At 63.2% G+C, this 56,335-nt stretch carries 52 protein-coding genes and 1 tRNA gene (2 of these 53 only partly in view); 20 read left to right on the top strand and 33 right to left on the bottom strand.

The window, feature by feature from the left end; genetic code table 11:
• Positions 1-248, top strand: the final stretch of a protein-coding gene (locus NLY33_RS11710) for an N-formylglutamate amidohydrolase (RefSeq protein WP_023704024.1). The gene continues 694 nt to the left of window position 1, outside the view; 248 of the gene's 942 nt are visible here — the last part of the coding sequence; the start codon falls outside the window, past its left edge; the stop codon is at positions 246-248.
• Positions 249-585: 337 nt separating this feature from the next.
• Positions 586-1,359, top strand: coding sequence for a histidinol-phosphatase (hisN, locus tag NLY33_RS11715; RefSeq protein ID WP_023707638.1), 774 nt, complete (start codon positions 586-588; stop codon positions 1,357-1,359).
• Between the two features lie 12 nt (positions 1,360-1,371).
• Here hisN and NLY33_RS11720 read toward each other — a convergent pair whose 3' ends face one another.
• From NLY33_RS11720 to NLY33_RS11735, 4 genes are all read right to left on the bottom strand, one after another.
• Positions 1,372-2,202 carry a helix-turn-helix domain-containing protein gene (locus tag NLY33_RS11720; RefSeq protein WP_023704022.1) on the bottom strand — a complete coding sequence of 277 codons (831 nt, stop codon included), beginning with the start codon at positions 2,200-2,202 and terminating at the stop codon, positions 1,372-1,374.
• Positions 2,203-2,327: 125 nt separating this feature from the next.
• Positions 2,328-2,561: a DUF1127 domain-containing protein gene (locus tag NLY33_RS11725; protein ID WP_023671199.1), complete on the bottom strand. Its 234-nt coding sequence runs from the start codon at positions 2,559-2,561 to the stop codon at positions 2,328-2,330.
• 3 nt (positions 2,562-2,564) lie between these two features.
• The gene (locus tag NLY33_RS11730) at positions 2,565-2,720 is read right to left on the bottom strand and encodes a hypothetical protein (RefSeq protein ID WP_023704021.1); all 156 of its coding nucleotides are present in this window, start codon (positions 2,718-2,720) and stop codon (positions 2,565-2,567) included.
• Between the two features lie 164 nt (positions 2,721-2,884).
• The gene (locus NLY33_RS11735; RefSeq protein WP_023704020.1) at positions 2,885-3,844 is read right to left on the bottom strand and encodes an alpha/beta fold hydrolase; all 960 of its coding nucleotides are present in this window, start codon (positions 3,842-3,844) and stop codon (positions 2,885-2,887) included.
• Positions 3,845-4,302: 458 nt separating this feature from the next.
• Between NLY33_RS11735 and NLY33_RS11740 the strand changes: the two genes are divergently transcribed.
• Together NLY33_RS11740 and NLY33_RS11745 are read left to right on the top strand one after the other, a co-directional pair.
• Complete coding sequence (locus NLY33_RS11740; protein WP_023671202.1) at positions 4,303-4,770, top strand: Hsp20 family protein; 468 nt, start codon at positions 4,303-4,305, stop codon at positions 4,768-4,770.
• 157 nt (positions 4,771-4,927) lie between these two features.
• Entirely contained in the window at positions 4,928-5,692 is a 765-nt protein-coding gene (locus NLY33_RS11745) for a sulfite exporter TauE/SafE family protein (protein ID WP_023686418.1), read from the top strand.
• Here NLY33_RS11745 and NLY33_RS11750 read toward each other — a convergent pair.
• Both NLY33_RS11750 and NLY33_RS11755 read right to left on the bottom strand, forming a co-directional pair.
• Entirely contained in the window at positions 5,689-6,585 is an 897-nt protein-coding gene (locus NLY33_RS11750) for an MBL fold metallo-hydrolase (RefSeq protein ID WP_023707639.1), read from the bottom strand. The two genes, NLY33_RS11745 and NLY33_RS11750, sit on opposite strands and share 4 nt — an antisense overlap.
• An 18-nt stretch (positions 6,586-6,603) precedes the next feature.
• Positions 6,604-7,653, bottom strand: a complete 1,050-nt coding sequence (locus NLY33_RS11755) for a threonine aldolase family protein (protein WP_023686416.1) — start codon at positions 7,651-7,653, stop codon at positions 6,604-6,606.
• A 509-nt stretch (positions 7,654-8,162) separates the two neighbouring features.
• Here NLY33_RS11755 and gltB point away from each other — a divergent pair.
• Complete coding sequence (gltB, locus tag NLY33_RS11760; protein WP_023704018.1) at positions 8,163-12,914, top strand: glutamate synthase large subunit; 4,752 nt, start codon at positions 8,163-8,165, stop codon at positions 12,912-12,914.
• Between the two features lie 140 nt (positions 12,915-13,054).
• Entirely contained in the window at positions 13,055-14,509 is a 1,455-nt protein-coding gene (locus tag NLY33_RS11765) for a glutamate synthase subunit beta (RefSeq protein WP_023671207.1), read from the top strand.
• Here the strand turns inward: NLY33_RS11765 and NLY33_RS11770 are convergent.
• Entirely contained in the window at positions 14,506-15,711 is a 1,206-nt protein-coding gene (locus NLY33_RS11770) for an SGNH/GDSL hydrolase family protein (RefSeq protein WP_023704017.1), read from the bottom strand. The two genes, NLY33_RS11765 and NLY33_RS11770, sit on opposite strands and share 4 nt — an antisense overlap.
• 104 nt (positions 15,712-15,815) lie before the next feature.
• Positions 15,816-17,039, bottom strand: coding sequence for a lytic murein transglycosylase (locus tag NLY33_RS11775; RefSeq protein ID WP_023704016.1), 1,224 nt, complete (start codon positions 17,037-17,039; stop codon positions 15,816-15,818).
• Between the two features lie 207 nt (positions 17,040-17,246).
• On the opposite strand from NLY33_RS11775, the gene galU reads away from it, so the two are divergent.
• Positions 17,247-18,152, top strand: a complete 906-nt coding sequence (gene galU, locus NLY33_RS11780; protein WP_023704015.1) for a UTP--glucose-1-phosphate uridylyltransferase GalU — start codon at positions 17,247-17,249, stop codon at positions 18,150-18,152.
• Here galU and NLY33_RS11785 read toward each other — a convergent pair whose 3' ends face one another.
• Complete coding sequence (locus tag NLY33_RS11785) at positions 18,153-19,937, bottom strand: outer membrane beta-barrel protein (RefSeq protein WP_031195922.1); 1,785 nt, start codon at positions 19,935-19,937, stop codon at positions 18,153-18,155.
• A 150-nt stretch (positions 19,938-20,087) separates the two neighbouring features.
• On the opposite strand from NLY33_RS11785, the gene NLY33_RS11790 reads away from it, so the two are divergent.
• Positions 20,088-21,083, top strand: coding sequence for a KpsF/GutQ family sugar-phosphate isomerase (locus tag NLY33_RS11790; RefSeq protein WP_023704013.1), 996 nt, complete (start codon positions 20,088-20,090; stop codon positions 21,081-21,083).
• Positions 21,084-21,169: 86 nt separating this feature from the next.
• Here NLY33_RS11790 and NLY33_RS11795 read toward each other — a convergent pair whose 3' ends face one another.
• The 13 genes from NLY33_RS11795 to NLY33_RS11855 all read right to left on the bottom strand — a co-directional run bounded on the left by NLY33_RS11795 (position 21,170) and on the right by NLY33_RS11855 (position 35,531).
• The gene (locus NLY33_RS11795; RefSeq protein WP_023686409.1) at positions 21,170-21,634 is read right to left on the bottom strand and encodes an NfeD family protein; all 465 of its coding nucleotides are present in this window, start codon (positions 21,632-21,634) and stop codon (positions 21,170-21,172) included.
• Positions 21,635-21,735: 101 nt separating this feature from the next.
• Positions 21,736-22,686 (bottom strand): SPFH domain-containing protein, encoded by a 951-nt coding sequence (locus NLY33_RS11800; RefSeq protein WP_023671952.1) that lies wholly within the window; start codon positions 22,684-22,686, stop codon positions 21,736-21,738.
• A gap of 158 nt (positions 22,687-22,844) precedes the next feature.
• A complete protein-coding gene (gene hemH, locus NLY33_RS11805; protein WP_023686407.1) occupies positions 22,845-23,909 on the bottom strand; it encodes a ferrochelatase in 1,065 nt (354 codons plus the stop codon).
• A gap of 155 nt (positions 23,910-24,064) precedes the next feature.
• Entirely contained in the window at positions 24,065-26,092 is a 2,028-nt protein-coding gene (locus NLY33_RS11810; RefSeq protein ID WP_023686406.1) for a bifunctional metallophosphatase/5'-nucleotidase, read from the bottom strand.
• A 197-nt stretch (positions 26,093-26,289) separates the two neighbouring features.
• Positions 26,290-26,667: an Omp10 family outer membrane lipoprotein gene (locus tag NLY33_RS11815; RefSeq protein ID WP_023686405.1), complete on the bottom strand. Its 378-nt coding sequence runs from the start codon at positions 26,665-26,667 to the stop codon at positions 26,290-26,292.
• Positions 26,668-26,855: 188 nt separating this feature from the next.
• Positions 26,856-28,301 (bottom strand): homospermidine synthase, encoded by a 1,446-nt coding sequence (locus NLY33_RS11820; protein ID WP_023686404.1) that lies wholly within the window; start codon positions 28,299-28,301, stop codon positions 26,856-26,858.
• 127 nt (positions 28,302-28,428) lie between these two features.
• The gene (locus tag NLY33_RS11825; protein WP_156932548.1) at positions 28,429-29,430 is read right to left on the bottom strand and encodes a hypothetical protein; all 1,002 of its coding nucleotides are present in this window, start codon (positions 29,428-29,430) and stop codon (positions 28,429-28,431) included.
• Positions 29,352-29,663 carry a hypothetical protein gene (locus NLY33_RS11830; RefSeq protein WP_023707641.1) on the bottom strand — a complete coding sequence of 104 codons (312 nt, stop codon included), beginning with the start codon at positions 29,661-29,663 and terminating at the stop codon, positions 29,352-29,354. The genes NLY33_RS11825 and NLY33_RS11830 overlap by 79 nt, the downstream gene beginning before the upstream one ends.
• 2 nt (positions 29,664-29,665) lie before the next feature.
• Positions 29,666-30,589 carry a heme-dependent oxidative N-demethylase family protein gene (locus NLY33_RS11835; RefSeq protein ID WP_023704010.1) on the bottom strand — a complete coding sequence of 308 codons (924 nt, stop codon included), beginning with the start codon at positions 30,587-30,589 and terminating at the stop codon, positions 29,666-29,668.
• 52 nt (positions 30,590-30,641) lie between these two features.
• Positions 30,642-31,304: an aminotransferase class IV family protein gene (locus tag NLY33_RS11840; RefSeq protein WP_031200112.1), complete on the bottom strand. Its 663-nt coding sequence runs from the start codon at positions 31,302-31,304 to the stop codon at positions 30,642-30,644.
• A complete protein-coding gene (locus NLY33_RS11845) occupies positions 31,253-32,398 on the bottom strand; it encodes an aminodeoxychorismate synthase component I (protein ID WP_023704008.1) in 1,146 nt (381 codons plus the stop codon). The genes NLY33_RS11840 and NLY33_RS11845 overlap by 52 nt, the downstream gene beginning before the upstream one ends.
• A gap of 163 nt (positions 32,399-32,561) precedes the next feature.
• Positions 32,562-33,278 carry a helix-hairpin-helix domain-containing protein gene (locus tag NLY33_RS11850; RefSeq protein WP_023704007.1) on the bottom strand — a complete coding sequence of 239 codons (717 nt, stop codon included), beginning with the start codon at positions 33,276-33,278 and terminating at the stop codon, positions 32,562-32,564.
• A 414-nt stretch (positions 33,279-33,692) separates the two neighbouring features.
• Positions 33,693-35,531, bottom strand: coding sequence for a M3 family oligoendopeptidase (locus tag NLY33_RS11855; protein WP_023704006.1), 1,839 nt, complete (start codon positions 35,529-35,531; stop codon positions 33,693-33,695).
• A gap of 145 nt (positions 35,532-35,676) precedes the next feature.
• Here NLY33_RS11855 and NLY33_RS11860 point away from each other — a divergent pair, with 145 nt between their 5' ends.
• The 3 genes from NLY33_RS11860 (at position 35,677) to NLY33_RS11870 (ending at position 39,625) form a co-directional block, all read left to right on the top strand.
• On the top strand, positions 35,677-37,215 hold the full coding sequence (locus NLY33_RS11860) for a sigma-54-dependent transcriptional regulator (RefSeq protein WP_023671940.1): 1,539 nt from the start codon (positions 35,677-35,679) through the stop codon (positions 37,213-37,215).
• A gap of 389 nt (positions 37,216-37,604) precedes the next feature.
• Positions 37,605-39,431, top strand: coding sequence for a peptidoglycan L,D-endopeptidase MepK (mepK, locus tag NLY33_RS11865; RefSeq protein ID WP_023671939.1), 1,827 nt, complete (start codon positions 37,605-37,607; stop codon positions 39,429-39,431).
• Between the two features lie 120 nt (positions 39,432-39,551).
• Positions 39,552-39,625, top strand: a tRNA-Gln gene (locus NLY33_RS11870).
• A 137-nt stretch (positions 39,626-39,762) separates the two neighbouring features.
• On the opposite strand, the gene NLY33_RS11875 is transcribed toward NLY33_RS11870, so the two are convergent.
• Positions 39,763-40,401: a 2-dehydro-3-deoxy-phosphogluconate aldolase gene (locus NLY33_RS11875; protein WP_023704005.1), complete on the bottom strand. Its 639-nt coding sequence runs from the start codon at positions 40,399-40,401 to the stop codon at positions 39,763-39,765.
• 174 nt (positions 40,402-40,575) lie between these two features.
• On the opposite strand from NLY33_RS11875, the gene trhO reads away from it, so the two are divergent.
• On the top strand, positions 40,576-41,502 hold the full coding sequence (gene trhO / locus NLY33_RS11880) for an oxygen-dependent tRNA uridine(34) hydroxylase TrhO (protein WP_023704004.1): 927 nt from the start codon (positions 40,576-40,578) through the stop codon (positions 41,500-41,502).
• A 23-nt stretch (positions 41,503-41,525) separates the two neighbouring features.
• On the opposite strand, the gene NLY33_RS11885 is transcribed toward trhO, so the two are convergent.
• On the bottom strand, positions 41,526-41,954 hold the full coding sequence (locus tag NLY33_RS11885; RefSeq protein ID WP_280804124.1) for a YybH family protein: 429 nt from the start codon (positions 41,952-41,954) through the stop codon (positions 41,526-41,528).
• A gap of 137 nt (positions 41,955-42,091) precedes the next feature.
• Here NLY33_RS11885 and NLY33_RS11890 point away from each other — a divergent pair, with 137 nt between their 5' ends.
• Positions 42,092-42,829 carry a tellurite resistance TerB family protein gene (locus tag NLY33_RS11890; RefSeq protein WP_023671935.1) on the top strand — a complete coding sequence of 246 codons (738 nt, stop codon included), beginning with the start codon at positions 42,092-42,094 and terminating at the stop codon, positions 42,827-42,829.
• 357 nt (positions 42,830-43,186) lie between these two features.
• Positions 43,187-43,948, top strand: a complete 762-nt coding sequence (locus NLY33_RS11895) for an SDR family oxidoreductase (RefSeq protein WP_023683264.1) — start codon at positions 43,187-43,189, stop codon at positions 43,946-43,948.
• 12 nt (positions 43,949-43,960) lie between these two features.
• Here NLY33_RS11895 and NLY33_RS11900 read toward each other — a convergent pair whose 3' ends face one another.
• Positions 43,961-45,145 carry a pyridoxal phosphate-dependent aminotransferase gene (locus tag NLY33_RS11900; RefSeq protein ID WP_023707642.1) on the bottom strand — a complete coding sequence of 395 codons (1,185 nt, stop codon included), beginning with the start codon at positions 45,143-45,145 and terminating at the stop codon, positions 43,961-43,963.
• Positions 45,146-45,228: 83 nt separating this feature from the next.
• Between NLY33_RS11900 and NLY33_RS11905 the strand changes: the two genes are divergently transcribed.
• The 4 genes from NLY33_RS11905 to denD are packed head-to-tail and all read left to right on the top strand — an operon-like array spanning position 45,229 to position 48,162.
• Positions 45,229-45,915, top strand: coding sequence for a GNAT family N-acetyltransferase (locus tag NLY33_RS11905; protein ID WP_023701049.1), 687 nt, complete (start codon positions 45,229-45,231; stop codon positions 45,913-45,915).
• A gap of 15 nt (positions 45,916-45,930) precedes the next feature.
• Positions 45,931-46,902, top strand: a complete 972-nt coding sequence (locus tag NLY33_RS11910) for a cation diffusion facilitator family transporter (protein ID WP_023707643.1) — start codon at positions 45,931-45,933, stop codon at positions 46,900-46,902.
• Positions 46,903-46,960: 58 nt separating this feature from the next.
• On the top strand, positions 46,961-47,167 hold the full coding sequence (locus NLY33_RS11915; protein WP_023671929.1) for a hypothetical protein: 207 nt from the start codon (positions 46,961-46,963) through the stop codon (positions 47,165-47,167).
• 11 nt (positions 47,168-47,178) lie between these two features.
• Entirely contained in the window at positions 47,179-48,162 is a 984-nt protein-coding gene (denD, locus tag NLY33_RS11920; protein WP_023671928.1) for a D-erythronate dehydrogenase, read from the top strand.
• 10 nt (positions 48,163-48,172) lie between these two features.
• Here denD and NLY33_RS11925 read toward each other — a convergent pair whose 3' ends face one another.
• From NLY33_RS11925 to NLY33_RS11940, 4 genes are all read right to left on the bottom strand, one after another.
• A complete protein-coding gene (locus tag NLY33_RS11925; protein WP_488473758.1) occupies positions 48,173-49,345 on the bottom strand; it encodes a nickel/cobalt transporter in 1,173 nt (390 codons plus the stop codon).
• Positions 49,346-49,353: 8 nt separating this feature from the next.
• Positions 49,354-50,022 (bottom strand): DUF1007 family protein, encoded by a 669-nt coding sequence (locus tag NLY33_RS11930; RefSeq protein WP_023671926.1) that lies wholly within the window; start codon positions 50,020-50,022, stop codon positions 49,354-49,356.
• Positions 50,023-50,111: 89 nt separating this feature from the next.
• The gene (locus NLY33_RS11935; protein ID WP_023703999.1) at positions 50,112-51,011 is read right to left on the bottom strand and encodes a LysR family transcriptional regulator; all 900 of its coding nucleotides are present in this window, start codon (positions 51,009-51,011) and stop codon (positions 50,112-50,114) included.
• A gap of 2 nt (positions 51,012-51,013) precedes the next feature.
• Positions 51,014-52,213 (bottom strand): amidase, encoded by a 1,200-nt coding sequence (locus tag NLY33_RS11940; protein ID WP_023703998.1) that lies wholly within the window; start codon positions 52,211-52,213, stop codon positions 51,014-51,016.
• Between the two features lie 539 nt (positions 52,214-52,752).
• Between NLY33_RS11940 and odc2 the strand changes: the two genes are divergently transcribed.
• A complete protein-coding gene (gene odc2 / locus NLY33_RS11945) occupies positions 52,753-53,886 on the top strand; it encodes an ornithine/lysine decarboxylase (RefSeq protein WP_023703997.1) in 1,134 nt (377 codons plus the stop codon).
• 144 nt (positions 53,887-54,030) lie between these two features.
• Entirely contained in the window at positions 54,031-54,702 is a 672-nt protein-coding gene (locus NLY33_RS11950) for a GNAT family N-acetyltransferase (RefSeq protein WP_023703996.1), read from the top strand.
• Positions 54,703-54,774: 72 nt separating this feature from the next.
• Here the strand turns inward: NLY33_RS11950 and NLY33_RS11955 are convergent, their stop codons facing one another.
• The 4 genes from NLY33_RS11955 to NLY33_RS11970 form a co-directional block, all read right to left on the bottom strand.
• Positions 54,775-55,059 carry an SCP2 sterol-binding domain-containing protein gene (locus tag NLY33_RS11955; protein WP_023683274.1) on the bottom strand — a complete coding sequence of 95 codons (285 nt, stop codon included), beginning with the start codon at positions 55,057-55,059 and terminating at the stop codon, positions 54,775-54,777.
• Positions 55,060-55,254: 195 nt separating this feature from the next.
• Complete coding sequence (locus NLY33_RS11960; protein WP_023703995.1) at positions 55,255-55,803, bottom strand: hypothetical protein; 549 nt, start codon at positions 55,801-55,803, stop codon at positions 55,255-55,257.
• A gap of 28 nt (positions 55,804-55,831) precedes the next feature.
• Positions 55,832-56,248 (bottom strand): hypothetical protein, encoded by a 417-nt coding sequence (locus NLY33_RS11965; RefSeq protein WP_023671919.1) that lies wholly within the window; start codon positions 56,246-56,248, stop codon positions 55,832-55,834.
• Between the two features lie 13 nt (positions 56,249-56,261).
• Positions 56,262-56,335 carry the 3' end of a rod-binding protein gene (locus tag NLY33_RS11970; protein WP_023703994.1) on the bottom strand. The gene runs 499 nt beyond the window's last position, so 74 of the gene's 573 nt are visible here — the last part of the coding sequence; the start codon falls outside the window, past its right edge; its stop codon occupies positions 56,262-56,264.

Below are 56,335 nucleotides of genomic sequence, written 5' to 3' on the forward strand. Positions count from 1 at the left end.
GCATGGGCTACACCGTCGCCCACAACAAACCCTATGCAGGCGGTTTCATCACCGAGCATTACGGCCGGCCGGCGCGCCATCTGCATGCGCTGCAGATCGAGGTCAATCGCGGCCTCTACATGAATGAGCGGACGTTCCAGAAATCGGCCGGCTTCGATGCGCTGGCCGACGATATGGCGCGCTTTTCGGCCGACCTGATGGCGATGCCCGACCACCACTTCATCGACCTGCCGCTGGCCGCCGAATGACGCCGGAGCGGCGGCTGTTCATGCAATCCCGCGCTGGCCATCCCGCAGCGTAAAAAAAGACCGCATCGTTTGCACGACACGGTCGAAGTCTAGGGAGGAAACGCCCAAGGAGGGCATGGACAGGAAAACCTGTCCGAGAACAAATTTATTGTGCGATGCACAAATGTCAATCGATCCCACGCTTTTTTAATTCACTCTGATGTGGAAATGCGTTTCGATGGTCCCGATGTGTGACATTTCGGCAACGCTGATGTCTCTGATAAATCGATAAACCGGCTTGTTTTGGCGGGAAAGTGCCGGCAGACCGGGTTGGCACTCTGTAATGCGGGAGAATCACGTGGACATCAGCATCGATTTCATGCGCCGGATCGCGCAAGCGGCGGCGGCTGAAACCTTGCCGCGTTTCCGCGTACAGGGCGCGGTGGCCAACAAGGAAAAAGGCAGTTTCGACCCGGTCACCGAGGCCGACCGCGAGGCCGAGCGCGCCATCCGGGCGCTGATCTCGGCTGAGTATCCCGATCACGGTATCCTCGGCGAAGAACATGGCAGCGAAAACATCTCCTCAAGGCATGTCTGGGTGATCGATCCGATCGATGGCACCCGCGCCTTCATCTCAGGCTTGCCGGTGTGGGGAACGCTGGTCGGATTGACGGTCGACGATGACGCCGTCGCCGGCATGATGGCGCAGCCCTTCACCGGCGAGCTGTTCTACGCCAACGCTTCCGGCTCCCACTACGAAGGCCCCGGCGGGCCGCGGAAGCTGTCGACCCGCAAGAGGACGAAGCTTGACGAGGCGACCTTGTTCACCACCACGCCGGCGCTTTTCAAGGGCGAGGCGCGCACCCGCTACGACGCGTTCGAGAAACAGATCCAGCTCGCCCGCTACGGCGCCGATTGCTACGCCTTTGCCATGATTGCCTCGGGCAGCGTCGACATCGTCGCCGATCCCGGATTGAAACCCTACGACATCGTGGCGCTGATCCCGATCATCGAAAAGGCCGGCGGCGTCGTCACCACATTCGAGGGCGGTCCGGCGGAAAAGGGCGGCGACATCCTGGCCGCCGCAACGCCGGAGCTTCACGCGGCTGCAATGGCAGCCCTGCGGGGCTGATAGTCGACCCGATCAGCGCGGCTTGATCGAGCGCTGGAATTCCGCCGGCGTTCGCCCGTAGACCTGCCTGAACGCTGAGCTGAAATGGCTGTGGCTGGAGAAGCCGAGGTCCAGGCCGAGCGTGGTCAGATTGTCGTAGCAGCCAAGCAGGTCGAGCGCGCGCGCCAGCCGCAGGCGCAGATGGTAGCGATAGAGCGGCATCGCCTCGACCTGCTGGAAAACCTGCGTGAGATAAACCGGTGATACCCCGACTTCAGCGGCGATCTCGGCCAGCGTCCAGCGCCGCGAAAGATCCGAGGACAGGACGAGCTTGGCGCGATCGACCAGCTTCTGCCGGCCAGCGCTGGCGCCGGCGGCATGCGAGGTGCGCTCGCCGAGGGAGCGCCGCACCAGCGTCAGCGCCAGGGTTTCGGCCTCCAGCGTTTCGGCAATGTTGCGGCTCAGGCTGTGGCGCAGCACCGCCACCAGCGCCTGAGCCCGCGGGTCGATGCGGCGGCGCTGACGACGAAACGCCACGGCGCTGCCCGAGCGCAACTGCTCCTTCGGCGTCAACTCCTGCAGTTGCGCCTCCTCGACAACGAGATCGAGGCAGGAATCGCCACCCTCGACGGGATGGCTGATCCGGTAGCCTTCGGCGTTGTTGAAGAACAACAACTGGTTGGCTTCGGCGACCGCATCGTTGCGGCCGACATGGCGCACGAAGACGCCGCGGTAGGGAAACACAAGATGCGTGGCAGCGGTGCACTCTTCTTCGCTCTTGTGCCGGCATTCGCCGCTGCAGAGGACATCCCTCACCCTGACGGTGCCGGTGTCCAGAAGCGTCTGTACCGTGAACTGCGACATGGTGAGCTGAGACATGGCCGTTGCATTCTACCCTTGCGCCGAAAGCTGCTCCGGCACATTAGGCGATTGGCTTGTCCAAACCTGTCAGGAGACTTCACCTGTCAGGCCCTTCGTGCGGCCATGGCTCAGTCCCACAAACGGCGCATGTATTCGCAGTGAGCGTCGCTGCGCGACAGGCCGATGTCCTTGAGCTGTTCGTCGGTCATTTCGAGCAAGGCAAGGCGGCTTCGGCGCCTTTCCAGTTGACGGCCGATCCAGTTGGCCGCCGCGATGCCTTGTGTCCGCAAGGACCGCCGGAACGTCGCGGTTTGAGTTGTCGGCTGATGTGCGAGGCATTGCGCTGCATGATCGGGGCGCATCGCTCAGGCTTCCCCGTTGCCGGCCACTGATGCGCCGGCTTCGTTCAGCGCAATCGCGCATTCCTCACAGCAGACCTCGACGGTCTTGCCGCCGACCTTGACGCGGATCGGATTGGCGTCCAGCTGGCAATCGCAGGCAGCGCAGGTTTTCTCGGTCATGACGTCATCTCCTTGGCGTTCGGTTCGACACGGAGAGATGAGCATTCCGGGGCGGCACCGGCTGTCAGAATCTTTAGCTCTTTGGGTGCTGCCGGCGCTGCTCCTGACAGAAGGCTGTCAGCAGGCGCAAGCTCAAGGCGCCGTAACATGCAGCGCCGGCGGCATCAGGCTGTGGGGTCGTCGTTGCCGGGTATGAAGGCGTCGAAGGCGGCGAGCAACTGCTCGCGATAGACATCGGCCTCCTGCAGGATCTCGTGTTTCGAGCCATCGATCATCAGCAGCGAGCCGAGGCGCAGACGCCTGGCGTAGGCTTCCACGGCCTTGGTCGAGACGACCTGATCGGCGCCGGCGGCGATCATCAGCAGCGGCACCTGGATCCTGGCCATGAAGTCGGGCTCGCTGATGGCTTCGCCTGCCTTGATTGCCGCCTGCAGCCAGCGGATCGTCGGCCCGCCGAGCGCCAGTTGCGGATAGTGCTCGTAGATTTTCGTGTTGCGCTGATAGCGCCCGGGGTCCGATGTCACCTTGTTGAGGGCGAAGGGCAGGGTTTCCCTGGGACGCGGACCCCAGGCGGCGTAGAGCCGACCGAGGCCGAGAAAGCACAATACCGAGCAGACGCGGCGCGCCGTTTTTGCCGACACGGGCGAGTCGGGCACCGTCAGGAAAGGCGCAATCAGCACCATTCGACGCACCCGGTTGACCATCGACGGCGCCGCGAGCAGCGCGATCACGGCGCCCATCGAATGGGCGAGGATGTAATACGGGCCGCGGCAGTCGGGCAGCACGATGTCCTCGAAGAACTGTTCGAGGTCGCCGGTGTAATCGTAGAAGGAGCGGACATAGCCGCGTTGCGGGTCGGCGATCAGCCGGTCGGAATCGCCCTGGCCGCGCCAGTCGAGCGTGGCGACGCCGAGGCCGCGGTCGGTCAGGTTGCGGATGGTTTCGAAATACTTCTCGATGCACTCGTTGCGGCCGGGCAGCAGCACGACGGTGCCTTTCAGCGGCCGAGTGACCGCGGCAAACAGGCCGTAGCGGATCTTCTTGCCGTCGCGCGTGGTGAAAAAGCCGCCGGCGACATTTTGCGGCGGCGGATTGCCTGGCGTGGGATGGAAGAGATCCGTCATTAGGCGCTTGCGTCTTCGTGGTGTCTCACCCGGCAGGGCGTCGGCATGGTGATAGACGCCAATGGATGAAAAGCAAAGGGAGGACGCCAAGGGGGCGGACGAACGACAAGCAAGGCCGGAAGCAGCCTGCGGCGGCGTGCTTCCGGCCTCTGTCGATCCGGGAGGAAGGGACGTTACACCCGGTCGGCCTCGTCGCGGCGCTTTCATCCGGCGCCGCCTGGTTCTTTATCCTGGGGGCACTCTAGCGCCGGCCGGCTGAACGGGCGCCGAAGCAGCGGTTCATCTGCCGTTCATCGACGCCTCGATTGGCGCTCTTCAAAGATCCTTGAAATGAGCTTTTGCGCTCCCCAAATGTCGGATGCAGCCGCCGATGTCGGGGCTGCTGGTCCACCCGAAACGCCTTTCCAGGGTTTCGCACCGGCCACACGCAAACATGTTGCTCAACAGGAGAACACCTCATGCGTCACGTTGATTTTTCCCCGCTCTATCGCTCGACCGTCGGCTTCGACCGCCTGTTCACCATGCTCGACTCGCTGGCCCAGCCCGATGGCGCGCAGACCTATCCGCCCTACAACATCGAGCGCACCGGCGAGGACGCCTATCGCATCTCGATGGCGGTTGCCGGCTTCTCGGACGAAGAGATTTCGATCGAAGCCCACCGCAACGTGCTGACCGTCAAGGGTGAGCGCAAGGAAGAGGGCAATGGCGAAGGCTCCGAGCTGCTCTACCGCGGCATTGCCTCGCGTTCGTTCGAGCGCCGCTTCCAGCTTGCCGACCATGTCGAGGTCGTCGGCGCCACCCTGAAGAACGGCCTGCTTTTCGTCGACCTTAAGCGCAACATCCCCGAGGAGCTGAAGCCGCGCAAGATCGCGATTACCGCCTCTTCGGCCAACGCCAAGCAGATCGAGGCCAAGAACGCCGCGTGATCAAGACGGCGGCGTCACAACGCCCAAGGTTGAAAGCGTCTCCTCCCGAGACGAAAGCGGCGCCGCGAGGCGCCGCTTTTTTTCGCCGCAGCCTCTGTCACCCCAACCGAAGAGTTCTGGCTCTTTTGCGGCGGGCGCCGTCTTCCCATGAAGGGCGATGTCTGATCTTTCGGCTGATTTTTCCCTGGCCCTAACGGCAACCATTGCGGTGACCTTCCTGCTGGCCGGCATCGTCAAGGGCGTTACCGGTATGGGACTGCCGACGTTGGCGATGGGGCTGCTGGGCACAATCATGCCGCCGGTCGCCGCGGCTTCGCTGCTGATCGTGCCGTCCTTCGTCACCAATATCTGGCAGCTGTTTGCCGGCCCGAGCTTCGGATGGATCCTCAGGCGGCTGTGGCTGATGATGGTCGGCATCGTCGCCGGCACGCTGGCCGGCTCATGGCTGCTGGCCAGCGACAATGTCAAATGGACGACGGCCGGCCTCGGGGCGGCGCTGATCGTCTATGCCGTCTATACGCTGCTGGCGCGGCAGTTGACGGTTCCCGCGTCAGCCGAGCGCTGGTCGTCGCCCATCGTCGGTTTCCTTACCGGCATCGTCACCGGCGGCACCGGCGTGTTCGTCGTGCCCGCTGTACCTTACATTCAGGCGCTGGGCTTGAGCCGTGACGATCTGATCCAGGCGCTCGGCCTGTCCTTCACCGTGTCGACGATCGCGCTCGCTGCCGGCCTTGCCTCGCACGGCGCGTTCCAGGTCGGGCATGTCGCCATGTCGTCGCTGGCGGTTGCGCCGGCCTTGCTCGGCATGTGGCTCGGACAGTTGCTCCGGCAGCGGATCAGCCCGGCGACCTTCCGGCGCTGGTTTCTTGTTTTCCTGATCTTGCTTGGCCTCGAGCTTTTGGCGCGGCCTTTCCTTGCTTAGCGACCGGTGCCGGTTGCGAGAACGGCCTCGATGTTTTGCCGGTGGACGGGCTCGTACAGCGCGAAGTACTCGACCGCGCCCGTGGCGAATATGTCGGCGCCGAAGGTTTTCAGATCCTGCTTCGCAAGATCAGGCTCACGCCGGCAGCGAAGCAGTTTTTGAACGTAGGCTTGCGTGGCGGCGATGAGGCCTTTGTCGTAGCCGCCTCGCTCAATCGCTTCGAGCGAGCCGTGATTGGGCAAGATGCGGTCTATCGGCCACCCGCTCATGCGTTCGAGATCGACCAGATGTTGCGCCAGCCGATCCGCCTCGCTGACATAGGTGATCGGATCCTCGAGCGTGTCGCCCGCCAGGAGCAGGCCGGTTTCGGGCATGAACAGCACCGTGCCGTCATGGCTGTGGATTTCGACCTGACGCAGTTCGACGGCGATCGATCCAACGGCGAGGTCAAGACTGCCTGCGAAGGTCCTGTTCGGCAGCACGAGAGGCTTGATCGGTGGAACACTGCTTTCGATCTCAGCCCGGTTGTTCGCGAGCGCCGAGGCGGTGAGCGTGTTGGCGATAATCTCGCAATCCTGAAACACCTCATTGCCGGCAATATGATCGTCATGCCAGTGGCTGAGCACGACCCGGATCGATGTTGCGCCCATGTCTTCGAGCGTCTGCCTGATGAAGCGCGCGTGAGGCAGCGAAATATGCGTGTCGTAGACAAGCGCCTGCGAACCATCGACGATCGCATAGGTGCAGATGCCGAGGGCATAGGCGCCGTCGTCCAGCCAGTTCGGCTCGTCCGACCAGGCGCGAACGCCGTCAACGCGGCCATCGTAGAAGCCGAGCACGTTTGGCGCCGGGCGAACCAGCCGCATGGTTGAGCCGAGAGGTGGCTTTGTCATTGGCGCGGTCTCGCGGGTTCAGGCGATCATCTGGCCGAAGCGATCGACCTCATCTGAAGTCGTGGCAAAGCTGGTGACGAAGCGATAGAGCAACTCGTCCTCGCCGACATGGCCGTCGAAGCCGTGCGGCCTGTGCCAGTCGTAAAAGGCTGCGCCGACGGATTGCAGCCTTTCGGCTTCCGCCTTTTTCATCACCGCGAACACCTCGTTGGCCTGCGGCAACCAGGCGAGCTTCGCCGTTGCCGAATCCTCGATCGCAGCCGCCAGGCGCGCGGCCATGGCATTGGCATGACGGGCCGTGTCCAGCCACAGGCCGTCCGTGAAGTAGGCGTCGAACTGCGCTGCGATGAAGCGCGACTTGGAGAACAGCTGTGCGGCGCGCTTGCGCAGGAAGGACAACTCCTTGGCGCGGTCTAGATCGAACAGCACCACCGCTTCGGCGCACCAGCAGCCGTTCTTGGTGCCGCCGAACGAGACGATGTCGACGCCGCGCTTCCAGGTCATTTCGGCCGGCGTCGTCTCAAGCGCGACCAATGCGTTGGCAAAACGGGCGCCGTCCATATGCAGCGGCAGGGAAAAGCGTTTGGCGATCTCCGAAATGGTGGAAATGTCGTCGAGCCCGTACACTGTGCCGACTTCGGTCGATTGGGTGATCGAGACGGCCGTCGGGCGTCCCCAATGGACGATTTCGGGTGCGAAACGGGCGACGGCGCGTTCAAGGTTGTGCGGATCGATCTTGCCCAGGGCGCCGTCGACAGCATGGAGACGCGAGCCGCCGCTGAAATATTCCGGCGCGCCGCATTCGTCCTCGATGATGTGCGATTCGCGGTGCGCAAAGGAAATGCCGCCGGGCTTGTTGTAAGCGGCCAGGGACAGCGAGTTGGCCGCCGTGCCGGTAGCGACGAAGAACACCGCGACCTCGCGTTCGAAGATCTCGCTGAAACGCTGGTAGACGGCCCGGTCGAGATCGCCATCGCCATAGGCGGTCGAAAAGCCGCCAGCATTGGCTGACAGCCCGGCGGCAATGTTGGAATGGACGCCCGCCCAGTTGTCGGATGCAAAGAACATCAGGAAAGTCCCTGCCTGGTTGAGAAAGTCTGGTTGCGACAAGAGCGCGACCATGGCCGTTTCGGGGTTTGACGCGCAAGGGCCAAGGGCTGAAAAAGCGGTAAAGCCAAAGGCGATCACGAAGGAGTGCCGGGACCGAAATTTCGTTTCAACAGCGCCCGACGTAATTTTCTGTCGCCAAACGTCCAAGAATTTGGTGAATCGGTCTTGTGTGCGCCTAGGATTTCTGCCATAAAAATTTAGGACAGTAGTGCTGTCTTATTTTGTCGCACAAGTCAGGCTGGATTGGCGTATCATTTGGGCCACTCCGGCCGTTGCCGCGAGCGACGGGTAGACGGCTCGGCTGTGGCCTGTACGATACCGGATACGAACCGGCGGTGCACCGCACGGTCCGCCAAGGATTTCGAAAAGACGTGCCGCAAGAATGAGAGCGGAAGCCAGTCGCTTCCCAAGGTAGACCAGCGCCCCAAATGCTAGACGTGCAAGGGGCCGGAACGGAGGACAGGACGATGACGGAACTGACGCCATCTGCGATTATCGGCCAGGCCGCGCAGACGAAAGCGGCAGCCGTTAAAAATACCGTTCTGACCAAAGAAGGCCAGACCACCAACGGCCTGACCACCAATGGCATGGCCGCGCAGGGTCTCTATGATCCGCGCAACGAGCATGACGCGTGCGGCGTCGGCTTCATCGTCAACATGAAGAACGTGAAGTCGCACCAGATCGTCAAGGACGGGCTCTTCGTGCTCGAAAACCTGACGCATCGCGGCGCTGTCGGCGCCGATCCGCTGATGGGCGACGGCGCCGGTGTGCTCGTGCAAATCCCCGATCGTTTCTTCCGCGAGGAGATGGCGGCCCAGGGCGTCGAACTGCCGGCGGCAGGCCAATACGGCGTCGGCCACTGGTTCATGCCGCAGGATGCGGCACTGCGCGCCCATATCGAAGAGATCATCGCCGAATCGGCGCTGTCAGAAGGGCTGCCGCTGCTAGGCTTTCGCGACGTGCCGGTCGACAATTCATCGCTGTCGAAGGCGCCTGATATCGCGGCCTCCGAACCGTTCCATCGCCAGGTCTTCATCGGCCGCACATCGGACATTCCAGATGACGAGGAATATGAGGCCAGGCTGTACCTGCTGCGCAAGGTGATTTCCGGCCGCATCTACGCCGAGAACAACAACAAGGATATCGGCGCCTACTGTGTGTCGCTATCGGCGCGCACCATTGTCTACAAGGGCATGTTCCTGGCCTACCAGGTCGGCGCCTATTACAAGGATTTGTCGGATCCGCGTTTCGAGACCGCGCTGATCCTCGTCCACCAGCGCTTCTCGACCAACACCTTCCCGTCATGGAAGCTCGCGCACCCCTACCGCATGGTCGCGCATAATGGCGAGATCAACACGGTGCGCGGCAACAACAACTGGATGGCGGCGCGCCAGGCCTCGGTCGATTCCGAACTGTTCGGCAACAACATCTCGAAGCTGTGGCCGATCTCCTATGACGGCCAGTCCGACACGGCGTGCTTCGACAATGCGCTCGAATTCCTGTTCCAGGGCGGCTACAGCCTCAGCCACGCCATGATGATGCTGATCCCGGAAGCCTGGGCCGGCAACAAGCTGATGGATGCCGACCGCAAGGCTTTCTACGAATACCACGCAGCCCTTATGGAGCCGTGGGACGGGCCGGCCGCGGTCGCCTTCACCGACGGTCGCCAGATCGGCGCCACGCTCGACCGCAACGGTCTGCGCCCGGCGCGCTACATCGTCACCGACGACGACCGCGTCATCATGGCGTCCGAAGCCGGCGTGCTGCCGGTGCCGGAGGAGAGGATCGTCAAGAAGTGGCGGCTGCAGCCTGGCCGCATGCTTCTGATCGACCTTGCCAAGGGCCGCATCATTTCCGACGAGGAGATCAAGTCGGAGATCGCCACCAGGCATCCCTACAAGACCTGGCTCAACAACACGCAGCTGATCCTCGAGGATCTGAAGCCGGTCGAGCCGCGCGCGCTGCGCAAGGATGTCAGCCTGCTCGATCGCCAGCAGGCTTTCGGCTACAGCCAGGAAGACACCAAGCTGTTGATGTCGCCGATGGCGACCACCGGCCAGGAAGCCGTGGGTTCGATGGGCACCGACACGCCGATCTCGGCGATGTCGGACAAGTCGAAGCTGCTCTACACCTATTTCAAACAGAATTTCGCCCAGGTCACCAACCCGCCGATCGACCCGATCCGCGAGGAACTGGTGATGAGCCTTGTCTCGTTCATCGGGCCGCGGCCCAACATCTTCGACCTGGTCGGCAATTCGCGCCGCAAGCGGCTCGAAGTGCGCCAGCCGATCCTGACCAATGGCGATCTGGAAAAGATCCGCTCGATCGGCCACACCGAGGACCGTTTCGACACCAAGACCATCGACATCACCTACGGGTCGAGCGAGGGCGCGGCCGGCATGCAGGGCGCCGTCGAGCGTCTGTGCGAGCGGGCGGAAGCCGCTGTCGCCGGCGGCTACAACATCATCATCCTGTCCGACCGCCAGGTCGGTCCCGACCGTATCGCCATTCCGGCACTGCTGGCGACGGCTGCCGTGCACCACCATCTGATCCGCAAGGGTCTGCGCACCGCGGTCGGCCTGGTCGTGGAATCCGGCGAGCCACGCGAAGTGCATCATTTCTGCTGTCTCGCCGGCTACGGCGCCGAGGCGATCAACCCCTACCTTGCCTTCGATACGCTGCTCGACATGCACAAGCGTGGCGAACTGCCGGCTGAGGTTGACGCCTACGAGGTGGTCTCGCGCTACATCAAGTCGATCGGCAAGGGCATCCTCAAGGTGATGTCGAAGATGGGCATCTCCACCTATCAGTCCTATTGCGGCGCGCAGATATTCGACGCCATCGGGCTGAAATCGGATTTCGTCGAGAAGTACTTCACCGGCACAGCGACGCTGATCGAAGGTGTCGGCCTGGACGAGGTCGCGGCCGAGACGCTCAGCCGCCACACCGACGGTTTCGGCAACGATCCGGTGCTGCGCAACAGCCTCGAGGTCGGCGGCGAGTACATGTACCGCATGCGCGGCGAAGCCCATATGTGGTCGCCCGACGCCGTCGCCACCTTGCAGCACGCCGTGCGTCAGGGCTCGTGGGAGACGTTCAAGGAGTATTCCGCGCAGATCGACAGCGAGACGGCCCGTGCTCAGACCATACGCGGCCTGTTCAGGATCAAGCTTGCGGAAGAGACCGGCCGCAAGAAGGTGGCGATAGAGGACGTGATGTCGGCGGCCGATATCGTCAAGCGCTTCTCGACAGGGGCGATGTCGTTCGGCTCGATCTCGCGCGAGGCACACACGACGCTGGCGCGCGCCATGAACCAGATCGGCGGCAAGTCGAACACCGGCGAGGGCGGCGAAGAGGCCGACCGCTATCTGCCGCTGCCCGGCGGCGGCAAGAACCCCGAACGTTCGGCGATCAAGCAGGTCGCCTCGGGGCGGTTTGGCGTCACCGCCGAGTATCTCGTCAATTCCGATGTCATGCAGATCAAGGTCGCGCAGGGCGCCAAGCCCGGTGAGGGCGGCCAGCTGCCCGGCCACAAGGTCGACGCGACCATTGCGAAGGTCCGGCACTCGACGCCCGGCGTCGGCCTGATCTCGCCGCCGCCGCATCACGACATCTATTCGATCGAGGATCTGGCGCAGCTGATTTACGATCTGAAGAACGTCAACCCGGCGGCCGACGTCTCGGTAAAGCTGGTGTCGGAAGTCGGTGTCGGTACGGTTGCGGCGGGCGTCGCCAAGGCGCGCGCCGACCACATCACCATCTCCGGCTATGATGGCGGCACCGGCGCGTCGCCGCTGACCTCGCTCAAGCATGCCGGCAGTCCATGGGAAATGGGCCTTGCCGAGACGCACCAGACGCTGGTGCTGAACGGGCTGCGCTCGCGCGTTGCACTGCAGGTCGATGGTGGCTTGCGCACGGGGCGCGACGTCATCATCGGTGCGCTGCTCGGTGCCGACGAGTTCGGCTTCTCGACCGCGCCGCTGATCGCGGCCGGCTGCATCATGATGCGCAAGTGCCACTTGAACACCTGCCCGGTCGGCGTCGCGACGCAGGATCCGGTTCTGCGCAAGCGTTTCAAGGGCACGCCCGAGCATGTCATCAACTTCTTCTTCTATGTTGCGGAAGAGGTGAGGGGGCTGCTGGCCGAGATGGGCTACACCCATATCGACCAGATCATCGGCGACAGCGACCTGCTGGAAAAGCGCGAGATGATCCAGCATTGGAAGGCGCGTGGGCTCGATTTCGGCAAGATGTTCTTCAAGCCGGACGCGCCGCATGAGGCGGTGCACTGGACCGAACGGCAGAAACACCCGATTGACGATGTACTCGATCGCAAGCTGATCGAACTGGCGAAGCCCGCGCTCGAAAGCAAGCAGCCGGTCAAGATCGAGGTCGACATCCGCAATGTCGATCGCTCCACGGGCGCCATGCTGTCGGGCGAAGTCGCCAAGCGCTTCAGGCACAAGGGCCTGCGCGAGGACACGATCCAGGTGAAGCTGACCGGCACCGCCGGCCAGTCGTTCGGCGCCTTCCTGGCGCGCGGCATCTCGTTCGATCTCGTCGGTGCGGCCAACGACTATGTCGGCAAGGGCCTGTCGGGCGGACGCATCGTCATCCGGCCGCCGGAGGAGTCCAGGATCGTCGCGGCGGAATCGATCATCGTCGGCAACACCGTCCTCTATGGCGCGACCGAGGGCGAGGCCTATTTCGCAGGTGTCGCCGGCGAGCGCTTCGCGGTGCGCAATTCGGGCGTCGCCGCCGTCGTTGAAGGCGTCGGCGATCATGGCTGCGAATACATGACCGGCGGCATCGTCGTCGTCATCGGCCAGACCGGTCGCAACTTCGCTGCCGGCATGTCGGGCGGCGTGGCCTATGTTCTGGATGAGGCCGGCGATTTCGCCGCGCGCTGCAACATGGCGATGGTCGAGCTGGAGCCGGTTCCGGAAGAAGACGATCTGATGGAAAGGCTGCTGCATCATGGCGGTGACCTCGACCACAAGGGTCGCGTCGACGTCTCGGGCGACATGACCACCCATGACGAGGAACGGCTTTACCAGCTTATCTCGAACCACGTCCATTTCACCGGTTCGGTACGCGGCCGCGAGATACTCGACGACTGGACGACCTTCCGGCCGAAATTCCGCAAGATCATGCCGGTCGAATACCGCCGCGCGCTGATCGAGATGGAACGCATGCGCATGGGCGTGGCGGCGGAATAGGTTTTTCGACTTGCCGGGAGGCGCAGGCTTCCCGGCGGAACTTTCAGCGACAGTTTGACCTCGGATGCAAGGTTGCCACGGCTGCCTCAAGGGGTTAACGGGTGCGAAAACCGCACCATCTGGACAGCAGGAACTGGACTATGGGCAAGGTAACAGGCTTTCTCGAAATCGACCGGCAGGTGCACAAGTACCAGCCGGCCTCCGACCGCATCCGGCATTTCCGCGAATTCACGCTGCCGATGTCGGACAAGGAGGTCGAGAAACAGGCCGCGCGCTGCATGGATTGCGGCATCCCGTTCTGCCACGGGCCGACCGGGTGCCCGATCCACAACCAGATCCCGGACTGGAACGACCTCGTCTACAATGGCGACTGGGACAATGCGATCCGCAACCTGCATTCGACCAACAATTTCCCCGAGTTCACCGGCCGCATCTGCCCCGCGCCCTGCGAGGAAGCCTGCACGCTGAACCTCGAGGACATTCCGGTTGCCATCAAGACCGTTGAACAGGCAATCGCCGACAAGGCTTATGAAACCGGCCATATCCGGCCTTATCCGCCGGAGAAGAAGACGGGCAAGCGGGTCGCTGTCATCGGCTCCGGCCCGGCAGGGATGGCGGCGGCGCAGCAGCTTGGCCGCGCCGGCCACGAGGTCAGCGTTTATGAGCGTGAGAGCCGTCCCGGCGGGCTGATGCGCTACGGCATTCCCGACTTCAAGATCGAGAAGCACTATATCGACCGCCGCATCGAGCAGATGCAGGGCGAGGGCGTGACCTTCCATTGCGGCGTCAATGTCGGCGTCGATAAGCCGGTGGCAGAGTTGCTCGCCGGATACGATGCGGTGCTCTATTGCGGCGGTTCGGAATCGCCGCGTCCGGCCAACATTCCGGGCGACGATCTCGGCGGCGTCTATGACGCCATGCCCTATCTGGTGCAGCAGAACCGTCGCGTTGGCGGCGAGCCGATCCAGTCGGTGGCCTGGCCGTCGCATCCGATCATCGCCGGCGGCCAGCATGTCGTCGTCGTCGGCGGCGGCGATACCGCGTCCGACTGCGTCGGCACCGCCTTCCGCCAGGGCGCGGTGCGCGTCACCCAGCTCGACATCCGCCCGCAGCCGCCGGAGAAGGAAGACAAGCTTTCGGTCTGGCCTTACTGGGCGACCAAGATGCGCACCTCGTCCTCACAGGCCGAAGGTGCGGAGCGCGAATTCCAGGTGGCGACGCTCGAATTCATCGGCGAGGACGGCCAACTGACCGGCGTCAAATGCTGTGAAGTCGACGAGAAGCGCAAGCCGATCGCCGGCACCGAATTCGTCATCCGTGCAGACCTCGCCTTCATCGCCATCGGCTTTGCCGGACCGGCTGCCGCCGGCGTCGCGAAAGAGCTGGACGGTGAGATGAAAATCACCACCGACAGCCGCCGTTCCCGCAATGTCGAAGCCAATGATCGCGACTACAAGACCAGCGTCGACAAGCTCTACGCCGCAGGTGATGTGCGCCGCGGCCAGTCGCTGGTTGTGTGGGCGATCCGCGAAGGCCGCCAGGCCGCGCGCTCGATCGATGAAGCGCTGATGGGGTCGACGGTACTCCCCCGTTAACGGTTGATCGCCGTCGTCGTATCCGTCGCGGCAGCGGCCTTGGGCGGCCACGAGAAGTCGTCGGCGCGGCCGGGCGAGGCCTCGGGCGCCTTGCCTTCGAGGATTAGTTTTTCGCCGGGCAGATCCGGATTGGCTTTCGGCGCCGCCGCCGCACCGAGAAGTTCGGTACCGCCGTCGAGCGCCGGATCGTTGAGCAGCATCGGAACGGTGCGGTCGACCACGATCGGGGCGGCGGGCAGCGACGGCGCCTCGACCGGGGCGCCGGCCGGTGCGGCAGCCGTCACCACGCTTCCCGGCGCTGCCAGGCCGAGGATCTTGGCCAGCGGCTTTTCGGTGTAGAAGGCGAGCTTTCGCTTGCCGGCTTTCGAGACGTTGATGCCGTCGTCGGAGCGCAGCCGCACGGCCTGGCCGTTAATGTCGGGGCCGGTCGAGACAAAGGCGCCGTTCTCGTCGACGAACCCATCCCAGACATCGACGAATTCGCCGCCGTTCTTCTCGGCAGCCGAGTGGTAGATGTCGTTGAATGCCAGCATGTCGGAGGTCATCTTCGGCGTCTTGAAGGCTGGCATGCCGACCCACAGATAAGGCACCTTGGTCGCCGCCAGTGCCTTTCCCAAGGCTTCGGTCCGGCGTTCGTATTCCTTGGTCCAGTTCTCGGAGCGCGGCTGCTCGCGCACATCGTTGACGCGCATCTGCTGGCGGTCGTTGGAGCCGAGCATGACGACGACCACGGAGGGTTTTTCGGTCTCGACCAGCGATTTGACCTGTTCGGGCCAGTTGTAGACATCATCGCGCACGAAACCCGAAGAACCGTTGGCGCGCTCGACGATCCTGACGTTGGCATTGTCGGCAAAGGCTGTTTCGAGGCCTTCGGCCAGGCCGTTGGCCATGAAATCGCCGATCACCAGAATGACGCGGGCATCCGGTGTCTTCTCGACAATCGGAGCGGAAGGTTCAACCGGTGCACGGGGCTTCTTCTTGACCTTCGGCTTTGCCTTGCGGACGTCGAGCGGCGGCTCGATGCGTTCGCTGCGGCGCGGGAACAGAAGGTCGCGCAGCGACCAGCCGCGGTTCTGCGGTTGTTCCTGCGCCAAAGCCGGTGTGTGGAAAGTGCCGGCGACCCCCGTCGCCAGGACGACGATGGCCAGAATGAGGATCGGCAAGCGGAAAACGATCACACGGATACGCGCTGCCGGAACCAAGCACCCTCTCCATCCCTTGGTGCATGGCCCTCGCAGGGGATCATGCACAGACCGATGCTACGGCATCCCTTGCGCGTCGCAGATGCGCGCTGCCGTCGCCGGCTCTATTTCTTTCTGAGCCATTTGAGCACTTCCATGCTCGGATACCCGTCCTGGGTCAAGCCGACCGTTGCCTGATAGGTCATGATGGCGGTTTTCGTGCCGTCACCGATCTTGCCGTCGAACTTGCCGTCGTAAAGTCCGTGCTGCGAAAGCCGCTTCTGCAACTCCTGCCTTTCCTCGAAGGACAGTTTGGTGAAGGGCCGCTTCCAGTCCTGCACCAGACCATTAGAGCCGGCGATTTCGTCGGCAAGAAGGCCGACGGCCAGGGCATATTTGTCGGCGTTGTTGTAGGCCTTGATGACGGAGAAGTTCTTGATCATCAGGAATGCCGGTCCGCCGCGGCCGTCCGGCACTTTCAGCGTCGCCTTGTCGGTTGCGTTCTTGAACGGCTTGCCATTGGCCCTGGCGACGCCGAGCGCCTGCCACTGCGCCAATGTCTTCGAGCCGGCAGGCAGTTTGCCGGCCGGAATGGTAACCTCGTAGCCCCAGGTCTTGCCGCCCTGCCAGCCATTCTTCTTCAGCAGATTGGCTGATGTCGCCAACGCATCGGGGATCGAATTCCAGATGTCGCGCTTGCCGTTGCCGTCCATGTCGACGGCATAATGCTGGTAGCTGGTCGGGATGAACTGGGTCTGGCCCATGGCGCCGGCCCAGGAGCCCATCAGGTGGCTTTCGTCGATGTCCCCGGTCTGCAGGATTTTCAGCGCGGCGACCAATTGGGTGCGGGCGAATTTCGAACGCTTCGGGTCGCCATAGGCGAGGGTTGCCAGCGAGCGGATGACATTGCGCATGATGTCGTCGCGCTTGAGGATCTCACCGTAATTCGATTCCATCGACCAGATGGCGAGCAGGATGTAGCGGTCGACGCCGAACCTCGCCTCGATCCGGTCCAGCCACGGCCTCCATTTTTTGGCCATCTGCTGGCCGACGGCAACGGACTGGTCGTGGACGCGGTTGTCGAAATAGTCCCAGGCAGGTGCGGTGAATTCGGGCTGGGTGCGTGCCTTTTCCAGCACCACCGGGTCGGGTTCATTGATGCCCCGGAACGCCCGGTCGTAGACCGCGCCGGAAACGCCGCCCGCCACGGCCGTGGCGCGGAAGCCGGCGACCCATTGCCGAAACCCGGCATCGGCGGAGGCCGGTCCGGCCGGCATCAGCAAGGCGAGCGAGAGGCTGGCCGCCGTCAGCACGCTGGTAAAGAGTTTTGCGGCACTGCGAACGGACATATTTTCCCCTTTCTCTATCTCAGGAAAGACCATTCATCGCCGAACCGGGTTAGCAATTGGTTTACCATAGGCGGCGCCTGGAACGAAAAGACACCTGGATGCTTTACCGGTTGATGTTTCCCTCAATGGCCCGATAATCCCCAATTCCGGCGCGAAAATGTCGCGAGGCGGGATTGCCGGGCACGCCCTCAAACGGATAATTGACGCATGAAACGAGTTCGCAAGGCAGTTTTCCCGGTCGCCGGTCTCGGCACACGGTTTCTCCCGGCCACCAAGGCCATTCCCAAGGAGATGCTGACCGTCGTCGACCGGCCGGTCATCCAGTATGTCGTCGATGAGGCGCGCGAGGCCGGCATCGAACATTTCATCTTCGTCACCGGCCGCAACAAGGCGGTCATAGAAGACCATTTCGATATCCAGTTCGAGCTCTATGATACGCTGGCACAGCGCGGCAAGGACGACCAGCTGGCCCGCTTGCAGCGGCTGCAGCCGGCGCCGGGGCAGACCTCGTTCACCCGCCAGCAGGTGCCGATGGGGCTCGGCCACGCCGTCTGGTGCGCCCGGGAACTGGTCGGCGACGAACCCTTCGCGCTGTTGCTGCCCGACATGATCATGCAGTCGGAAAAGAGCTGCATGAAGGCCATGGTCGAGCTCTACGAGGAGACCGGCAACAACATCATCGCGGTGCAGGAATGCGATCCGGCCGAAACCCACAAATATGGCATTGTCGGCCGAGGCGAGGACACGCATCACGGCTTCCGCATCACCGAGATGGTCGAAAAGCCGAAGACCGGCACCGCACCGTCCAATCTCTACATCAACGGCCGCTACATCCTGCAGCCCGAGATTTTCAAGATTCTGGAAAGCCACGAAAAGGGCGCCGGCAACGAGATCCAGCTCACCGACGCGATGCTGAAGCTGGAAAAACAGCAGCCCTTCTTTGGCTACCACTTTCAGGGCCGCACCTTCGATTGCGGATCGCCGGAAGGGTTCGTCGAGGCCAATGTCGCCTTCGCGCTGTGGCGCAGCGACATGAACGAGAACATGGCCGGCGTCATCCGCACGCTGCTCGATGAGATGAAGCCATCCGAGCGTCGCGGCGCTGCTTTTTAGCTACCGCTGCAGCTTCAGCCCCAAATAGATGCTGTTGGCGGTGTAGTTGCGCCCGGGCAGATTGCTGGTCAGCTTTTCGGTGCGGGCGCGGCTGGTGAGGCCGACATAACGGTTCAGCCACCAGGTCAGCCCGGCCTCTGCACTTAGTGTCATGTCATGGCCATCGGAGCCGGTGTAATTGCGCCAGTCGAGCCCAAGGGCTGCGTTGCCGGTCAGGTCGGCGCGGATCTGCCGCTCGCCGGTGAGGCGGCCGGAATAGAGGATGTCGCCGCTCTCACCGGCGTTCGTCGTGCCTTCGACCGTGGTTTGCCCGGTGAGGCCGATGATGGTGCCGCGCTCGGGCGACCATTTGAGGTCGGCATTGATGGTGGCTCCCGAAATCGCCTCCAGGTTCTTGTCGTCGATCGCTTCCCTCAGCCAGCCAGCCGAGAACTCACCTTTGAGCTTCTCGCCCATGTCGACTTCGATACCGGCGCGTGCGCCAAGCCGGGTCGAAGAGCGCTCGAAGCCCTTGTTGTCGATCCGTTGGCCATATACCCTTCGGCCGAGCTCAATCTCGGCAAAGGGCGTCAGAGCCGGGGAAATTTCATAGCCGGTCCGCAACGTTGCAGTATAGAGCGTGTTGTCCTGATCCTTCTGCGACAACACGGTGCCGTCCGTTAGCTTGGCGTCGCCATAGATGTCGTGGGAGACCGCACCGGTCAGCGCAAAGCGCAGCTTGCCGACATCCTTCTCGACGGCGAGGCTGCCGTCGACAGTCTGGCGGATCGGCTGCGAGGTGACGCCGGCAATGGCGTCGGGCGCGGAGGCCGATTCCGGCGCAATCTCGTAGCCGAGCTTGGCGATGGCGCGCAGTTCATTGTCGAGGTCGACATTGTACGTGCCTTGGATACGGCCGCGTGCCTCATTGATCTTCTGGCCCGAAATGGTGTTGCGGAAATTGCCGTAGCCGTCGATGACCGCCGAATTCTCGCGCCAATCGGAGGCGGCGGAGAAACGCAGCGCCGTTTCGGACAGCACCGCCGACTTGCCGCCAGCGCTGGAATCGGCGTTCGACGTGACGGCAACGCCCTGCTCGAGCGTCGGCCGCAGCAGGAACGAGCCGACCTTGATGCCGGTTGCCGCGTACGGGTCGTCCTCGAGCTTCTTCTTCTGGCCCTCGATGGCGCCGGTGCGCTCGGCGCCGGGGTCGAGCTTTCGTCGGTCGACACCGCCGACGGTGAGGACACGGCGGTTCGCTGTGTCCTGATCGGCGTCGCCTGCCGCAGTGCCGTCCGGAGTCGTTCCGGTGGTGGTCTGGTCCGTGGCTTTGCCAGGCTTCTTCTTGTCGGCAGCCTTGGTTTTGTCCTTGGCCTTGTCTGCATCCGCGGCGGCGCGTTGTTTTGCCGTCGATGGCCGGCGTGGCTGGACGGTTGGCGGCTTGTCGGCGAACGAATCGTCGATGGTCGCCGGCGGGTCGAAAATGCTGTTTGCGCCGGCCTGTGACGGGTCGGTGTCGTCAGGCAAGGCGCCATCGCTGGCCGGCACATAAGCGGTTGGCGTGTTTCCCGTGGGGGCGGTGTCGGCAGGGGCGGGCTTGACCTGCGTGTTGGCCTTGCTCAATTGCCTGGCCCGGCGCTGCTGGTCGGACAGGATCGCCGATTCCGAAACTTCGCCGCGCAGCTCGGTCTCCTGGGCATGAAGCGCAGTTGGCCGCAGCAAAGCGAGCACGCTCGTCGCCAGAAGCAGAGCGCAAAAGGCTCTGCCCGTTCGACCTTTTTTCTCTTGAGGCTGGGCCCGCGACATCGTCACCACTGCTTGCGCGGCGCAAGCGCGCCATACTTACCGAACCGTAAACGGGGATGGTTAACGGAGGGTTGAAGGTGTGCCTGTACGACATGGCTGGACGGCAATTCTGTTGGACAGGCGAACGGCAAAGCGCTAATCGCATCAGCCATGCATGCGGGATCCCCAGAAAAGAAGCCTTTGGAGGCTTCGGTCGCCTCGGCGCTGAGAACGGTAGCCACGGAACAGGCCGGCGTGGCGGCATTGGCCGCCGCGCTGGAGAACGAACTGGCCGAACCTTTCGCCCGCGCCGTCGACATGGTGTCGCGCATCAATGGCCGTGTCATAGTCACCGGCGTCGGCAAAAGCGGCCATATCGGCACTAAGATCGCGGCCAGTCTGGCTTCGACCGGCACGCCTGCCTTCTTCGTCCATCCGGCGGAGGCCAATCATGGCGACCTTGGCATGATCGCCAGAGACGATGCCATCATCGCCATGTCATGGTCCGGCGAGAGCAAAGAATTGATGGGCATCGTCGCCTATTCCAGGCGCTTCTCGATCCCGCTGATTGCGATTACCGCGGGCGCGGCCTCGGCGCTGGCGCGCGCGGCCGACGTGGTGGTGCTCCTGCCGTCCGCGCCGGAAGCCTGCCCGCACGGTCTGGCGCCGACGACATCGACCCTGCTGCAACTGGTGGTCGGCGATGCGCTGGCCATAGCGCTGCTCGAAGCGCGCGGCTTCACGCCCGACCATTTCCGCACGTTCCACCCCGGCGGCCAGCTCGGCGCCAATCTCACGCAGATCCACGAGATCATGCATGTCGGCGAAAGGCTGCCGCTGGTGGCTTCCGGCACGGGCATGCGCGAGGCGATCCTCGAATTGTCGAACAAGGGCTTCGGCTGCGTGGCGATCGCGACGGCGGATGGCGCGTTGGTGGGCATCATCACCGATGGCGACATCAGGCGTCACATCGGCAGCAATCTCATGGAAATGAGCGTCGATCAGGTGATGACGAAAAAGCCGAAGACGGCCACACCGGACACGCTGGTGGCGACGGCGCTGCAGATTATCAACAATTCGGCCATTACGAGCCTGATGGTGGTCGAAGGCAGGCGGCTCGTGGGACTGGTTCATCTGCACGACCTGCTGCGCATCGGCGCCGCCTGAAAAAATCAAAGGACGCGTCGCGTTCGGGAAGCCCTAGGCGACGCGCCTGATTTTCCGGATCGAAAGCGCCATGCGCTTTCGAAATGTCAAACTGCCTCGACGGTCAGTTCCAGATCGGTGTCGGCCGAACTGACGACGCGCACCTGCGTGCCGGCCGGCAGGTCGGGACCGGAGACGCGCCACAGTGTGTCGCCGAGTTTGATGCGGCCGCGACCGTCCTTGATCGGCTCGGCCAGCGTTGCCATCCTGCCGACCAACTGCGCGCCGCGCCGGTTGAGGAGCGGCTGGTCGCTAGGGGTATTACGCCCACCAACCAGCTTCTTTCCGGCAAGGGCCGAGACCAGCGACAGGGCCAGGAAGGCGAGGACCTGGACTTCCCAGGCCCAGAAGCTTGCGTCCCAGACGAGCAGGGAAATCACACCGATCACCAATGCGGCGATGCCGATCCACAGCATGAATATTCCTGGCGCGATGACCTCCATCACCAGGAGGACGAAGCCCAGAACCATCCAGTTCCACGGACCAAGTTCGGAAATGATGCGGTCGAACATGGGAGTGCGCTCCTAGTTCTTGTTTGAGAGCATGATCTTTTCCGAAAACCGGCTCCCACTTTTCGGGATCATGCTCTTATGATCTCAGTTCTCGCCCGATCTCAGTTTTCGCTTGGGCGAACCACCGGAGGGCGGGCGGCCTGCCTGGCGGCGCCGGCGGTGCCTTCGCTGCGGAACACCTCCCTGGCGATCTCGCTTATGCCGCCGAGGGTGCCGATCAGCGCCGAGGCTTCCATCGGCATCAGCACGACCTTGCTGTTGTTAGCGGTGCCGATCTTGCCCATCGCTTCGGTGTATTTGAGCGCCACGAAGTAATTGAGTGCCTGCACGTCGCCCTTGGAGATGGCTTCCGATACAACCTGGGTGGCTCGCGCTTCGGCCTCGGCCGAGCGTTCGCGCGCCTCGGCGTCGCGGAAGGCGGCTTCCTTGCGGCCTTCGGCCTCGAGGATCTGCGACTGCTTGAGGCCTTCGGCGGCGAGGATCTGCGCACGCTTATTGCGTTCGGCGGTCATCTGACGACCCATCGATTCGATGAGGTTGGCCGGCGGATTGATATCCTTGATCTCGACGCGGGTGATCTTGATGCCCCACGGATGCGCCGCTTCGTCGACGACGCGCAGCAGGCGCTCGTTGATGGCGTCGCGGTTCGACAGCAATTCGTCGAGGTCCATCGAGCCCATGACGGTACGGATGTTGGTCATCGTCAAATTGAGGATGGCGTTCTCCAGGCCGGCGACCTGGTAGGCGGCCTGGGCCGCATTGAGGATCTGGTAGAAGGCGATGCCGTCGACGCCCACAATGGCGTTGTCGCGCGTGATGATTTCCTGGCTCGGAACGTCGAGCACCTGCTCCATCATGTTCATCTTGGCGCCGATTCGGTCGACGAACGGCACGATGAGGTTGAGGCCGGGGCTTAGTGTTTTGGTGTAACGACCAAAGCGCTCCACCGTATAATTATAGCCTTGCGGGATTGTCCGGATGCCTTTGATAAGAAGCACCAATACCAGAAAGGCAAGCGCACCAATCGCAATACCGAAACCACTGAAGTCCATTTGAATCTCCCTCAGATGCCGGCCATGGCGTTGATTCCATGCAACCGACTTCACCAAACACTTAGGTGTGTTTCAATAATGTTACAATCAGGTGATCGTTGATTATTAGTGCATGGAATAGCGCAACTGCGGCGATCGATCGCCGCAACGTGGCGGCCTCAGACCCAGCCCGACAGCTCGCGCCGCACCATCGCCTCGATCACCGCCATGCCTTCTGCACTGTCGTTGAGGCACGGGATGTGGGCGAATTTCTCGCCGCCGGCGTGATGGAAGGTCTCGGCCGCCTCGCGGCCGATTTCGTCCAGCGTCTCGATGCAGTCGACGGAAAAGCCTGGGTTGACGATGGCGATCGATTTCACGCCGTCCTTCGCCAGTTTCTCGACCGTCTTGTCGGTGTAGGGCTGCAGCCATTCCTGGGCGCCGAAGCGCGACTGGAAGGTGATGATCAGCTTCTTTTCATCCCACCCCAGTCGTTCACGCAACAGCCGTGTCGTCTTCTGGCAGTGGCAGTGATAGGGATCGCCCTTCTCGAAATAGGGCTTCGGGATGCCGTGATAGGAGGTGATGACCACCTCGGGCTCGAAGTCTAGCGTTGCCAGATGCCGTTCGATCGAATGGGCGAGCGCCTCGATGTAGACCGGCTCGTCATAGTAGGGCGGAACACTGCGCACGGCAGGCGCGCGGCGCATCTTCATCAAGGCGCGAAACAGCTGGTCGTTGGCGGTCGCGGTGGTGGTCGCGGAGTATTGCGGGTAGAGTGGGAACGACAGGATGCGGTCGCAGCCTTGCTCGACCAGCCTTTGAGCGACGCTCGCGGTCGAGGGGTTGCCGTAGCGCATCGCCCAGTCGACCACGACATCGGGTAGGTCGATGAGCGCTGCGGCCAGCTTTTCGCCCTGCGCGCGGGTGTAGGTGCGCAGCGGCGACTCGTTCCTCTCGCGGTTCCATATCCTGGCGTAATTGGCGCCGGACTTCTTCGGTCTGGTGGTCAGCACCAAGCCGTAGAGGATCGGATACCAGATCGCCTTGTTGAGTTCGATGACGCGCGGATCGGACAGGAATTCGCGGAGATAGCGCCACATCGGCTTGAAATCGGTACCGTCCGGCGTGCCGAGATTGACCAACATGACGCCGATCTTGCCTGCCTTTACCGGCGGATGTCCGGCCGGCAGCGGGTCGAGCGCTTTCGCGGCTTTGGGGTCGACAGGCGTGGAAAGCGTCATGAAGGTCTCCCGACACCGCGAAACCGACGATGTCGGGCGAACCTAGCGATGTGGCGCGAGTTTTCAATGCCGCGTCTGGCCGCACCTTACCCTGAAAGCCAAAAACCCGTCCGGTTACCCGGACGGGTTTTGCTGGTCGCAAGTGCGAAGCGAGGTTACTTCGCCGGAATGGTCAAGGTCGCGCCGACAGGAAGCCGGCGTGGTTCGTAGCCTTTGTTGGCCTCGGAGATCACCTTCCACTTGGCGCCGTCGCCGTAGGCCTTCTTGGCGAGATCCCAATAGGTATCGCCGGCGACGATGACATGGCTGGCTTCGGCCGGGGCGGCGTCAGCCGGCTTTGCCGGAGCAGGTGCGGCTTCGGCCGGTTTTGCCGGTTCGGCCGGAGCCGGCGTTGCCGGGGCGGTTTCCGCCGGGACAGTCGGCGGCGTGGTGGTGATGTCGCCGGAGCCTGCCGGCAATGCGGGCATCGCCGGCTCCGCCGGTGCAGCCTCGGCCGGTTTTGCCGGTTCCTCTGGAGCAGGTGCCGGTTCGGCTGGTTTTGCCGGCTCGGCGGCCGGGGCAGCCGCTACGGTTGCCGCGACCTCGGTGATGCGGCCGTCGAGCTTCGGCGTATAGGGCCGGTGCGCCGCGAGATAGTCGGCAACCACCTGTTCGAGGCCGGGGCCGTAATCGTAGGCGTTCTTGGCCTTCTCGGCGAAGACCTTGTAGCCGTCGCCGCCCTGGCGGACGTAATTGTTGGTGGCGACCAGATAGTCCTTGTCCGGATTGATCGGCGCCCAGGCACCGTTCTGCATCACCTCGACCGACTTGACTCGGCCGGCATTGGGCGCGACCGACTTGTCGAAGGAGTATTTGAGACCTGCCACCTGCGGGAAGCGGCCGCCGCCGTCCTCGACCTGGCTGACGCCGTTTTCCAGCCCGGCAACCAGATCCTTGCCGGAAATCTGGAAGGTCGCCAGCGTGTTCTGGAAAGGCAGCACGGTCAGCACCTCGCCCATGGTGACGGTGCCCTTGTCGATCGAAGCACGCAGGCCGCCGCCATTGGAGACGACGATCTCGACGCCCTGTCCCTTGACGCGGTCGAGAATGGCGTCGGAGACGAGATTGCCCATCGCGCATTCCTTGGTGCGGCAGCTTTCGCGGCTGCCGTCGATGGCCTCGGTGGTCTCGGCCACTTCCTTGTTCTTCAGCGCCTCGATCGGCGCGCCGAGCTCCTTGATGCGGGCAAGAACGGCCGGATCGGGGATGATCGACTTGTCGAGGAAGATCGGGTCGCCGCTGGCTTCCTTGACGTTGCCGTTGTCGTCGAACACGACCTTGAATTCGCCGAGATATTTCGAATAGGACGCGGCCTGCACGACAGGCACCTTGGAGCCGTCGGGGTTGTCGACCATCGTCGGATAGGGGCCTTCCCCCTTCGGGTCGGTGTTGGACAGAAGCGAATGGCTGTGGCCGCCGACCACCACATCTATGCCCGGGATCTTGGCGATGACATCGCGCTCGCGCCTGTAGCCGATATGGGTGACGGCAATTATCTTGTTGACGCCTTGCGCCTTCAGCTTCTCGACCTCGGCGGTGATCGACTTGACGTCGTCCTCGATGGTAATGTTGGGGCCGGGAGAGGCGAGTTCCGGTGTGTCGTTGGTCACGGCGCCGACAATGCCGATCTTCTGGCCGCCGACCTCAAGCACAATCGACGGCTTGATCTTGCCTGCGGCGCCGGACTTGTCGTTGGGCACGACATTGGCGCTGACGATCGGGAACTTCGCCTTGTCGAGATAAGGCACCAGCGCGCTCTCGCCATCGTCGAATTCGTGGTTGCCGAGCGTCACCGCGTCGGGCTTGATCTGATTGAGGAATTCCTCCTCCGCCGTGCCCTTGTAGGTGATGTAGAACAGCGATCCCTGAAAGCTGTCGCCGGCATTGAGCAGCAGCACGTTCTGGCCTTCGAGCTTCTTGCGCTCCTGTGCGATCGCGGTGACCAGCCGGCCGGCGCCGCCGATGCACTCACCCTTGGTCTCTTCCTCGGCCGAGCAGGTCGACTCGTATTTGTTGTTGCCTTCGATGCGGCTGTGCCAATCGTTGAAATGCAGGATGTTCAACGTGTAGTCGGCAAAGGATGGTGCGGCCGACAGGCCGAGTGTCGAGGCAGAGAGGGCGGCAATGGCGGCGAGCTTCTTCATCTTCGTCTCCCGGATATGATCAAAGGCGTTTAACGCTCTTGCCCGACTGCAGGATAACAGCCAGCATTTCGGGTATGTTCACATCGCGGTTGTGGCGATGCAAGAAGAATCAGGGCGGATAACCGGCATCGGTTTGCCGGCATAAAAAAGGCGGCGGCATCGCGGCGCCGCCATCCGCAAAGCCGCATGGGAAAGGTTCAGCCGCGCCTGGTCAGCACGAAGTTCTGCCCGGCGGAGCTGGTGCAATTCAGCTGGTTTATGGACACCAGCAGGCAGTTGAAAGCGATTGGCTGCTGCCGGATCAGCGAGGTTCCGTTGATCTCGACCGAGGTGGCGCCGGTCTTGGTGTAGCTGCCGTCAGCGAATTTCTCACCGGTCTCCGCCGAAACGGTGGTGAAGACGCCGCCGTTCAATGTCGAGACCGCCTTGCCTTCGGCGTTCAGCCATGAGCCTTCGACGCCTCGCGCCTGCGATGAGATCGGTGGCCCGTCGGAGCCGCCGGTGGTGCAGGCGGCAAGCATCGTCGCAAGAACGCCCGCCGCGCCCGCAGAAAGAATTTTGCGCACAATCGTCATATCAAATCCTCTCCTGACGCATCGGCCCAATCGTCAAACGACGTTTTGGGGAACACGATGTGCGTGGCCTCAAGTTTCCAGAGCCGTCCCTCGTGCGTCCAAATGGATGCACACTGCTCTCGTCCGCATCCCTTCAATCGCCCGATTTCTGGGCGATTGCAAGGCAGTGAGGCAGGGGTATGGAACCGCTATCGAACGAGGATGTTGCGGAATTGCCACGGGTCGCTTTTGTCGAGGTCCTCGGGAAACAGGCCCGGACGGTTATCGAGCGGCGTCCAGTCGGTGTAGTAGCCCTTGACTGGTCCGAGATACTGGGACTGCACTTCCAGGCAGCGCTTGTAGTCCATCTCGTCGGCCTCGACGATGCCGGCTTCGGGGTTTTCCAGCGCCCAGACCATGCCGGCGAGCACGGCCGAGGTGACCTGCATGCCGGTAGCGTTCTGGTAGGGCGCCAGCTTGCGGGCTTCGGCCAGCGACAGCTGCGAACCGTACCAGTAGGCGTTCTTGGCATGGCCGTAGAGCAGCACGCCAAGCTCGTCCACGCCGTCGACCAGCTCGTTTTCGTCAAGCACATGGTGGACCGGCTGCGGCTTGCCGGCAGCGCCGAACATTTCGTGGAGTGACAGCACGGCGTCGTTGCAGGGGTGATAGGCATAGTGGCAGGTCGGGCGGTATTGCACCTTGCCCTTCTTCGACCGCACGGTGAAGAAGTCGGCGATCGAGATCGCCTCATTGTGCGTCACCAGGAAACCGTATTGCGCGCCCGGCGTCGGGCACCAAGAGCGCACGCGGGTGTTGGCGCCGGGCTGTTCGAGATAGATCGCAGCCTTGGAGCCATGCTTGTGCTCCTTGCCGTTCTTCGGCATCCATCTCTCATGCGTGCCCCAGCCGAGCTCGGCCGGCTGCAGCCCTTCCGAGATGAAACCTTCGACCGACCAGGTGTTCCAGAACACGTTCATCGGCTTCGGCTTCTTGGTGCGCTGGGTGTCGCGCTCGGCGATGTGGATGCCCTTGACGCCGGCCTTCTTCATCAGCTTCGCCCAGCCGTCACGGTCGTCCTGCGCGGGTTCGGAAAACTCGAGGCCGAGGTCGCCGGCAAGGTTCAGCAGCGCCTGCTTGACGAACCACGAGACCATGCCCGGATTGGCGCCACAGGTCGAAACCGCGGTAGCGCCGCCGGGCTTGTCGTGCTTCTCCTTGATCAAGGCTTCGCGCAGCGCGTAGTTGGTGCGGCTGGCATTGCCGGCCTTGGCGTCGAAATAGAAGCCGAGCCACGGCTCGACGACGGTGTCGATGTAGAGCACGCCGAGCTTGCGGCAGAGCCGCATCAGGTCGACCGAGCCGGTATCGACCGACAGATTGATGCAAAAGCCCTGGCCGCCACCATTGGTCAAAAGCGGCGTCAGCAGTTTCTTGTAGTTCTTCTCGGTCACGTGCTCCTGCACGAAGGCGATGCCGCGCTCGTCGAGCAGCTTGCGGTCGGTGTCGAGCGGGTCGATGACCGTCATGCGAGACTTGTCGAATTTGAAATGGCGCTCGATCAGAGGCAGCGTTCCCCGTCCGATCGAACCAAAGCCGATCATCACGACAGGGCCGGTGATTTCACCGTAAACGGGCCAGTTTTCATTCGCCATTTTATCGAGCACTCCTTCAAGCAACGCGCCAAAACGGCCGTTCGACCGCCGCGCGACAAACCATAGATCATTGTCACAATAAAGCGAAAAGCAGGGATAAGGTTAGTTCCCGACGGCGCAGATGCGCCTACGGTTCGAGCAGTTTCGCGAATTCCGGTGTGAACAGCGCTTGTGCTTCGGAGACCGGCATTTCAACGAGATCGTCGCCGCAAGCCTGGATGACGTTGGGCAAACCTTGCAGCCCGAAGACCAGAACCTGCCTGTCGCCATCGCGTTTCAGGCTGGCGCCGAGATAGTCGCCGATCAAATCGTCGATGCCGCATTCGGCCTCGTAATCCACCTCGGTCTGGTCGCTTGGCTTCTTGCGCTTCTCCTTGACGAAGGTGGCCAGCGAGGGGCCTGGCTTGCCGTCGACCGTATCGGAAAACATGTCGTGAAGGGTAAGCAAGGCGCCACGGCGCACGTCCATGACATAGGCGTCGGAATAGTTGTTCGGATGCGCACCGCCGCAATAGAGGCTGCCGGATTCCGACCAGCTCATCAGCTTCGGCGTCAATGACGTCACTTTGGACGTCGTGTCTTCATAGCCGCCAAGCGAATCGTCATCCATGCCCTCCATCGGCGGCCCGTCGTGGAAACCGGCATATTGCAGCGCCGCGCACGTCAAGGCGCTGAGGCTGTCATGCCAATGGCGGTTCTGCAGCAAGGCATTGGCGGCTTCGATCGGCGCCCTGCCGGCGAGATCGACGATGCGCGGCCTGGCGAATTTGGTGCGCGGATCGGTGACATAGTTGTAGGCTGCATCCGGCCAACCTTCCTTGGCGTCTGCCTTGGGCGCAAAATCCAGCTTGAGATAGTCGTAGGGCGATGCCGCCATGGTGATCGGCGCATCGTCGCCCGAGAATGTCATGTCGGTGAAATCATAGAGATCGCGTGGCGTCGTCGCCGGCGTCTCCGTCTGGGCACGGCTGGCGATCCTTGTCAGCTTCAGCGGCAGGGTCTTTTTGGCCGTCCAGGTGCCTTCCAGCGTCTTGCCCTTGTCGGCGGAACTCAACCGCCAGACGGCGCCGATGGGTGGAGCCTGGCCGTCGCCGCACTTCTTGGCATCGCAGGCTTCTTCCTCGGCCAATTGAAGGCGCCCTTGCTCGACTTCGCCTGCAGAGGAATATCGACGCCCTTGGAGCGGTAGAAATAGCGCGCCGCCAGTGCCTCTCCAGCCGTCGCCGGATCACCGGTAAACTCGACGACGATGTCGATGTTGCCGAGCTTCCCCGCATAGGTCACCGGTTCCGCATGCGCTGTTGCCGGCAACGCCAGGAATGCACCGAGCAGGACGGCTAGCTTCAGAACATGTCGGATCATCGTCACTCCTTAGCCATGGTTTGCAGGCGTTGCACCAGCCGGTCACGGTCTGATGTCATCCCCTTGTAGTCGAGTTGAGCCTCATCCAGCGCCTGCAATTGCGCCGCGAAAGAGGCGGCAAGCGTTGCCCGGTCGGGATGCCGCGCCAGCACTTTCAGCGGGTCGAGATGGATGCGGATGGTGAACAGGATGTCGCGCGACAGAGGCAGTTTGCGCAGCGTCTGGCGCTCCACGCGGATGAAGGCATGGGTGTTGACGTCGCCGTCGGGAAATCGCGAGGGGCGCCTGGTGGCGCGGTCGATGCGCTCGACATTGGAGAGCGGATGATAGAGCGCGTCGCCGGCCTGGATCGACCAGTTGAAGCGTTCGACAGCCTGACCCTGCAGGCCGTCGAACATGCGGTTGATGAGCTCGGCCGGCCTGGTGCCCGGACCGAAGCCGGGCACCGGTGCGTGGATCTGCTGCAGCGGCCGGCCGAATTTCTCGACCAGCGACCAGGATGACGGGAAGCACAGCGAGCCGGCGGCGAGTCGCCAGCCCGTGTCGTCACGGCGCATCAGGATCAGGTCTTCCTGGACGAGCAGCGACGCTGCGACCAGCGGGGCATCGGGGAAGGTGGCGTCAGAGTCGGCTTTGGCGCCAATGACCTCAACCCCGGCATTGGTGCGCCGGTACATCCCGGGAAATGTCGACAGCAGATGTGCTTCGATGAGGCCGCGCACTTCGCGCTGGGCGTCGCGCGTGCCGTCTTCCTCGACAAACACCTTGTCGGGGATTTCGGCATACAGCCGGCGCTTTTCGGCGAGATGGTCGAAGAGATACCGGTCGACCTCGATCCACTTGTCGAGTTCGAGCGGCTTCAGCCCGATGGTGAAGAGCTTTGAGGAGCCATCATAGGGCGTGTGCGTGGGCTGACGAGAATTCATGCTTCGCTAGAAAGTGTCCAATGCCGGCGGTTATTCTCGCAGCCGCTTCGTATCAGGCCAATGTTGCCGGGATCAAGCCGCGCAGAGAATTGCCGACGAACAGTGTTTTGGCGGATTTCAACTCGTCATAGCTGTAGATCGCCTCCTGGGCGCGGCCTTCGTCCAGCAGCTCGGCGCGCAATACGCCAGGCAGCAGGCCGCAGTCGAGCCTGGGTGTCATCAGCATGCCATCACCGAAATCGGCGAAGACGTTGGTGATGGTGCCTTCGCAGATTTCGCTGCGCTCATTTGCGAGCAACACTTCGTCGGCCTGGGTGATCAGATATTCGGAGCGGGCGTGAGTGTAGACTTGCCGCCGGCCGGTCTTGTGGCGCAGCAGCGTGTCGGTGGAGGAGAGCCGCACCCGTGCCAGCTGCAGCCGCCAGACCTTGTCGGCGGCGAACGGCTCATAGGGCTGGACCGAGGCGGTCACTTCGCCATTGCGCTGCAGGACGAGCCGGCTGCGCAGCGCCTTTTGCTGCGCCCCGATAGTATTCGCCAGCACCTCGCCGATCCGCTGCGGATCGCAGGCAAAGCCGAGTTCTTCCGCCGAGCCGTAAAGGCGCGCGAGATGGCGTTCGAAGCGCAGAAAGCCCTGGCCGGGCTCCCAGCGCATGGTCTCGATCAGCTCGAAATCGGCGGTGTCCCCGTCGCGAAGCGCGCCTTCAGCAGACACTCCTGATACTCCTCTTGCGCCGTCGAATCGAAGACGACGCCGCCGCCGACATTGTAAACGGCCTCGCCACTGGAAAAGAGCGATATGGTGCGGATCGCCACCGAAAAGCGCATCATGCCGGCAGGCGCGATCCAGCCGATGGCGCCGCAATAGACGTCGCGCGGTGTCTCTTCCAGCTCGTGCAGGATTTCCATGGCGCGGATTTTCGGCGCGCCGGTGATCGAGCCACAGGGAAACAGCGCGCCAAAGATTTGGCGGATGCCGAGATCAGGCAGAAGCTTCGCCCGCACACGGCTCACCATCTGATGGACGGTCGGGTAGCTCTCGATGCGGAACAGTTCCGGCACTTCCAGCGTGCCGACCTCGCTGATCAGCGAGATGTCATTGCGCAGGAGATCGACGATCATTCGGTTCTCGGCCTGGTTCTTTTCGTCGCTGCGCAAGAAGGACTTCAACCGCGCGTCCTCGGCCTTGGTCGCGCCGCGCGGTGCGGTACCCTTCATCGGATGGGTTTCGATCATGCCTTCGGCATTGATCTCGAAGAACAGCTCGGGCGAACGCGACAAGACGATGGGATCGCCGAGCGAAATCAGCGCGCCATACTTGACCGGCTGGCGTCCTGTCAGTGCGTCGAAGGCAGCAAGCGGATCGCCCGACCATTGGGCACGGACCGGAAAGGTCAGGTTGCCTTGGTAGCAATCGCCCTTGCGGATGTGGTCGTGAAGGCGCGCGAAGCGTCTGGCGTAGTCCTGAGCGGACCAACTGGCCCTGGCGTCGAAGATGGGGCCATTGGTGGCCGGCGCATCGTTGCGCGGCACGGCCTCTTCGACCGGAGCATCGAAGACACCCAGACAAACCAGTGGCGCGCGCCGGCCTTCAGGCAGCAGCGGCACCAGTTTCGCTTCGAGCAGATAGCCCGCTTCGTAGGAGAAATAGCCGGCCAGCCATTTGCCGGCATCGCTCGCCGCCTGCGCGGCCACCAGCGCCGGCAGAAATTCCTTGGCATCATAGGCAATGATGATGTCGGCCGGGTGGTCGAAGACCAACTGACGGCCGCTTTCATCGTTGCGGAAAATGGCAGAGGGCAGGGGCATGGGGCTCGGGTGCTGCGGTCGATGACGCCAGAACCGCTCTATATGGAGGCCGGGCGGCGTGCAATCGAGGGAGCGGCGTCGCAGGGCGCAAAGACAGTGGCGAATGCAAAAACAAAGACGGCGCCCGAGAGCGCCGCCTTCTGGTTATGTTGCCGATGACAGATCAGCTGTTGTTGGCGGTCCCGGCGCTCGGGAATTGGCGTGCGAACTCCTTTTCGTCGCCGGCGGCAAGCAGCTTGGCCTGCTCGACCCACTTTTCGCGGGCGATGCGGCCGTCGAAATTCAGCGTGTCCTCGATGCGCTTGACATCGGTCGCGGTCCAGCCGGCGATCTGCGCGTAGGTCGTGACGCCAAGGCCCTTGAGCAGTTTGTCGTTGACCGGGCCGATACCGATCAGGCGGCGCAGATTGTCGGCCTTCCCAGCTGCCGGGGCGGCCTTCTTCGGGACGGCGGCGGGCTTTGAAGCCGCGGCTTTGGGCGCGGCCTTGGCGGCGGCAGGTTTGCTGGCCGCTGGTTTTGCGTCCGCGGATTTGGCCGCAGCTGGTTTGGCCGCGGCGGGTTTGGCGGGGGCCGGTTTCGCGGCCGGGGCGGACTTGGCCGTTGCCGCTGTCGACACCAGCGCGGCCGGCGCCGAACTGGAAGGCTTGGCGGATGGAGCCGATGTTTCACGCAGCCGGCGTTCGAGATCGGCGCGGGTCTTGCCGCAGGCGTCGAGTTCGCCGGTCAGGCGGTCGGCGTCGGCGCGCAGTCTGTCCCGCTCGCTGCGGGTGCGGTCGAGATCGCCGCGCAGGCTGTCAAGTTCGCCGCGCAGCCGGCCCCAGATAAACCAGCCAACCAACACACCTACAAGGAACGCCAGGACAATGTAAAAGAAGGTCATCGTCTCTCTCCAGTCGGATCCGTCCGCCGCCGTCCCAAGTCATGACCTTGGCAGATCGGATCATCCAATGTGGTTCGGCGGCTCAGGGAACAGCCGGTCTGTCGTCGAGTGTCGGCGTTCGGCTTTGCCGCCCATTGCCAACCGTCGCTGTCGCATTCGTCAGACCGCTGCCATGGGCCGGGATGCTGTCCGGCCTTAAGCCGCGCGCCCGGCTGAGCTTCGGTCGGAAAGCTATCATACGGCTTCGGGAAAGCTAACGGAAAATTTCGCCGGAGAGTTATTCAAGAACAGGTATTTAGAACAAGAACAGCGCTGCCGTCACATGCATCCCGGCTAAACTGTTCTGCGATTCTGCAAAGTCGAGGCCGCTGCTGAACCTGCCACTCTGCGCCATCGGTCCAATGGGTGCGCGCATTAACTGTCGAGCGCTTCCAACTCGTCGATCAGGCCGCCGATCACGCCAAGCCCGATCTGCCAGAAGGCGGGGTCGGTGGCGTCGAGGCCGAAGGGCGCGAGAAGCTCCGAGTGATGCTTGGTGCCGCCGGCGCGCAACATCTCGAAATACTTATCCTGGAAGCCATGCTCAGCGTTCTGGTAGACCGCGTAGAGCGAGTTCACCAGGCAGTCGCCAAAGGCATAGGCGTAGACGTAGAAGGGGGAGTGGACGAAGTGCGGGATGTAGGTCCAGAAGACCTCATAGCCCTCGCGCAGCTTGATCGCCGGCCCCAGGCTTTCGGCCTGCACCTCGAGCCAGAACTGGCCGAGCTTGTCGGAGGTCAGTTCGCCGTTCTTGCGCTCTGCATGCACCTTGCGCTCGAACTCGTAGAAGGCGATCTGGCGCACGACCGTGTTGATCATGTCCTCGACCTTCTGGGCGAGCATCGCCTTGCGCTCGCGCTTGTCGGTGGTCTGGTCGAGCAGCGAACGGAAGGTCAGCATCTCGCCGAACACCGAGGCCGTCTCGGCCAAAGTCAGCGGCGTCGAAGCCATCAGCGCGCCCTGGCCGCCGGCCAGCACCTGATGCACGCCGTGGCCGAGCTCATGCGCCAGCGTCATCACATCGCGCGGCTTGCCCATGTAGTTGAGCAGCACGTAAGGGTGCGCCGAAGGCACGGTCGGATGGGCGAAGGCGCCGGGCGACTTGCCGGGCCTGACCGGCGCGTCGATCCAGTTGCGGTCGAAGAAGGTGCGGGCGATCTCCGCCATGTCGGGGGAAAAGCGCTGATAGGCCGACAGCACAGTGTTCCTGGCGTCGTCCCAAGGGATCACGGCCTGCGGCGTCTCGGGCAAGGGGGCGTTGCGGTCCCAGTGGTTCATCACCTCCATGCCGAGCCAGCGCGCCTTCATCGCGTAGTAGCGATGAGACAGGCGCGGATAGGCTTCGCGCACGGCCGACGCCAGCGCATCAACCACGCTGCGCTCGACGCGGTTGGCGAGATGGCGTGAATCGGCGATGTCCTCGAAGCCGCGCCAGCGGTCGGAAATCTCCTTGTCCTTGGCCAACGTGTTGGTGATCAGCGTGAAGGTGCGCAGGCTCTTGCGGAAGGTTGCGGCCAGCGCTTCGGAGGCGCGGCGGCGGACCTCCCCATCGGCGTCCTGGAGGCGGTTCAGCGCCGGCTCCAGCGTCAGTTCCTCGCCGTCTATGTCGAAGCGCAGATCGGTCATCGTCTCGTCGAACAGCCGGTTCCAGGCACCGCGTCCGGTGATCGATTTCTCATGGAACAGCTGCTCGACCCGGTCCTCGAGCTGGTAGGGCTTGTCCATTCTGAGGTCGAGCACCCAGGGGCGGTAATGGGCAAAGCCGGCGTCGGCGGCGAGGGCGGATTCGAGCGCCTTGTCATCGATCAGGTTCAGTTCCAGCGCGAAGAACAGAAGATGCGCGCTGGCGTCGGTCATCTTTTCCTGGATGTCGCCATAGAGCTTTGCGCGCTGCGGATCGGCGGTGTTGCCGGCATAGATCAGGCCGGCATAGGAGACGATGCGGCCGATCAGTTCCTCCAGCGCCTCATAGGCTGTCAGCGCCTCGCCAAGCCTGCCGGCGCTGCCGCGCTCGGCCTCCGCAGCCAGTGTGCCCTTCCAGCGGTTCTCGAAGGCGACGGCATCGGCCGCCGCCTTGGCAAGGTCGCGCTTCAGTTCGGGTGCTTCCATGCCGGAATAGAGATCGGCGAGATTCCATTCCGGCAGGTCGCCGAGTTCCGCCGCGCCCTGACCGGACGCTACCGCCGCAAGCTGCCGACCGAGAATCCTGCTCATCAACAATTACCTTCTGGAATCAAGGGGAAAGGACAAGCCGGTCAAATCCTAAGGAATTCGTTCACCGGGTTTTTTGAAACCTTGTTTAGAACCCTGTGCCAAGATGATCCATGGGAATTTCCCAGGCGGGCAACTCAAATCAGTCATGACAGGTTCCATTCTTATAGTCGATGACGATCCCGTGCAGCGCCGGCTGCTCGAGGCGGCGGTGACGAAATTCGGCCACAGCGCCATCGTTGCCGATGGCGGCGAGGCCGGTCTGAGCGCGCTTGACGGACCCAATGCGAGGGATATTTCGGCAGTCATCCTCGACCTTGTCATGCCGGGCCTCGACGGCATCGGCGTGCTGAAGGCGATGCGCGAGCGCGGCATCACTGTTCCCGTCATCGTGCAGACTGCGCAGGGCGGCATCGAAACGGTGGTTTCGGCGATGCGCCACGGCGCCTTCGATTTTGTCGTCAAGCCGGCGTCTCCCGACCGGCTGCAGACCGCGGTCGGCAACGCGCTCAAGGTCGAGGCGGTCGAGGACGAGGTCAAGCGCACGTCGCGGCGTCGCGGCGGCCACCTGACCTTCAAGGACATGATCACGCACAGCCCGGCGATGGACCGGGTGATCCGCCTCGGCCAGAAGGCTGCGGCCTCCAACATCCCGATCCTGATCGAGGGCGAATCGGGCGTCGGCAAGGAATTGGTGGCGCGCGCCATCCAGGGCAGCGGCGAACGCCGCACAAAGCCGTTCGTCACCGTCAATTGCGGCGCCATCCCCGACAATCTGGTCGAATCGATCCTGTTCGGTCACGAAAAAGGTTCGTTCACCGGCGCCACCGAAAAGCACACCGGCAAGTTCGTCGAGGCGCATTCGGGCACCCTGTTCCTGGATGAGATCGGCGACCTGCCGCTCGACGTGCAGGTCAAGCTGTTGCGCGCCGTGCAGGATGGCGAGGTCGATCCGGTCGGCGGCCGTTCCACCGTCAGGGTCGACATCAGGCTGATCTCGGCCACGCACCGCAACCTTCTGCAGCAGGTCAAGGACGGCAAGTTTCGCGAGGACCTGTTCTACCGGCTCAACGTTTACCCGATCGTCGTGCCGCCGCTGCGCGACCGCCGCGACGACATCCCCTATCTGGTCAAGCATTTCATGGACAAGGTGGCGCCGGCGGGCAATCGCCTGCACGGCATCTCGGATGCCGCACTGGCCATGCTGCAGGCCTATGATTGGCCGGGAAACATCAGGCAGCTGGAAAACGCCGTGTTCAGGGCCTCGGTGCTTGCCGAAGGCGATGTGCTCACGACTGACGAATTTCCGCAGATCCGGGCGCAGGTCGACGGCACCGTCAATCTCGACGCCGATGCGTCCTTGTCGGACCCCGGCATGGCCTTGAGCACCGGATCGCAAGGCGATGGCGCGCAGACTGATGATGCCGGTACTGCAGCTGCCGAGCTCGCCCCTCCGGCCAGGTTGCTTCAGCGTTTCGGCACATTGAGGGCGCTGGACGAGCGTGGCAATGTGCGTGCGCTGGCCGATGTCGAACTCGAAATGATCAAGCTCGCCATCGACCATTACAACGGCCAGATGAGCGAGGTCGCACGGCGTCTCGGCATCGGCCGCTCGACGCTCTACCGCAAGCTCAAGGAATACGGCATCGACCCGGAAACCGGCCGCCTCGACCGCCTTGCCTCCTGAACGCCGAATTCCACAGCTTGCCAACGCAAGGCCGGGACCAGCTTGCCATGCCACATCCGGCGCTGCATAAGGGTTGGGGCGGGAATATGGCTGATGCGGACAGCGTTGTTCACGCATTAAGGCCAGCGGTAACAGATCGTGTAGCGGGAAAAGGCTGAATCTTGATCTAAACCAGCAGTTTACCAAGAAATCCTGTGTATTATTTTTGACGGGATATCGCCACGGTGTTACCGCATTTCGGCTTCAATAAGCGATGATTAACCATTAGGATCGATATTCGGATGTGAGAACCACGCATCCGTTTGGACAAATCCGGGGACAAACGGCAGCCTGCAAGGCCTTTTGATTTGAACAAAGTCGAACGACACAGAAACGGGCGGCGCGATCACATGGGCGTCTGGCCGAGATGGCTGGCAGCGTTGATCGTTGCGTTCGCTTTCCTCGCCGCAACTGCTGCCGGCGCCAGCGCTGAAACGCGCTCGCTCAAGCTCTATCACCTCCACACGCACGAAAAGGCCGAGATCGTCTACAAGCGCAATGGCCGCTACGATCCGGCAGGCCTCAGGAAGATCAACATCATCCTGCGCGACTGGCGTCGCAACGAACCGACCAAGATGGATCCGCGCCTGCTCGATCTGGTCTGGGAAGCTTACCGGCAGGCCGGCGCCACCGACTACATCCAGGTCGTTTGCGGCTATCGCTCGCCGTCGACCAATTCGATGCTGCGCAGCCGCAGCCGCGGTGTCGCCAAGGAAAGCCAGCATATGCTGGGCAAGGCGATGGACTTCTACATTCCGGGTGTGCCGCTGAAAAAGCTGCGCAACATCGGCCTGAAGATGCAGGGCGGCGGCGTCGGCTACTATCCGTCGTCGGGTTCGCCCTTCGTCCACATGGACGTCGGCAATGTGCGGCATTGGCCAGGCATCAGCCGCCAGGAACTGGTCAGCCTGTTCCCCAATGGCAAGACGCTGCATGTGCCGAGCGACGGCAGGCCGTTGCCGGGTTATGACCAAGCGCTCGCCTCCTACAAGGCGCGCAAGGGCGCCGGTTCTCCTGCCATCATGATGGCCAGCGCAGGCGGCAGCACCAAGAAATCCGGTGGCTTCCTGTCCGCGTTCTTTGGCGGTGGCGGTGAAGACGAAGCCGACGACAGCGCCGATGTCGCTACCGCCGCGCCGCCGCCGAGAAGCGTGAAGCCGGTGCTGGCTGCCACGAGCAACAACAACAGCAATCTGCCTGGCATCGCGATCGTGTCGCCGCAGAACGCCAAGCGCGCCAACATTCCGCAGCTTGCCGACGACAGCGCTGACGATTCGGAGCCGCAGGACACGCCGGAGACGATCATCGCCGCGCTGCCCGCCAAGGAAGTGCCGCTGCCCGCTTTCGCACCGCGGCCGAAGGCCGATGTCGGCGCGCAACAACCTGAGACCGTGCCGTTCGGCGTGGCCGATGCCACCACCGAACAGACGGTGGCGACGGCGCAGGCGCCGGCCAATGTGCCGTTCGGCACGGCCGATGCGAGCAATGCCGACCAGGGGGCCGATCAAGCTGCCGCTCCGGCGCAGGTCGCGGTCAACGTCCCGTTGCCGACCTGGCGTCCCGACCGCTCTTCGCCGCCGGCTGAGCTTGCGCCGCAGGACAAGGGCGTTCTGCTGGCGCTGGCCGATACGGCTGCCCACAAGCAGACCGCAACCGACGCGTTCTCGGTGCTGCCGTCGCAGCGTCCGGACGAGGTCAAGGCGGTTCTCGAACAGGCCAGCGCCGCCGATACAGCCGGTGCTACCGACGACTATCAGGTTGCGTCGCTCGAGCCTCGCTCGGCGTTCAACGATCCGTCAGGTGTCGATGCCGCATCGCCGCGCGGTGCTATTGCTGCCCGTCCCGCCGGTACCGATCCAGCCTCGGTGATCGGCGCCGGCGTCAAGACGACACGCAAGGAAGCAAGGGCTTCGGCTCGCGACCTGAAGCCAGGACCGAAGGCAGTGGTGGTGGCGGCCGAACCGCAGGCGACGCGCTGGGCGCTGAGCAGCGGCGACAACATCGCCACCGTTTCCAGCCCGACGACTGCGCCGCGCTATGCCTACAACATCGTGCATACGCCGCCGAGCGAGGTCTACACCGCAGGCTTCCAGGCGGACAACCAGATGGCCGATGCCAACCGCTTCACCGGCAATGCCGTAAAATTCCTTTCGGTCGCCCGCTTCCAGACGAAGTAAGGGCGTGACCGGGGCGTTATCGACTCGAAGCCGCGCTGGGCAACCCGTGCGGCTTTTGTTTTTAGCGAGATCTCGAGCACTGGCTTCCATCGCCACAGAATGCTAACCACCAAGCTGCATTCCCGCTTCGTCTAATGGTAGGACAGCGCCCTTTGAAGGCGTGAATCGAGGTTCGAGCCCTTGAGCGGGAACCAAAATCTCAACGCGTAGCAAACCCGGTCGGCGCAGCTGGCGGGTTTTTGTGCCGAGTGCAATTCCGGGAACACTGTGATTTTCCCGGGAAAGCGCGGAGCGCTTCCCTTGGGATTGCGCAAAGATAAAGTAGCGGAGGTTATTTTCCGAGCTTGCTCGCGGTCTGTGCGAGCGCCTCGATCTCATCCCACTTGCCGGCCTTGACCAACTCGTCCGGCGCCACCCACGAGCCGCCGACGCAGATAACGTTGGACAGGCTGAGATAGTCGGCGGCGTTCTTGGCCGAGATGCCGCCGGTCGGGCAGAATTTCACGTCGGCCAGCGGCGAGGCAAAGGCCTTCAGCGAGGCGATGCCGCCGGATTGTTCGGCCGGGAAGAATTTCAGGAACCGCAGGCCGGCCTCGCGGGCAGCCATGATCTCGCCGGGCGTGATGGCGCCGGGCAGCAAGGGAACGTCGCTGTCCTTGGCCGCCGCCAGCAACTCGCGCGTGATGCCGGGGCTGACGATGAACTTCGAGCCAGCCGCCGCTGCCTGGTCGAACTGCTTGGCATCGAGAATTGTGCCGGCGCCGACAATGGCGCCCTCGACCTCACCGGCCACGCGGCGGATCGCTTCCAGCGCATCGGCGGTTCTCAACGTGATCTCGATCGCCGGCAGGCCGCCGGCGGCCAGCGCCTGGGCGAGCGGGACGGCGTCCGCGACATTGGCGATCTTCAGCACCGGAATGACCGGCTGGCCATTGAGCAGCGACAGGAGCTTTTCGGTCTTGCTGGGCATTGGCTTTTCTCTCCCTGGGTGATTTCAACCGATTAGCAGAAGGCCGATTCCGAGTCCACGAAACTCGGCCTGCCGCGATGTCACATGTCGGCCAACGAGCCTGCGGGCGAATACCGACGAAGTGTCTTTAGCTCTGCCTTGAATCCGCTTTGACCACGGTCTAGTGGCTTGGCGATGACCAACCATGAACCCGTGCGCGTCGCCGCGCTCTACAAATTTGCGAGGCTGGGCGACTTCGACGCGCTGCGGGTCTTGCGCACGCCGCTTGCCGCCTTCTGCTGCGGGCGCGGCATCAAGGGCACGCTGCTTCTGGCGCAGGAGGGCATTAACGGCACGGTCGCCGGCAGCGAAACCGACATAGCCGACCTGATCGCTTATCTCGAGGCCATCGAGGGTCTTGCCGATCTCGAGGTCAAATACAGCACTGCCGCCGAAATGCCGTTCCATCGCATGAAGGTGCGGCTGAAGCGCGAGATCGTCACCATGGGCGTCGAAGACCTCGACCCGGCGACGGGTGCGGGGACCTATGTCGCGCCGGCCGACTGGAACGCGCTGATCTCGGACCCCGGCACCATCGTCATCGACACACGCAACGCGTACGAAGTGTCGATCGGCACGTTCGAGGGCGCGGTGGACCCGCGCACGTCGAGCTTTCGCGAATTCCCGGCCTGGGTGGAAAAACACCGCGACCAACTCGACGGCCGCAAGGTTGCGATGTTCTGCACCGGCGGCATCCGCTGCGAAAAGGCGACGGCCTATGTGAAGTCGCTCGGCTTCGAGGATGTGTTCCATCTCAAGGGCGGCATCCTCAGATATCTCGAAGAGGTGCCGGCCGAAGACAGCCTGTGGCAGGGCGAGTGTTTCGTCTTCGACGAGCGGGTCTCGGTGTCGCATGGGTTGACCGAAGGCGAGGCCGAACTCTGCCGCGCCTGCCGGCATCCGCTGACGCCGGAGAACCGGCTGTCGCCGCATTTTTCCACCGGCGTGTCATGCCCGCATTGCTACGAGGCACGCTCGGATGAGGATCGCACCCGCTATGCCGAGCGCCAGCGCCAGGTCGAACTTGCGCAGGCGCAGGGCAGGGGACATATCGGCAGTTAAGTGCCGCCGACGCCCTGACTGGATCACCACACGACAGAATAGCGGTCGATCACCCACAGCCATGTGCCGTCGGCCTGCCGGCGCGCGACCTCTGAGGTTATCGAGCCGTCGGCAAGCCTGGTCGACGTCAACGCGAGTTCGCCGTTAATGGCCGCCGGGTGCTGCTCGCCGCGCTGGAATTTTCGCCAGCTCGCGGCAAAGGCTTCGAACAAAGCGCGGATCGCCTCATGGCCACGCGTCAATTCGGCTGCTCCGGTGTCGATGACGGCATCGGGTTCGAACAGCGCTACCATGCCCTCAATGTCTCCCGCCCATTGCCGATCAATTAGCAGGCGCTCCAGATCCTGGGGATCTCGTGCTTGGTCGCGGTCTGGCTGATCGGTCACGGCAAAACTCCTCCCTCGCCGACGTTGCGGCGACACTAACCGAAGCCGAGGCGGGTTTCGACACATCGAATTTGATTTGCGGCATTGCCGGCGCCGATAGCAAAGCGCCGGTCCGTCATTGTAATGTCAACAATCGGGACCTACGTCTGCAACGTCCAAAACCTGCCCGTCCACGTTGGCGCGGGCCCTTTTCTGGAGGCACCATGTTCGACCCCAAGAAGCTTCTCGACGATCTGCTCGGCTCGCAAGTTCCCGGCACAACCGGCACCGTTCGCGACAAGGCCGGGCAGGCTGTGCAGATGGCCAAGGACAATCCGCTGGCCGCCGGTGCGCTGGCCGCGGTGCTGCTTGGAACCGGCACGGGACGGCAGGTCACCGGCACGGCCGTGAAGCTCGGCGGACTGGCTGCGATCGGCGGTCTCGCCTACAAGGCCTACCAGAATTACAAGGCCGGCAATGCACCCGAGCAGGCGCCGGCGGCCGGCCAGCCGGAATTGCTGCCGCCGCCCGCCGACACCGGCTTTCATCCTTCACAGGCGCCACAGGGGGAGGACGAGTTCACGCTGACCCTGGTGCGGGCGATGATCTCGGCGGCCAAGGCCGATGGCCATGTCGATGACGCGGAACGCCAAAAGATCGCCGGCAAGCTCAGTCTGGCCGGCATCGGCACGGAAGCGGAAAAGTTTCTGATGGCCGAGCTGGACAGCCCGCTCGACCTCGATACGCTGGTCGCAGGCGCCAAGACCGATGAGCAGAGGCTCGAGCTCTACACGGCGTCCCGACTGACGATCGACCCCGATACGCGCGCCGAACGCGGCTATCTCGACCTGCTCGCCGGCCGGCTCGGCCTGCCGGATGCGCTCGTCGATCATGTCGAGGCGACGGTGTCGGCGGCCAAGGTGCCGGTTCCGTCAGGCACGGCGCCGAACCCGCGCTGGTAGACAACGCAGCCGCGCGCCTGGGGCAGGGGCGCCGAGGCCGGAAAAAATGCGTTAACGTCTCGTTTACCGAGGAAGCGCATGATTTTAGTCAGTCGGATCGGCTTTTCCTCCTCCCAAGCCCGGTTCAGATCAGGGGGCGGTCGCCAATGACCGCCCTTTTTGTCGGACCGATCACATAAAGCGCGTGGCGCTTCATGTTTTTGTCCTGATGCATGTCGTTCTCTCAGAACCGGGGCCACTTTTGAGCGACATACATTAGTGTCCGGCTTGCCATGATCGCCCTCATTTGCGATGGGTCGGTGCATTCGGATGCACCCCGATCTGTGCCGGGGATGCGCGGCGCGCAGGAGCAAAATCATGACAGTCCTCACAGAGAAAACCGCCATTGTTACCGGCGCCGGCACCGGCATCGGCAAGAGCGTCGCCACGGCGCTGCTCAAGGCGGGCTGGAACACGGTGTTTTGCGGCCGCCGCAAAGCGGTGCTCGATGCCGCCATTACCGAGGCCGGGAAAACGGACGCCAAGGCGCTGGCGGTTGCCTGCGACATCAGCAAGGCCGGCGAAGTCGATGACCTGTTCGAGACGGTGGCCGCAGCCTTCGGCCGCGTCGACCTGCTCTTCAACAATGCCGGCATGAGCTACAAGTCGACGCCGATCGACGAGATCCCGGTCGAGGTCTGGAACGATATTGTCGGCGTCAATCTCACCGGATCGTTCCTATGCGCCCGCGCCGCCTTCGGCGTCATGCGCAAGCAAAAGCCAATGGGCGGCCGCATCATCAACAATGGCTCTGTGTCGGCCTATGCGCCACGGCCGGGCTCGGTGCCCTACACCGCGACCAAGCACGCCATATCGGGGCTGACCAAGACGCTGGCGCTCGACGGCCGGCCCTATGACATCGCCTGCGGCCAGATCGACATAGGCAACGCGCTGACCGATATGGCGCACGCAATGACGGTCGGCGTGCCGCAGGCCAATGGCACCATCGCCGCCGAAGCGGTGATGGACGTCCAGCGCGTCGCCGACGCCGTCGTCCACATGGCCAGCCTGCCGCTCGATGCCAATGTGCTGTTCATGACGGTGATGGCGACCAAGATGCCGTTCGTGGGGCGTGGGTGAAGAGCCGAAGGCCTACCTCTTCAAAAACGACTCGATCCGCTCCAGCGCGCGCAAGATGTTCTCTTCGGAATTGGCGTAGGAGAGCCTGATGTAGCCTTCGCCGAGAATGCCGAAATCGGGGCCGCCGATCAGCGCCACGCCGGCCTCCTCGAGCAGTGCCGAGGCGAGCTTCTTGGCCTTCCAGCCGGTCTTCGAAACATTCGGGAAGGCATAGAATGCGCCCTTGGGCGTGATGCAGGAGACGCCGGGCAGCGCGTTCAGCCCCTCGACCACGATCTTCCTGCGGTTGTCGAAGGCGCGCATCATCTTGTCGACATCGTCCTGGGGGCCGTCGATGGCGGAGATGCCGGCGAACTGGCTCGGCGCGTTGACGCAGGACCAGCAATTGACCGCCAGCTTGCGCACCTTGTCGTAGAGATGCGCGCCCTTGTCGCCATTCGGCCAGATCGACCAGCCCATGCGCCAGCCGGTCATCGCCCATGTCTTCGACCAGCCGTTGAGCACGATCAGCCGGTCGCGAATTTCCGGAAAATTGAGCAGCGAAAAATGCGTCTCGCCGTCATAGGTCATGACGTCGTAGATTTCGTCGGAGAGGATAGCGACCTGCGGATGCGCTTGCAGTCCCTTCACCAGCTTCTCGATCTCGGCGCGCGGCGTGACGCCGCCGGTCGGGTTGGCCGGTGAGTTGAGGATCAGGAGCCTCGTCTTCGACGTGATCAGCGCCAGCGTCTCTTCTGCCGAGAAGGCAAAGCCGTTCTCCTCGCGGATCGGCACCGGAATGGGCGCGGCGCCGGTGAACTCGATCATCGAGCGGTAGATCGGAAAGCCTGGGTCTGGATAGAGGATCTCGGCGCCGGGTTCGCCGAACATCAAGATGGCCGCGAACATGGTCGGCTTGCCGCCGGGCAGGATCATCACATTTTCCGGCGAGACCTCGACGCCGGTGGTGGCCAGCGTGCGCCGCACCACCGCTTCGCGCGTCGCCAGCAGGCCGTTGGCCGGGGTGTAGCCATGGTGACCGTCGCGCAGCGCCTTGATCGCTGCGTCGACAATGTGCTGCGGCGTTTTGAAGTCGGGCTGGCCGATGCCGAGATTGACGATGTCGCGGCCCTGTTGAGCCAGTGCAGTGGCGCGCGCCAGCACGGCAAAGGCGTTTTCCTCGCCGAGGCGGTCGAAGGCCGAAATCGTGTGGAGCATTTTTCCCGTCCGTGTGGTTCTTGCTGTTAGGTCGCGTTTTTGTGAGCGTCTGCTCACAAAAGTCAAACGGATTGGAGTTTTGCGTGTCGGAAAATCTCAAAGATTGGCAAGCGCGTCCGCGGCCCGAGCGCAAGCCCATTGACGGCCGCTATGTCCGGCTCGAACCGCTGAGCGCCGAAAAGCACGGCGATGGGTTGTACGAGGCGTCGTCCGTGCCCGACATCGATGGACGCTTTGCCTGGCTGCCCGACTACCCGCCGCAAACCCGCGCCGATTTCCAGCCATGGCTGGATAAGGTCGAGGCGAGCGAGGATCCGCTGTTCTTCACCGTCATCGACAAGGCCAGCGGCAAGGTCGCCGGGCGACAGACGCTGATGCGCATCGATCCCACCTATGGCGTCATCGAGATCGGCAACATCTATTGGGGGCCGCTGATCTCGCGCAAGCCGGCAGCGACCGAGGCGCAGTTCCTGTTCATGAAGTATATTTTCGACGGGCTCGGCTATCGCCGCTACGAGTGGAAATGCAACAACCGCAACGAGCCGTCAAAGCGCGCGGCGGAACGGTTCGGCTTCAAGTTCGAGGGCATTTTCCGCCAGCATCTTGTGGTCAAGGGTGAAAACCGCGATACCGCATGGTACTCGATCATCGACAAGGAATGGCCGGCGCTGCGCAAAGCCTATGAGGCATGGCTCGATCCCGCCAATTTCGATGGCGAAGGCCGGCAGAAGCGGCGGCTCGAGGATTTCCGCGCCGAGTTCGGCGCGTAACAGGAGTTTTTTCCGATGGCGCACAGCCATGATCATGGTTCGCATGCTGGGCATGGCGCCGGCCACGTGCATGGCTCGACCGACAAGAAGCGTGTGCTGATCGCAGCCTGCCTGACCGCCGGCTTCATGGTGGCCGAAGTGCTTGGCGGCCTTTTGACGGGATCACTGGCGCTGCTGGCCGACGCCGGCCACATGCTCGCCGATTCGATCGCGCTCGGCCTTGCCTGGTATGCCTTCCATCTTGGCGGACGGCCGGCGACCGTGCGCCTCACCTATGGCTTCGGCCGGGTCAAGACGCTGGTCGCCTACACCAACGGCATCGCCATCTTCGCCATTGCGCTGTGGATCGTCTACGAAGCCTGGGGCCGGCTGATGACGCCGGCGCCGGTGCTGGGCGGGCCGATGCTGGTGGTGGCGATCATAGGGCTCCTGGTCAACATCGCCTCGTTCTTCGTGCTGCATGGCGGCGACCGCGACAGTCTCAACATGCGCGGCGCCATCCTGCATGTGCTGGGCGACCTGCTCGGCTCGGCGGCGGCGATCGTGGCGGCGCTGGTCATTCTGGCGACCGGCTGGACGCCGATCGACCCGATTCTGTCGGTGCTGGTCTCCGTGCTGATCTTGTCCACCGCGTGGTCGCTGATGCGCGAAGCCGCTCATGTGCTTCTCGAAGGCGTGCCGGCAAGCCTCGACCGCGACCTCATCGCCAAGGACATTGCCGGCACCGTCAAAGGCGTGCGCGAAGTGCATCACATGCATGTCTGGTCGCTGGACGGGTCCAGCAACATGGCGACGCTGCACGCCTGCCTCAATGATGGCGTCGATGCGCACCAGGCGGTCAGCGCCATCAAGAAGCGGCTCGCCGCCGAACACGGCATCAGCCACGCCACCGTCGAGCCGGAATTCGGCCAGTGCGCTGACAGCTATGACGAGCACGATCATGACCACGACCATGGTGCGCCACCGCATCACGGCCATTACCACTGACAGGGAATTTCATGGCATTGGCATCCGAGTTGACGAGTTCCCGCTGTAACGGGACGGCATGATGGATCGCGACAACAGAAACGCGCTGATTGCCGCAGCCTGGATCATGCTGCTGTTCGGCATCGCGGCGTTCTATCTGCCGACGGTGATGCTGGCTGTCGGCAATATCTCGACCGTACTTGCCGGCATCGTCGGCATCGCCTTCGTGCTGGCATTCTTTCTGGTGTTCTGGTTGCGGGGTCGCAGCCAGAACAAGGGCAAATAAGAGGCTTTGAAATGCGCATCCTGATTACTGGCGCCGCCGGCATGGTCGGCCGCAAACTTGTCGACCGGCTGGCCAAGGACGGCACGCTCAACGGCCGCAAGATCACCGGGCTCGACCTGCACGACATCGTGCCGCCGCAGGCGCCGGCGATGGATGGCATCAGCATCGCCACGCATACCGGCGACCTTGCCGACGCCGGTGCTGCCGAGAGCCTGGTCGCCTCACGCCCCGACGTCATGTTCCATCTCGCCGGCATCGTGTCGGGTGAGGCGGAAGCCAATTTCGATCTCGGCTACCGCGTCAATCTCGACGGCACACGGGCGCTGTTCGACGCCGTGCGGCTGGCGGGCTTTGCGCCGCGCCTCGTCTTCACCTCGTCTATCGCCGTGTTCGGCGCGCCGTTCCCGGATGTGATCCCGGACGATTTTCATCCTACGCCGCTAACCTCCTACGGCACGCAGAAGCAGATGAGCGAAGCGCTGCTGGCCGACTATTCCAGGCGCGGCTTCTTCGACGGCATCGGCATAAGGCTGCCGACCATTTGCGTGCGGCCCGGCAAGCCGAACAAGGCGGCGTCAGGGTTCTTCTCCGGCATCATCCGCGAGCCGCTGAGCGGCCATGAGGCGATCCTGCCAGTGCCGCGCTCGGTGCTGCACACCCATGCCAGCCCGCGCTCGGCGGTGAACTTCCTGATCCATGCCGCCGGGATCGACAGTGCCGCCGTCGGGCCACGCCGCAACCTCACCATGCCGGGCGTTGCCGTCACCGTCGGCGAGCAGATCGAGGCGCTGGAACGCATTGCGGGCACCAAGGTCGTGAAGCTGATCCGCGAACAGCCGGATGAGACCATCTGGGCGATCGTCAAGGGTTGGCCGACGCGCTTCGAGTCGCGCCGTGCAAGGGACTTCGGCTTCAGCGCCGAAAACAGTTTCGATGAAATCATCCGCGCTCATATCGAGGATGAACTGGGCGGAATGATCGCGGGTCAGGCCTGACCCGCCGAGGTCATACAGTTCCGGACAGGCACGCCGACAACAGCAACAGCCCGAACAGGAAGACGAACGCGGCGCCGCCGATTTCGACGACTGTGTGGATACGGTTGCCCATGCGGCCATCGCCGGCGAAATAGACCGCCCAGTTCTTGGCTGTCACCGCGATCGTCGCCAACGCCGAGACTGTGATGGCGGTGCCGATAGACATCGCCAGCACCGACAGCAGGCCGCCGAGCCACAGGCCGTTGAGCAGCGCGAAGCTGAGCACAATCAGCGCGCCGGAGCAGGGGCGGATGCCGACGGCGGCTACAGCCGACCAGGCCGTGCGCCAGTCGAAGCGATCGCCCGACAGCAGCGCCGGATCAGGCGCATGCGAATGGCCGCACGTGTCGCAGACCTCGCCGGCCGGTTGATCGTGAGCGGCGTGATTGTGATGAGCGTGGTCGTGATGGGAATGATCGTGTGTGTCGTGGTCGTGCGCAGCGTGATCGTGATGATCATGCGAATGGTCGTGATGCACATGCAAGGCATGCGAATGCGCATGCGCCGCGTGGCTGTGAGCGGCATGCGAATGGCCGCCATGGGAATGACCGGCGTGGGCTGCCGACAGGCTGTAGGCGGGCGCCTTGCCGAACCAGCGCAGGACCGTAGGCCCGAGCTTGCGCCACAGCAGCCAGGCGCCGAACAAAGTGACGAAGACATAGCTCATGATCTCCATGAACCAGGCTGCGTCGGTCATCGAGATGGCGGTGCCGCGCAGGACGAAATAGGCAAGCAGCATCACCAGGATCGCGGTCAGGCCCTGCAGCAGCGCCGAGACGAAGGACAGCAGGATACCGCGCCTGAGCGCCACTTCATTGGCCACCATGTAGGACGAGATCACCGCCTTGCCGTGGCCGGGGCCGGCGGCGTGGAAAATGCCGTAGGCGAAGGACAGGCCGATCAGCAGCCACATCTTGCTGCCGTCCTCGCGCATTGCTTTCATCGCCGTGGCCAATGCGCGGTAGAATTCCTGCTGGCGCAGATTGATCCACATCAGGATGTGGGCGAACGGGCCGGTGGTGGGCGCCATGCCGTCATTGACACCGATGCCGAGTGAGCTCTGGGCATGGGCCTGCCCGAGAAAGTGCGTCATCAGCAGGGCAGCGGCCACGAGGCCGAATGCCAAACGCAGGGACGGTTTCATCACCGGATCTATCCTTCTGGCGGGCAATTCAGTTCGAGCTTGGTGGCGAAGATCTTGCTCATGTCGGTGCCTGTCGGGTCGTTGAAGAACGCGTCCGTCAGGGTCTTCTGGTTTTCCTTGATCGCCTCGTCTGGATCAGGCCGGATGACGCTCTTGGTGCAGTTCGAGGGCAGGCCTTCCACCGTGATGTTGCTATCCTCGGTGAAGTCGATCGCTGTGTAGAAGGTTGGATCGTAGACGCCGAAATCGATCTTGCCGGCGAGCTTGATCGGCACCTTGGGTTCGGATTCGAACAGGATGATCAACTGGTCGTTGTCGAAATTGGCCATCAGATGCGGTGGCGGCGTCATAGGCACGTCCTTGCCGTCGACGGTGACGAGCTGGAAATAGTTGAATTCGGCCAGCGAGGCATGAACTGTGTCGGCGACATCCTTCAGCTCCTTGTCGTCAAGCTTCAGGTCGGAGTTCTTGTCGAACTCCATCATCACCGTACTCGAAAACAGATCATCGAAACGCCAGAGGTGACGCAGCGCTTTCACACTTTGGTGATCCGGCGAGAGGATCACGTCGAGGCGGGCCTCGGCGAAGACATGAGGATGCGCGCCAGCCGCTCCGACGGAGGCAAAAGTCGTCGCCAGGGCCGAAGCCAGCATGATTGCGTGCCGTTTCAGATGCATTCTCGGTCGCTGTTCCATCGGCCTCGGAGAGATTTCGAGAGGTTACCAGAAACGGGGCGAAATTGGGACCGCGGCACGGCAGGACCGGCTCAAGCGCTCTCGCGGTTCTTGAACCATTGCACCAGGAAATCGACGAAGACACGGACCTTGGCCGGCAGATAGCGACGGTGCGGGTAGACGGCGAAAATGCCGCTGCCCGACTGGATGCGGTCGTCGAGCAACGACACCAGCAGCCCGGATGCGAGGTCGGGCGCGGCGATGAAATCCGGCAGGATGGTGAAGCCCAGACCGGACACGGCGGCGGCTCGCGCGGCCATCGGGCTGTTGACCTCGATCGGACCCGATACGTTGACACTGACAGACTCCTCGCCATCGCCCCTGAAGCGCCAGTTGGCGAGCGAGCGGCCATTGGTGTCGACGATGCAGGGCAAGTTGGCGAGATCCTGCGGGCGCGTCGGCTTGCCGTGCTTGGCGATCAGCTCCGGCGAGGCGCAAAGCTTGATCGAAAACGGCCCCAGGCGGCGGGCGATCAGCGATGAGTTCTCCAGGCGCGAGATGCGCACGGCAAGATCGAAACCTTCCTCGACCAGATCGACAAAACGGTCGTCGAGATGGATGTCGAGCACGATGTCGGGATGCTGTCTGGCGAAGTCGATGAGCGACTGGCCTATCGGCGCGTCGGCGAAGGTGCGCGCCGCGGAGAGCTTGATCCTGCCGCGCACGTCGCCGGAGGATTCGCGCACGGCGTCGGCTAGGCTGTCGACCTCGCGCACGATTTCCGAAGCGCGGCTGTAATAGGTATGGCCGGCCTCAGTCAACGAGAACTGCCGCGTGGTGCGGTTGAGCAGCAGCGCGCCGAGTTCGTCTTCGAGTTCGCGCACATATTTCGACAGCAGCGCCTTGGAGCGACCGATCTTGCGCGCGGCCGCCGAAAAGCCTTCGGCCTCGACGACGTCGATGAAGGCGCGCATGCGGGTCAGTGTATCCATCATCAAGCCTTTCGTGCCGCATCGAGAATTCGCCGGCCGAGCCGTATCAGGGCAATGTCGCTGCCGGGAGGACCGAGCAGCGAGAGGCCGAAAGGGGCGCCGTCAACCGAGCCCAGCGGCAGGGTGATTTGCGGAAAGCCTGAAAGACCCGAAAGGCACAAAAGATGCAAGGCCCTTTCGCGGTAGGCCTGGAGCTGCTGCGGCTCGCTTTTGACCAGAGGTGCGGGGCCTGGAACGGTAGGCAGGACAAGAAACCCGTCCTGGCCGAGCAGCGCGGCTAGCTCGGAGCGGAACGTCAAGCGGCGCACCGCCTCGGCCCGCGCGGTCTTTTCGTCGATTGTCCGGCCGAAACCAAAGCGCTCCTCGACGCCCGGCCCGAGATCGCGCTCGTCCGAAATGATCCAGGCGCCATGCTGCTGCCAGGCCTCGGCGGCCTGGAGGCGGCGAAAGCACCAGTAGAGCTCGTCGGGGAAGGAGGCGAAGCTGTACTCCACCGGCGCCGGCTCACCGACAAGACTGGCGGCCAGCGCTCTCATCCTGGCATATTCGGCTGCCTCGGCGGGGCCGGCCACGAAAGCGTCCAGCCAGCGGATCGAAAGCGGCCGGGTGAGCGGATACGGATGCGGGTCGCGGCCGAGCAGCAATTTGCCGATCGTCTCATAGGTCTCGATGTCGTCGGCGAACCAGCCGAATGTGTCGAAGCTCGGCGCCAGCTTCATCGTGCCTTCAAGCGAAATGCGGCCATGCGTGGTGCGCAGCCCGATCAACCCGCAAAAGCTCGCCGGGGCACGGATCGAGCCGCCGGTGTCGGAGCCGGTGGCGATATCGGCAAGCTTGCCGGCCACCGCCGCCGCCGATCCGGAGGACGAGCCGCCGGTGACGCGATCGGGAGCGGCCGGGTTCACCGGAAACGGAAAATGCGCGTTCTGGCCCATCAGCGAGAAAGCGAACTCGTCGGTCTGCGTCTTGCCGATGAAGCGCGCGCCGGCGTCGAGAATCATCTGCACGGCCGGTGCCGTGCTGGACGCGGCATGCGCCTCGTCGAACTTCACCGGATTGCCGCAACCGGTGCGGTAGCCGGCGACGTCGTAAATGTCCTTTACCGCCAGCCTGAGCCCGGCCAGCGGCCCCAGTTCCGCATTGGCGACCGGCATGCGGCGCAGGTCGAGAAAGGCGTTGAGCGGGCCGTGCGTGCCTGGCATCGTTCGATATCCGTACACAGTAGGCCCAGCATTGTTCGATGCCGGAAATTTTACAACCTGGAGTACGATTTTTATTGATTGTGAAATCTTTCGATCTTATATCGCGCTTGCCCAAAGTCGCACGTGCCTGTGGGTGTCCGCCGATCCTCGAATGGTGAGGGAAATCGGTAAGGTAACTGGAGCTAACCCCTCCAGTCGGTCTAGCGGCCAACCGCCAGCCCGAGGACACCTTGAAGCAACGACGGTGCGGGCCTTTCTGGTGTTCTGCCGGTCGTCCAAAGACCGGGGTTACTGAAGAGGCACACCTTCATTGCCGGTAGTGCGGACGGGTCTCCCATCCAAGCCAAGGCAGACAAAGCGAACCGAGGCCGGGCAAGGCCAAGGTTCACCGCCGCGAGACGGCGTTTCATGGTTCCGGGGTCTCCACCGGCTGGTTCCATGAATTTCCGTCCCGCCTTTGTTTGACCGCGCGTCGCGAGGCCGAGAGCCCGCGTCCGCAGCCTTATTGCGCGCCGCAAGGCGTTAATGGAGAGACCCCGATGGCCACTCAGCGCATCCTCGACTTCCTCGCCACCCGACGTCCGTCCGGCCCCTGCCTCGTCGTCGACCTCGATGTCGTGCGCGACAATTTCCGCGCCTTCGAAAAGGCGCTGCCCGATTCCCGGATCTACTATGCGGTGAAAGCAAACCCGGCGCAGGAAATCCTGCGCCTGCTTGCTGCGATGGGCTCGTCCTTCGACACCGCTTCCGTTGCCGAAGTCGAGATGGCGATGGATGCCGGTGCGCCGGCGGACCGCATCTCCTTCGGCAACACCATCAAGAAGGAGCGTGATATTGCACGCGCCTACCAGCTCGGCATTCGGCTGTTCGCCGTCGACTGCGTCGAGGAAGTCGACAAGATCGCCCGCGTCGCTCCCGGCGCGCGCGTGTTCTGCCGCGTTTTGACCGACGGCGAAGGCGCCGAGTGGCCGCTGTCGCGCAAGTTCGGCTGCGTGCCGGCGATGGCCGTCGACGTGCTGCGCCATGCCAGGACGCTCGGCCTCGACGCCTATGGCGTGTCGTTCCATGTCGGCTCGCAGCAGACCGACCTGACGGCGTGGGACCGTGCGCTGGCCGACGCCAAGAAGGTGTTCGCCACGCTCGCCGATGAAGGCATCGTCCTCAAGATGGTCAATATGGGCGGCGGTTTCCCGACGCGCTATCTGCGTGACGTGCCGGCGGCCCAGGCCTATGGCCAGGCCATCTTCTCGGCGCTGCGCAAGCATTTCGGCAATGCGATCCCTGAGACCATCATCGAGCCGGGTCGCGGCATGGTCGGCAATGCCGGCGTCATCAAGTCGGAAGTCGTGCTGATCTCGAAGAAGGCCGAAAACGACAATGTGCGCTGGGTGTTCCTCGACATCGGCAAGTTCGGCGGTCTGGCCGAGACGATGGACGAGGCGATCCGCTATCCGATCGTCACCCGCCATGACGGTTCGGAGACCGCACCTTGCGTGCTCGCCGGCCCGACCTGCGATTCGGCCGACGTGATGTACGAGAAGACGCCGTATCCGCTGCCTCTGTCGCTGACCATCGGCGACGATGTGCTGATCGAAGGCACCGGCGCCTACACGACCACCTACTCGGCGGTCGCCTTCAACGGCTTCGAGCCTCTCCGATCCTACGTGATCTGACGGCTTCGGCCTTCAGATCACCCCAGGCGGACGTTTGCGTCCGCCCGGGTTCGCCTGTGGAACAAGCTCCGCTCGTGAAGGATCGCGGAAATGGACATTGTAAATTACATTGACGGCATTGGATTCTCCCCCCTCGAGGGGGAGATGGCAGGCAGGCCAGAGGGGGTCGTCTCGCGTGAAGCGCCGGCATCCCTCGTCCACGACGCGGTGTCGCGTCAGGTCGTGCCGACCCCCTCTGTCGCCTTCGGCGACATCTCCCCCTCGAGGGGGGAGAGTGCCCGCGCCATTCCCATCGTCGCCGAAACTGCGGCAGACATTGCATTGCGTGAAGCGTTGCTCGATCGCGCCATGGGGCCGATGCGGCGCAAGAAATCGTCGGAGAAGCTGCGGCGTGGCCGCCGGCCTTCCGAAGGCCTCGCTTTTATCGTGCGCGATGCAGCCGGCGCGGTTGCTGGTACGGTGCGGCTGTGGGACGTGCGTCTGGGCGAGGGTGGCCCGGGAGCACTTCTGCTCGGACCGCTCGCCGTCGATCCGGCGCTGAAGAACGCCGGCATCGGCTCGGCGCTGATGCGCCATGCTTTGGCCGAGGCCGCGCGTCTCGGCCATGCCGCGGTGCTGCTGGTCGGCGATGTGCCTTACTATGGCCGCTTCGGCTTCTCGGCGGAGAAGACCGGCGCGCTCGCCATGCCTGGTCCGTACGAGCGGCACCGCCTGCTGGCGCTGGAACTGATCGATGGTGCGCTCGACGGCGCGCATGGCACGCTGAAGGCTGCAGGTCGCAAGCTCAAGGCACAGAGGCTGTCGCTGGCCGCCTGATTGTCCAAAAACAAACGCCGCCGCCGGTCCTTTGCATTTCAGCGAGGGCGGCGTTTTGTTTTTGCGAAGGGCTCAGCCGATCAGTTGGCTGAGCGCCATGGCGACCGACATATCGCCTTCGACCTTTATCTTGCCGGACATGAACGCCATGGTCGGGTTGAGGTCGCCGGCGATCAGCGAATCCAGATCGTCGAGCGACAGCTTTATGGTGCAGTCGGTCGGCGCGTCGGTGGTCGAGACGGTTGCGCCGTCGATGACGATGACGCCGTTGCTGCCGGTATCGAACTTCACGGAATGTTCGAACCCGGCGCTCGCCACGCGCGACCTCATCTTCTCGGCAATATCCTGAACGCTCATGACTGTTCTCCTGGTCTCGTTGCGTTTTGCCGCGCTTCAGTGACCGGCCTCCGCCGAAGTCGCTGTCTCGCGCGTACCGCGATCCTGGTCGCTTGGCGCATATAGCTTCGAGTTGACGTAAACGTCAACGCGCGACGCGTCATCTCGTTTCAGTCGGAAGGAATGCGGCAGAGAACATTCGCCCTGCGACGAAGGTTAGTGTTCAGCAGCGGGCTTCGCCGCCTCGGCCTGGGCCGATTCCGCCGGGGCCGGTTCGGTCGGCGTGGCCGGATCCTTGCGGCGGCGCATGGCGTTGTCGCGGATTTCGTCCTTGGTCAGGAAGTTGACCTGGTCGATCAGCACTTCATGCACCAGGTCGGCGCCGACGCGGGCGTTGACGGTGTCGCGTATGGCCTTGCGGAAGGCATCGAGATCGATGGTTTCCTTCTTGGTGAAGTCGATCTGCGGATTGGAGTAGAGATAGGAATAGACCTGATCGGTCATCAGCGCTTCGGCCGGGATCGACATCTTCTTTATCTCGGCCGGCTCGACCGTGTAGACGAGCTTGGTGAGGAAATAGCCGTCGATCTTGGAATCGCGGACCAGCGGCACCGAGATGATGTCGGTCTTGACGTAGTCGAGGCCACCCAGCATCGGTTTCGGCGTCTCGCCGACGCCGCGCTCACCGGCCGCCTGGAACGAATAGAACACCGCGCCAAGCGTGGCGGCGCAGATCCAGATCGCGGCGGCGATGAATTTGATCACCGGTTGTTCCCGCCTGTTGCCGAAATCATCAGCTCGCCCAACCGAATTCGCCGGCCGAATAGGTGCCGTCGGCTTCGGCGCGCTGAATGGCGTTCTTCAACAGCGTGGCGACTTCGTTGACCGCGTTGAGGTGGGCGAGGATTGCAGCCTCGTTTTTCGCGAGCTTCTGGCGCAGCCGCGCCAGACTGTCGCGATGCTGTTCCAGGAATTCGATCTCGTTGGCGCCCTTCATGGCGCGGGTCAGCTCATAGAGGTAGCGGCTCTTGCGGGCGTTGGAGGCCTTGAGATCATAGCTGGTGTCGTTCTTCAAACCGGCCGTCTCTTCCTCGACCGCTTCCTCGATGCGGCCGATGATGGCGGCAAGGTTGCCCGGCCGTGCAAACGGGATCGGCGCTTCGGACGTACGCGCCGGCAGGTTGGAAGAGTATTTTGAAAAATCGGCCATTGAAAATCCTGGTCTAGATCTTGATTTCGGTTTTGATGGTCGTCTCGTCGCCGGTCATCGACCGTGCGGCCTTGCGCTGCAATTCCT

Origin of the sequence: Mesorhizobium sp. C432A (assembly GCF_030323145.1) — a bacterium.
Taxonomy (GTDB): Bacteria; Pseudomonadota; Alphaproteobacteria; order Rhizobiales; family Rhizobiaceae; genus Mesorhizobium.

What these genes read in the sequence shown, in the direction of transcription:
- odc2 (WP_023703997.1), top strand. Translation starts at nt 52,753, where the DNA reads ATGGCCACTCAGCGCATCCTCGACTTCCTCGCCACCCGACGTCCGTCC.
- NLY33_RS11890 (WP_023671935.1), top strand. Translation starts at nt 42,092, where the DNA reads ATGTTCGACCCCAAGAAGCTTCTCGACGATCTGCTCGGCTCGCAAGTT.
- NLY33_RS11965 (WP_023671919.1), bottom strand. Translation starts at nt 56,248, where the DNA reads ATGGCCGATTTTTCAAAATACTCTTCCAACCTGCCGGCGCGTACGTCC.
- NLY33_RS11785 (WP_031195922.1), bottom strand. Translation starts at nt 19,937, where the DNA reads ATGTCGCGGGCCCAGCCTCAAGAGAAAAAAGGTCGAACGGGCAGAGCC.
- trhO (WP_023704004.1), top strand. Translation starts at nt 40,576, where the DNA reads ATGACCAACCATGAACCCGTGCGCGTCGCCGCGCTCTACAAATTTGCG.
- NLY33_RS11940 (WP_023703998.1), bottom strand. Translation starts at nt 52,213, where the DNA reads ATGCCAGGCACGCACGGCCCGCTCAACGCCTTTCTCGACCTGCGCCGC.
- hemH (WP_023686407.1), bottom strand. Translation starts at nt 23,909, where the DNA reads ATGACGCTTTCCACGCCTGTCGACCCCAAAGCCGCGAAAGCGCTCGAC.
- NLY33_RS11835 (WP_023704010.1), bottom strand. Translation starts at nt 30,589, where the DNA reads ATGAATTCTCGTCAGCCCACGCACACGCCCTATGATGGCTCCTCAAAG.
- NLY33_RS11855 (WP_023704006.1), bottom strand. Translation starts at nt 35,531, where the DNA reads ATGAGCAGGATTCTCGGTCGGCAGCTTGCGGCGGTAGCGTCCGGTCAG.
- NLY33_RS11875 (WP_023704005.1), bottom strand. Translation starts at nt 40,401, where the DNA reads ATGCCCAGCAAGACCGAAAAGCTCCTGTCGCTGCTCAATGGCCAGCCG.
- NLY33_RS11775 (WP_023704016.1), bottom strand. Translation starts at nt 17,039, where the DNA reads ATGTCCGTTCGCAGTGCCGCAAAACTCTTTACCAGCGTGCTGACGGCG.
- NLY33_RS11955 (WP_023683274.1), bottom strand. Translation starts at nt 55,059, where the DNA reads ATGAGCGTTCAGGATATTGCCGAGAAGATGAGGTCGCGCGTGGCGAGC.
- NLY33_RS11720 (WP_023704022.1), bottom strand. Translation starts at nt 2,202, where the DNA reads ATGTCGCAGTTCACGGTACAGACGCTTCTGGACACCGGCACCGTCAGG.
- gltB (WP_023704018.1), top strand. Translation starts at nt 8,163, where the DNA reads ATGACGGAACTGACGCCATCTGCGATTATCGGCCAGGCCGCGCAGACG.
- NLY33_RS11930 (WP_023671926.1), bottom strand. Translation starts at nt 50,022, where the DNA reads ATGCATCTGAAACGGCACGCAATCATGCTGGCTTCGGCCCTGGCGACG.
- NLY33_RS11725 (WP_023671199.1), bottom strand. Translation starts at nt 2,561, where the DNA reads ATGCGCCCCGATCATGCAGCGCAATGCCTCGCACATCAGCCGACAACT.
- NLY33_RS11950 (WP_023703996.1), top strand. Translation starts at nt 54,031, where the DNA reads ATGGCAGGCAGGCCAGAGGGGGTCGTCTCGCGTGAAGCGCCGGCATCC.
- galU (WP_023704015.1), top strand. Translation starts at nt 17,247, where the DNA reads ATGAAACGAGTTCGCAAGGCAGTTTTCCCGGTCGCCGGTCTCGGCACA.
- NLY33_RS11815 (WP_023686405.1), bottom strand. Translation starts at nt 26,667, where the DNA reads ATGACGATTGTGCGCAAAATTCTTTCTGCGGGCGCGGCGGGCGTTCTT.
- NLY33_RS11755 (WP_023686416.1), bottom strand. Translation starts at nt 7,653, where the DNA reads ATGTTCTTTGCATCCGACAACTGGGCGGGCGTCCATTCCAACATTGCC.
- NLY33_RS11735 (WP_023704020.1), bottom strand. Translation starts at nt 3,844, where the DNA reads ATGACGGATCTCTTCCATCCCACGCCAGGCAATCCGCCGCCGCAAAAT.
- NLY33_RS11915 (WP_023671929.1), top strand. Translation starts at nt 46,961, where the DNA reads ATGATGGATCGCGACAACAGAAACGCGCTGATTGCCGCAGCCTGGATC.
- NLY33_RS11895 (WP_023683264.1), top strand. Translation starts at nt 43,187, where the DNA reads ATGACAGTCCTCACAGAGAAAACCGCCATTGTTACCGGCGCCGGCACC.
- NLY33_RS11935 (WP_023703999.1), bottom strand. Translation starts at nt 51,011, where the DNA reads ATGGATACACTGACCCGCATGCGCGCCTTCATCGACGTCGTCGAGGCC.
- NLY33_RS11910 (WP_023707643.1), top strand. Translation starts at nt 45,931, where the DNA reads ATGGCGCACAGCCATGATCATGGTTCGCATGCTGGGCATGGCGCCGGC.
- NLY33_RS11925 (WP_488473758.1), bottom strand. Translation starts at nt 49,345, where the DNA reads ATGAAACCGTCCCTGCGTTTGGCATTCGGCCTCGTGGCCGCTGCCCTG.
- NLY33_RS11740 (WP_023671202.1), top strand. Translation starts at nt 4,303, where the DNA reads ATGCGTCACGTTGATTTTTCCCCGCTCTATCGCTCGACCGTCGGCTTC.
- NLY33_RS11885 (WP_280804124.1), bottom strand. Translation starts at nt 41,954, where the DNA reads ATGTGTCGAAACCCGCCTCGGCTTCGGTTAGTGTCGCCGCAACGTCGG.
- NLY33_RS11745 (WP_023686418.1), top strand. Translation starts at nt 4,928, where the DNA reads ATGTCTGATCTTTCGGCTGATTTTTCCCTGGCCCTAACGGCAACCATT.
- mepK (WP_023671939.1), top strand. Translation starts at nt 37,605, where the DNA reads ATGGGCGTCTGGCCGAGATGGCTGGCAGCGTTGATCGTTGCGTTCGCT.
- NLY33_RS11800 (WP_023671952.1), bottom strand. Translation starts at nt 22,686, where the DNA reads ATGGACTTCAGTGGTTTCGGTATTGCGATTGGTGCGCTTGCCTTTCTG.
- NLY33_RS11845 (WP_023704008.1), bottom strand. Translation starts at nt 32,398, where the DNA reads ATGCCCCTGCCCTCTGCCATTTTCCGCAACGATGAAAGCGGCCGTCAG.
- NLY33_RS11860 (WP_023671940.1), top strand. Translation starts at nt 35,677, where the DNA reads ATGACAGGTTCCATTCTTATAGTCGATGACGATCCCGTGCAGCGCCGG.
- NLY33_RS11790 (WP_023704013.1), top strand. Translation starts at nt 20,088, where the DNA reads ATGCATGCGGGATCCCCAGAAAAGAAGCCTTTGGAGGCTTCGGTCGCC.
- NLY33_RS11850 (WP_023704007.1), bottom strand. Translation starts at nt 33,278, where the DNA reads ATGACCTTCTTTTACATTGTCCTGGCGTTCCTTGTAGGTGTGTTGGTT.
- NLY33_RS11900 (WP_023707642.1), bottom strand. Translation starts at nt 45,145, where the DNA reads ATGCTCCACACGATTTCGGCCTTCGACCGCCTCGGCGAGGAAAACGCC.
- NLY33_RS11750 (WP_023707639.1), bottom strand. Translation starts at nt 6,585, where the DNA reads ATGACAAAGCCACCTCTCGGCTCAACCATGCGGCTGGTTCGCCCGGCG.
- NLY33_RS11765 (WP_023671207.1), top strand. Translation starts at nt 13,055, where the DNA reads ATGGGCAAGGTAACAGGCTTTCTCGAAATCGACCGGCAGGTGCACAAG.
- NLY33_RS11810 (WP_023686406.1), bottom strand. Translation starts at nt 26,092, where the DNA reads ATGAAGAAGCTCGCCGCCATTGCCGCCCTCTCTGCCTCGACACTCGGC.
- NLY33_RS11820 (WP_023686404.1), bottom strand. Translation starts at nt 28,301, where the DNA reads ATGGCGAATGAAAACTGGCCCGTTTACGGTGAAATCACCGGCCCTGTC.
- denD (WP_023671928.1), top strand. Translation starts at nt 47,179, where the DNA reads ATGCGCATCCTGATTACTGGCGCCGCCGGCATGGTCGGCCGCAAACTT.
- NLY33_RS11730 (WP_023704021.1), bottom strand. Translation starts at nt 2,720, where the DNA reads ATGACCGAGAAAACCTGCGCTGCCTGCGATTGCCAGCTGGACGCCAAT.
- NLY33_RS11830 (WP_023707641.1), bottom strand. Translation starts at nt 29,663, where the DNA reads ATGATCCGACATGTTCTGAAGCTAGCCGTCCTGCTCGGTGCATTCCTG.
- NLY33_RS11795 (WP_023686409.1), bottom strand. Translation starts at nt 21,634, where the DNA reads ATGTTCGACCGCATCATTTCCGAACTTGGTCCGTGGAACTGGATGGTT.